This window comes from Alteromonas ponticola (assembly GCF_012911815.1).
GTDB lineage: Bacteria > Pseudomonadota > Gammaproteobacteria > Enterobacterales > Alteromonadaceae > Alteromonas > Alteromonas ponticola.
Map to the genome: position 1 here is coordinate 230,687 of NZ_JAATNW010000005.1, position 57,671 is coordinate 288,357.

At 45.8% G+C, this 57,671-nt stretch carries 60 protein-coding genes (1 of these 60 cut by a window edge); 31 read left to right on the forward strand and 29 right to left on the reverse strand.

From position 1 onward, the window contains the following. Together HCJ96_RS10310 and HCJ96_RS10315 are read right to left on the reverse strand one after the other, a co-directional pair. Positions 1-616, reverse strand: partial view of a substrate-binding periplasmic protein gene (locus HCJ96_RS10310; RefSeq protein ID WP_169210971.1) — the 5' portion only. The gene continues 53 nt to the left of window position 1, outside the view; only the first 616 of its 669 coding nucleotides appear in the window; the start codon lies at positions 614-616; its stop codon lies off the left edge, out of view. Positions 617-942: 326 nt separating this feature from the next. Next, on the reverse strand, positions 943-1,422 hold the full coding sequence (locus HCJ96_RS10315; protein WP_169210972.1) for a hypothetical protein: 480 nt from the start codon (positions 1,420-1,422) through the stop codon (positions 943-945). A gap of 42 nt (positions 1,423-1,464) precedes the next feature. Here HCJ96_RS10315 and HCJ96_RS10320 point away from each other — a divergent pair, with 42 nt between their 5' ends. The 4 genes from HCJ96_RS10320 to lysC all read left to right on the forward strand — a co-directional run bounded on the left by HCJ96_RS10320 (position 1,465) and on the right by lysC (position 7,595). Then, a complete protein-coding gene (locus HCJ96_RS10320; protein ID WP_169210973.1) occupies positions 1,465-2,574 on the forward strand; it encodes a PQQ-dependent sugar dehydrogenase in 1,110 nt (369 codons plus the stop codon). Between the two features lie 303 nt (positions 2,575-2,877). Next, positions 2,878-5,490, forward strand: coding sequence for a bifunctional aconitate hydratase 2/2-methylisocitrate dehydratase (gene acnB, locus HCJ96_RS10325; protein WP_169210974.1), 2,613 nt, complete (start codon positions 2,878-2,880; stop codon positions 5,488-5,490). A 269-nt stretch (positions 5,491-5,759) separates the two neighbouring features. Further along, a complete protein-coding gene (locus tag HCJ96_RS10330; protein ID WP_169210975.1) occupies positions 5,760-6,227 on the forward strand; it encodes a DUF192 domain-containing protein in 468 nt (155 codons plus the stop codon). 9 nt (positions 6,228-6,236) lie between these two features. Next, a complete protein-coding gene (gene lysC / locus HCJ96_RS10335; protein ID WP_343034703.1) occupies positions 6,237-7,595 on the forward strand; it encodes a lysine-sensitive aspartokinase 3 in 1,359 nt (452 codons plus the stop codon). Positions 7,596-7,676: 81 nt separating this feature from the next. Here lysC and HCJ96_RS10340 read toward each other — a convergent pair whose 3' ends face one another. The 7 genes from HCJ96_RS10340 to lptD form a co-directional block, all read right to left on the reverse strand. Beyond that, positions 7,677-9,701 carry a methyl-accepting chemotaxis protein gene (locus tag HCJ96_RS10340; protein ID WP_169210977.1) on the reverse strand — a complete coding sequence of 675 codons (2,025 nt, stop codon included), beginning with the start codon at positions 9,699-9,701 and terminating at the stop codon, positions 7,677-7,679. 248 nt (positions 9,702-9,949) lie between these two features. Further along, positions 9,950-10,768: a symmetrical bis(5'-nucleosyl)-tetraphosphatase gene (locus HCJ96_RS10345; protein WP_169210978.1), complete on the reverse strand. Its 819-nt coding sequence runs from the start codon at positions 10,766-10,768 to the stop codon at positions 9,950-9,952. Positions 10,769-10,825: 57 nt separating this feature from the next. Continuing rightward, on the reverse strand, positions 10,826-11,209 hold the full coding sequence (gene apaG, locus HCJ96_RS10350; protein ID WP_169210979.1) for a Co2+/Mg2+ efflux protein ApaG: 384 nt from the start codon (positions 11,207-11,209) through the stop codon (positions 10,826-10,828). Continuing rightward, complete coding sequence (rsmA, locus tag HCJ96_RS10355; protein WP_169210980.1) at positions 11,209-12,024, reverse strand: 16S rRNA (adenine(1518)-N(6)/adenine(1519)-N(6))-dimethyltransferase RsmA; 816 nt, start codon at positions 12,022-12,024, stop codon at positions 11,209-11,211. Before rsmA ends, apaG begins: the two co-directional genes overlap by 1 nt. Continuing rightward, positions 12,017-13,003 carry a 4-hydroxythreonine-4-phosphate dehydrogenase PdxA gene (gene pdxA / locus HCJ96_RS10360; protein WP_169210981.1) on the reverse strand — a complete coding sequence of 329 codons (987 nt, stop codon included), beginning with the start codon at positions 13,001-13,003 and terminating at the stop codon, positions 12,017-12,019. The genes rsmA and pdxA overlap by 8 nt, the downstream gene beginning before the upstream one ends. A 14-nt stretch (positions 13,004-13,017) precedes the next feature. Continuing rightward, on the reverse strand, positions 13,018-14,298 hold the full coding sequence (gene surA / locus HCJ96_RS10365; protein WP_169210982.1) for a peptidylprolyl isomerase SurA: 1,281 nt from the start codon (positions 14,296-14,298) through the stop codon (positions 13,018-13,020). Between the two features lie 61 nt (positions 14,299-14,359). Further along, positions 14,360-16,600: an LPS assembly protein LptD gene (gene lptD / locus HCJ96_RS10370; protein WP_169210983.1), complete on the reverse strand. Its 2,241-nt coding sequence runs from the start codon at positions 16,598-16,600 to the stop codon at positions 14,360-14,362. 270 nt (positions 16,601-16,870) lie between these two features. Between lptD and djlA the strand changes: the two genes are divergently transcribed. From djlA to HCJ96_RS10465, 19 genes are all read left to right on the forward strand, one after another. Continuing rightward, a complete protein-coding gene (gene djlA / locus HCJ96_RS10375; RefSeq protein WP_169210984.1) occupies positions 16,871-17,701 on the forward strand; it encodes a co-chaperone DjlA in 831 nt (276 codons plus the stop codon). Next, positions 17,691-18,620 (forward strand): site-specific tyrosine recombinase XerD, encoded by a 930-nt coding sequence (gene xerD / locus HCJ96_RS10380; RefSeq protein ID WP_425483739.1) that lies wholly within the window; start codon positions 17,691-17,693, stop codon positions 18,618-18,620. Before djlA ends, xerD begins: the two co-directional genes overlap by 11 nt. Positions 18,621-18,714: 94 nt before the next feature. After that, the gene (gene dsbC, locus HCJ96_RS10385) at positions 18,715-19,428 is read left to right on the forward strand and encodes a bifunctional protein-disulfide isomerase/oxidoreductase DsbC (RefSeq protein ID WP_169210985.1); all 714 of its coding nucleotides are present in this window, start codon (positions 18,715-18,717) and stop codon (positions 19,426-19,428) included. Positions 19,429-19,497: 69 nt separating this feature from the next. Further along, positions 19,498-21,222, forward strand: a complete 1,725-nt coding sequence (recJ, locus tag HCJ96_RS10390; RefSeq protein ID WP_169210986.1) for a single-stranded-DNA-specific exonuclease RecJ — start codon at positions 19,498-19,500, stop codon at positions 21,220-21,222. Continuing rightward, a complete protein-coding gene (locus HCJ96_RS10395; RefSeq protein WP_169210987.1) occupies positions 21,215-21,490 on the forward strand; it encodes a hypothetical protein in 276 nt (91 codons plus the stop codon). Before recJ ends, HCJ96_RS10395 begins: the two co-directional genes overlap by 8 nt. A gap of 15 nt (positions 21,491-21,505) precedes the next feature. After that, positions 21,506-22,213, forward strand: coding sequence for a DNA repair protein RecO (gene recO, locus HCJ96_RS10400; RefSeq protein WP_169210988.1), 708 nt, complete (start codon positions 21,506-21,508; stop codon positions 22,211-22,213). Between the two features lie 142 nt (positions 22,214-22,355). After that, positions 22,356-23,102 (forward strand): pyridoxine 5'-phosphate synthase, encoded by a 747-nt coding sequence (gene pdxJ, locus HCJ96_RS10405; RefSeq protein ID WP_169210989.1) that lies wholly within the window; start codon positions 22,356-22,358, stop codon positions 23,100-23,102. A 5-nt stretch (positions 23,103-23,107) separates the two neighbouring features. Then, a complete protein-coding gene (gene acpS / locus HCJ96_RS10410; protein ID WP_169210990.1) occupies positions 23,108-23,488 on the forward strand; it encodes a holo-ACP synthase in 381 nt (126 codons plus the stop codon). A gap of 11 nt (positions 23,489-23,499) precedes the next feature. After that, a complete protein-coding gene (gene rlmD, locus HCJ96_RS10415; RefSeq protein ID WP_169210991.1) occupies positions 23,500-24,837 on the forward strand; it encodes a 23S rRNA (uracil(1939)-C(5))-methyltransferase RlmD in 1,338 nt (445 codons plus the stop codon). 9 nt (positions 24,838-24,846) lie between these two features. Continuing rightward, positions 24,847-27,039, forward strand: coding sequence for a GTP diphosphokinase (relA, locus tag HCJ96_RS10420; RefSeq protein WP_169210992.1), 2,193 nt, complete (start codon positions 24,847-24,849; stop codon positions 27,037-27,039). Next, entirely contained in the window at positions 27,017-27,823 is an 807-nt protein-coding gene (mazG, locus tag HCJ96_RS10425) for a nucleoside triphosphate pyrophosphohydrolase (RefSeq protein ID WP_169210993.1), read from the forward strand. The genes relA and mazG overlap by 23 nt, the downstream gene beginning before the upstream one ends. A 173-nt stretch (positions 27,824-27,996) precedes the next feature. Then, complete coding sequence (gene rplM, locus HCJ96_RS10430) at positions 27,997-28,425, forward strand: 50S ribosomal protein L13 (protein WP_169210994.1); 429 nt, start codon at positions 27,997-27,999, stop codon at positions 28,423-28,425. A gap of 12 nt (positions 28,426-28,437) precedes the next feature. Further along, positions 28,438-28,830, forward strand: coding sequence for a 30S ribosomal protein S9 (gene rpsI / locus HCJ96_RS10435; protein WP_169210995.1), 393 nt, complete (start codon positions 28,438-28,440; stop codon positions 28,828-28,830). Between the two features lie 329 nt (positions 28,831-29,159). Beyond that, a complete protein-coding gene (gene petA, locus HCJ96_RS10440) occupies positions 29,160-29,792 on the forward strand; it encodes a ubiquinol-cytochrome c reductase iron-sulfur subunit (RefSeq protein WP_169210996.1) in 633 nt (210 codons plus the stop codon). Beyond that, positions 29,792-31,057 (forward strand): cytochrome b, encoded by a 1,266-nt coding sequence (locus HCJ96_RS10445; protein WP_169210997.1) that lies wholly within the window; start codon positions 29,792-29,794, stop codon positions 31,055-31,057. The genes petA and HCJ96_RS10445 overlap by 1 nt, the downstream gene beginning before the upstream one ends. Continuing rightward, a complete protein-coding gene (locus HCJ96_RS10450) occupies positions 31,054-31,788 on the forward strand; it encodes a cytochrome c1 (protein WP_169210998.1) in 735 nt (244 codons plus the stop codon). The genes HCJ96_RS10445 and HCJ96_RS10450 overlap by 4 nt, the downstream gene beginning before the upstream one ends. A gap of 114 nt (positions 31,789-31,902) precedes the next feature. Next, positions 31,903-32,535, forward strand: a complete 633-nt coding sequence (gene sspA / locus HCJ96_RS10455) for a stringent starvation protein SspA (RefSeq protein WP_169210999.1) — start codon at positions 31,903-31,905, stop codon at positions 32,533-32,535. Positions 32,536-32,543: 8 nt separating this feature from the next. Beyond that, a complete protein-coding gene (locus HCJ96_RS10460; protein WP_169211000.1) occupies positions 32,544-32,975 on the forward strand; it encodes a ClpXP protease specificity-enhancing factor in 432 nt (143 codons plus the stop codon). A 313-nt stretch (positions 32,976-33,288) separates the two neighbouring features. Then, positions 33,289-33,873, forward strand: coding sequence for an outer membrane beta-barrel protein (locus HCJ96_RS10465; RefSeq protein ID WP_169211001.1), 585 nt, complete (start codon positions 33,289-33,291; stop codon positions 33,871-33,873). A 47-nt stretch (positions 33,874-33,920) separates the two neighbouring features. On the opposite strand, the gene mgtE is transcribed toward HCJ96_RS10465, so the two are convergent. The 12 genes from mgtE to HCJ96_RS10525 form a co-directional block, all read right to left on the reverse strand. Further along, the gene (mgtE, locus tag HCJ96_RS10470) at positions 33,921-35,279 is read right to left on the reverse strand and encodes a magnesium transporter (RefSeq protein WP_169211002.1); all 1,359 of its coding nucleotides are present in this window, start codon (positions 35,277-35,279) and stop codon (positions 33,921-33,923) included. A 121-nt stretch (positions 35,280-35,400) separates the two neighbouring features. Further along, positions 35,401-35,679: an HPr family phosphocarrier protein gene (locus HCJ96_RS10475; RefSeq protein ID WP_169211003.1), complete on the reverse strand. Its 279-nt coding sequence runs from the start codon at positions 35,677-35,679 to the stop codon at positions 35,401-35,403. Further along, on the reverse strand, positions 35,676-36,521 hold the full coding sequence (gene rapZ / locus HCJ96_RS10480; RefSeq protein ID WP_169211004.1) for an RNase adapter RapZ: 846 nt from the start codon (positions 36,519-36,521) through the stop codon (positions 35,676-35,678). The genes HCJ96_RS10475 and rapZ overlap by 4 nt, the downstream gene beginning before the upstream one ends. Before the next feature lie 41 nt (positions 36,522-36,562). Then, positions 36,563-37,006 carry a PTS IIA-like nitrogen regulatory protein PtsN gene (gene ptsN, locus HCJ96_RS10485; RefSeq protein WP_169211005.1) on the reverse strand — a complete coding sequence of 148 codons (444 nt, stop codon included), beginning with the start codon at positions 37,004-37,006 and terminating at the stop codon, positions 36,563-36,565. Between the two features lie 8 nt (positions 37,007-37,014). Further along, the gene (gene hpf / locus HCJ96_RS10490; protein ID WP_169211006.1) at positions 37,015-37,302 is read right to left on the reverse strand and encodes a ribosome hibernation promoting factor; all 288 of its coding nucleotides are present in this window, start codon (positions 37,300-37,302) and stop codon (positions 37,015-37,017) included. A 60-nt stretch (positions 37,303-37,362) separates the two neighbouring features. Then, positions 37,363-38,841: an RNA polymerase factor sigma-54 gene (locus tag HCJ96_RS10495; protein ID WP_169211007.1), complete on the reverse strand. Its 1,479-nt coding sequence runs from the start codon at positions 38,839-38,841 to the stop codon at positions 37,363-37,365. A gap of 73 nt (positions 38,842-38,914) precedes the next feature. Next, positions 38,915-39,640: an LPS export ABC transporter ATP-binding protein gene (gene lptB / locus HCJ96_RS10500; RefSeq protein WP_169211008.1), complete on the reverse strand. Its 726-nt coding sequence runs from the start codon at positions 39,638-39,640 to the stop codon at positions 38,915-38,917. 3 nt (positions 39,641-39,643) lie between these two features. Further along, on the reverse strand, positions 39,644-40,210 hold the full coding sequence (gene lptA / locus HCJ96_RS10505) for a lipopolysaccharide transport periplasmic protein LptA (protein WP_169211009.1): 567 nt from the start codon (positions 40,208-40,210) through the stop codon (positions 39,644-39,646). Beyond that, a complete protein-coding gene (gene lptC, locus HCJ96_RS10510; RefSeq protein ID WP_169211010.1) occupies positions 40,167-40,742 on the reverse strand; it encodes an LPS export ABC transporter periplasmic protein LptC in 576 nt (191 codons plus the stop codon). Before lptC ends, lptA begins: the two co-directional genes overlap by 44 nt. Then, entirely contained in the window at positions 40,739-41,293 is a 555-nt protein-coding gene (kdsC, locus tag HCJ96_RS10515; protein ID WP_169211011.1) for a 3-deoxy-manno-octulosonate-8-phosphatase KdsC, read from the reverse strand. The genes lptC and kdsC overlap by 4 nt, the downstream gene beginning before the upstream one ends. After that, positions 41,293-42,264 carry a KpsF/GutQ family sugar-phosphate isomerase gene (locus HCJ96_RS10520; RefSeq protein WP_169211012.1) on the reverse strand — a complete coding sequence of 324 codons (972 nt, stop codon included), beginning with the start codon at positions 42,262-42,264 and terminating at the stop codon, positions 41,293-41,295. The genes kdsC and HCJ96_RS10520 overlap by 1 nt, the downstream gene beginning before the upstream one ends. Before the next feature lie 3 nt (positions 42,265-42,267). Then, positions 42,268-43,224 (reverse strand): calcium/sodium antiporter, encoded by a 957-nt coding sequence (locus tag HCJ96_RS10525; protein WP_169211013.1) that lies wholly within the window; start codon positions 43,222-43,224, stop codon positions 42,268-42,270. 339 nt (positions 43,225-43,563) lie between these two features. Between HCJ96_RS10525 and mlaF the strand changes: the two genes are divergently transcribed. From mlaF to HCJ96_RS10565, 8 genes are all read left to right on the forward strand, one after another. Then, positions 43,564-44,364: a phospholipid ABC transporter ATP-binding protein MlaF gene (gene mlaF / locus HCJ96_RS10530; RefSeq protein WP_169211014.1), complete on the forward strand. Its 801-nt coding sequence runs from the start codon at positions 43,564-43,566 to the stop codon at positions 44,362-44,364. After that, on the forward strand, positions 44,361-45,137 hold the full coding sequence (gene mlaE / locus HCJ96_RS10535; protein WP_169211015.1) for a lipid asymmetry maintenance ABC transporter permease subunit MlaE: 777 nt from the start codon (positions 44,361-44,363) through the stop codon (positions 45,135-45,137). The genes mlaF and mlaE overlap by 4 nt, the downstream gene beginning before the upstream one ends. Positions 45,138-45,146: 9 nt before the next feature. Further along, positions 45,147-45,617: an outer membrane lipid asymmetry maintenance protein MlaD gene (mlaD, locus tag HCJ96_RS10540; protein WP_169211016.1), complete on the forward strand. Its 471-nt coding sequence runs from the start codon at positions 45,147-45,149 to the stop codon at positions 45,615-45,617. A gap of 59 nt (positions 45,618-45,676) precedes the next feature. Further along, positions 45,677-46,312, forward strand: a complete 636-nt coding sequence (locus HCJ96_RS10545; protein ID WP_211162789.1) for an MlaC/ttg2D family ABC transporter substrate-binding protein — start codon at positions 45,677-45,679, stop codon at positions 46,310-46,312. A 2-nt stretch (positions 46,313-46,314) separates the two neighbouring features. Continuing rightward, positions 46,315-46,644 carry an STAS domain-containing protein gene (locus HCJ96_RS10550; RefSeq protein ID WP_343034704.1) on the forward strand — a complete coding sequence of 110 codons (330 nt, stop codon included), beginning with the start codon at positions 46,315-46,317 and terminating at the stop codon, positions 46,642-46,644. Positions 46,645-46,667: 23 nt separating this feature from the next. Next, positions 46,668-46,925 (forward strand): BolA family protein, encoded by a 258-nt coding sequence (locus HCJ96_RS10555; RefSeq protein ID WP_169211018.1) that lies wholly within the window; start codon positions 46,668-46,670, stop codon positions 46,923-46,925. A gap of 16 nt (positions 46,926-46,941) precedes the next feature. After that, positions 46,942-48,204: a UDP-N-acetylglucosamine 1-carboxyvinyltransferase gene (gene murA, locus HCJ96_RS10560; RefSeq protein ID WP_169211019.1), complete on the forward strand. Its 1,263-nt coding sequence runs from the start codon at positions 46,942-46,944 to the stop codon at positions 48,202-48,204. Positions 48,205-48,542: 338 nt separating this feature from the next. Continuing rightward, positions 48,543-49,304, forward strand: coding sequence for a LysM peptidoglycan-binding domain-containing protein (locus HCJ96_RS10565; protein ID WP_169211020.1), 762 nt, complete (start codon positions 48,543-48,545; stop codon positions 49,302-49,304). A gap of 176 nt (positions 49,305-49,480) precedes the next feature. Here HCJ96_RS10565 and HCJ96_RS10570 read toward each other — a convergent pair whose 3' ends face one another. The 8 genes from HCJ96_RS10570 to HCJ96_RS10605 all read right to left on the reverse strand — a co-directional run bounded on the left by HCJ96_RS10570 (position 49,481) and on the right by HCJ96_RS10605 (position 57,563). Next, a complete protein-coding gene (locus HCJ96_RS10570; RefSeq protein WP_169211021.1) occupies positions 49,481-50,140 on the reverse strand; it encodes a response regulator transcription factor in 660 nt (219 codons plus the stop codon). Positions 50,141-50,320: 180 nt separating this feature from the next. Next, positions 50,321-51,205 carry a hypothetical protein gene (locus HCJ96_RS10575; protein ID WP_169211022.1) on the reverse strand — a complete coding sequence of 295 codons (885 nt, stop codon included), beginning with the start codon at positions 51,203-51,205 and terminating at the stop codon, positions 50,321-50,323. Continuing rightward, a complete protein-coding gene (locus HCJ96_RS10580; RefSeq protein WP_169211023.1) occupies positions 51,195-53,687 on the reverse strand; it encodes a fimbria/pilus outer membrane usher protein in 2,493 nt (830 codons plus the stop codon). Before HCJ96_RS10580 ends, HCJ96_RS10575 begins: the two co-directional genes overlap by 11 nt. Then, entirely contained in the window at positions 53,668-54,345 is a 678-nt protein-coding gene (locus tag HCJ96_RS10585) for a fimbrial biogenesis chaperone (RefSeq protein WP_169211024.1), read from the reverse strand. The genes HCJ96_RS10580 and HCJ96_RS10585 overlap by 20 nt, the downstream gene beginning before the upstream one ends. A gap of 38 nt (positions 54,346-54,383) precedes the next feature. Beyond that, positions 54,384-55,085 (reverse strand): molecular chaperone, encoded by a 702-nt coding sequence (locus tag HCJ96_RS10590; protein WP_169211025.1) that lies wholly within the window; start codon positions 55,083-55,085, stop codon positions 54,384-54,386. A 60-nt stretch (positions 55,086-55,145) separates the two neighbouring features. Next, positions 55,146-55,646: a hypothetical protein gene (locus HCJ96_RS10595; protein WP_169211026.1), complete on the reverse strand. Its 501-nt coding sequence runs from the start codon at positions 55,644-55,646 to the stop codon at positions 55,146-55,148. A 51-nt stretch (positions 55,647-55,697) separates the two neighbouring features. Beyond that, the gene (locus HCJ96_RS10600; RefSeq protein ID WP_169211027.1) at positions 55,698-56,189 is read right to left on the reverse strand and encodes a hypothetical protein; all 492 of its coding nucleotides are present in this window, start codon (positions 56,187-56,189) and stop codon (positions 55,698-55,700) included. A gap of 309 nt (positions 56,190-56,498) precedes the next feature. Beyond that, positions 56,499-57,563, reverse strand: a complete 1,065-nt coding sequence (locus tag HCJ96_RS10605) for a trypsin-like peptidase domain-containing protein (RefSeq protein WP_169211028.1) — start codon at positions 57,561-57,563, stop codon at positions 56,499-56,501. Between the last annotated feature and the right edge of the window lie 108 nt (positions 57,564-57,671).

Genomic DNA, 57,671 nt, shown 5'->3' on the forward strand with positions numbered 1-57,671 from the left:
GCTTTTTAACCGCACGCTCTATCTGCGGGAGATACTTGAACGCGTTGCCTTTTTTTGAAATGCCGATATTAACCGGCTTTGGCGGGGCGAGGGTTAACGGATGTGATTTGAGCTGATCATCAAACCTAGGAAGTTGGCTATAATGTTTGCCCCGAAAATCTGACACAATCACCACATCAATACGTTTTAGCCGCACCATTTCAAACGCCGCCTCTACGCTGCCTACTCTGGTCACATCAATCGAGCTTTCTACCTGCTCAAATTCTTCAGGATACTCAAATCCTCTGACCGTAGAAACCGACAACCCTTTTAGGTCGTCTAAGGTCTCAATGTTACGTTTGAGACTTTTAAGCGAGAAAAATCGTTTTACAGATTCAGAGCTGTAGGGCAGTAAAACCATGTACTCCTGTCGCTCGGGCGTATCGATAAGTCCCGCCATAAGATCCGACTGGCCGTATTTAAGCATTCGTAAACACCTGGTGAAGGGGGTATCAGGTGTGAAGCCCAGCGTTAAACCCGCTTCTTGGATAACGGCTTTAACAATTTCCACACTATAGCCGGTTGGCTCCTTTCCCTCTTCAATAATCTGTCGTGGGGGGAAGTGATCAATGCACATTTCGACCCGGTTATCAGGTGCTGACCGCAGAGAAAAAGAAATTAAAGCGCCAACATACAGCACTAACTTAAACGAATTTATAGGTAAACTCCTTTTAGACAATATGCAGCTGATAGTGCTTCAGAGTAGTGACTAAAGACAAAAGCACAGCTGAAGCCATAACTGTTACACGATTAAAATACCAATGAAAAAAATTTGAGCAATGTAGTTAATCTTTTTTTATACGCAGTTGGTGGTGGTTATGCCAGTTTTATAATTCCGCTTCCAAGAAGCGCTCGTCGCAACCAGATAATTGCGCTATTTAGTTAACACTGCGTAATATGTGATTAGTCTTCGTTGCTATAATAAATTTTAGCAAAAACTAACCCGCCAATTGCCCCTGACAGGCACTGCAGCGCAACACCAATTGGCTCTCGGGCACCTGCTATTAAAGTGACATGCATAATAGGTTGCATTGACAACAACACGGTGAGCATTGCTGTGGCCCCACCAATAAATGCGAGTAATCTGGGAAGCGTGATAAATCTAACGAAAACCACCACCACTAACATGGCTATTAACAGTGCTAATGCGATAACTGGCGCATAGGTAGGTAATAACCCCCAAATATCCTGAATCGAGGTGCTTACCCAGCTGCCAACGCCTATATTTACCTCTATATTGACTAAGCCAATCAGTACTATTTGCGTATGCATAAGTGAAGCGAGTACAAATGCAATAATCGATGCAATGAACCAGGCTTTAAAAAATAGAAGTGATTTAGCCATATCAAGATTAATCAAACCAAGTGATAATGGTTTTATCATTTCACGGTGTGAATGCGATCACAAGTTTTTAAGAAGGGACCAATGAAGCAAAGGTGGACAATAGCTAAACTGGCGCAAATTTTTGTGTTTGTAACAGGTATCGGTTTTATCGGCAGCGTGCAGGCCGAAGCGGACATGCAGATTACGACGCTTGCAGATAAGCTGCATCGGCCATGGACTATGGTTCAAATGCCTGATGGTGCATGGGTTGTTACGCTCAAAGGCGGGCAGCTGGTTAAGATTGACGACCAGGGCAATAAGCAGAAGATTGACCTTAACTTACCTGGTTTATATGTTGAGAGTCAGGGCGGGTTGTTGGACTTTACATTAGCTCACGATTTCAAGATGTCCGGGACCGTACTGCTTTCTTACAGCCAAGGCAACGCTGACGCTAATCGGTTGGTTGTGGCAAAAGCAACCTTTGAAAACGATTCGCTGTCAGATGTGAACATTATTCTTAAAGTGACCCCTGATAAAGATACGCCAGTGCATTATGGTGGCCGCTTACTGGCCCTGCCAGATGGTACCTGGTTGGTTACTTCCGGGGATGGCTTCGATTACAGAGAACAAGCTCAGGTGAAAGGCAGTTTGCTGGGCAAAATTTTACACTTTCGAGAAGACGGGTCGCCTCCGCAAAATCCGCCTTTTACTTCATCCCCTTATGTTTACACATTGGGGCATCGCAATCCGCAGGCGCTGCTGTTTGACCAGCAAAACAACCGCATCATCCAACACGAACACGGACCCGAAGGTGGCGATGAAATTAATATCATCACCCGAGGCGAGAATTATGGATGGCCCGTAATCACGCTGGGCATGGACTATTCCGGTGCTCACATTTCACCGTTTGAAGAGTATCCGGGGATGCAGCAACCGCTGGTTAATTGGACACCGTCCATCGCCCCTTCAGGTATGGCCCTTTATCGGGGCAGTAACTTCCCTCATTTAGACGGAAAATTGCTGGTAACCGCACTTAAAGAACAGGCGTTGTACGCGGTCGACATTAACGCAAAACCGCCTGTCTCAGAAAAGATCCTCCCTCAGCTTGAGCAGCGATTACGGGACGTAAAAATCAGTCATGATGGCAATATTGTTATTTTAACGGATGGGGCGAACGCAAAATTGCTAAAAATTCACGTTAATGACGCTTAAAATGACTACTATTAATCCACAATGAAGTGAGAGCATCGAAGGCAACCACGTCATTCATGATCGAGCTAACCCTATGCGGGAAGACGTCAGCGCTGTTTCCACCGTTCAAGACGCACAGCGAATACTATTATCATGTTTCGTGCGCTCATTTTTTGAGCGATACATGCGCTGAATAGCGGTTATAACGGCCAATAAACGGATTGAAATTTAACTTTGGCGGATAACCCGTTATAATTCCGCCGTTTTATTGAGTTCCTGTAGCAAGACCGACAAATACACAGGATTAACCATGAGGAAGAAATCGTGTTAGAAGATTATCGCAAACACGTTGAAGAACGTGCTGCTGAGGGTATCCCTCCTAAACCTTTAAATGCAGAACAGGTTGCCGGTTTAGTTGAGTTATTGAAAAACCCTCCTGCCGGGGAAGAAGAAACGTTATTAACGCTTCTTTCCGAGCGCGTTCCTCCAGGTGTTGACGAAGCCGCTTACGTGAAAGCGGGCTTCCTGAGCGCCATTGCTAAGGGTGAAGACAGCTGCCCTCTGATCAGCAAAGAAAAAGCGATCGAATTGTTAGGCAACATGCATGGCGGTTACAACATTGCCACCATGGTTGAATTACTTGACGATAAAGAGCTTGCACCGCTGGTGGCAAAAGAGCTTAAACATACTTTACTTATGTTCGATGCGTATCACGACGTGGAAGAAAAGCACAAGGCAGGCAATGAATTCGCTACCGACGTGATCAAATCGTGGGCGGAAGGTGAGTGGTTTACGTCGCGCAAGAAGATGGACGACAAAATTACTTACACCGTATTCAAAGTTACCGGCGAAACTAACACCGACGATCTTTCACCAGCACCTGATGCGTGGTCTCGTCCTGACATCCCTCTGCATGCATTAGCAGCCTACAAAATGACGCGTGAAGGATTGGAGCCAGAAGAGCACGGCGTGAAAGGCCCGATGAAGCAGATTGAAGCTATTAAAGCCAAAGGTCATCCGGTTGCCTTCGTTGGTGACGTGGTGGGTACAGGTTCATCACGGAAATCAGCGACAAACTCGGTACTTTGGTTCTTCGGTGAAGATTTACCCGGGGTGCCAAATAAACGTGGTGGCGGTGTATGTATTGGTAACAAAGTTGCACCTATTTTCTTTAATACAATGGAAGATGCCGGTGCGTTGGTATTTGAAGCTGACGTTGAAAAAATGGAAATGGGCGACGTTATCGACATTTATCCGTTTGATGGCAAAATCACCAACCACGAAACCGGTGAAGTGTTAGCAGAGTACGATTATAAGTCTAAAGTTATTCTGGACGAAGTACGCGCAGGTGGCCGTATCAACCTGATAATTGGTCGTGGTTTGACCGACAAAGCACGCGAAACGCTGGGTCTGGGACCTACAGATTTATTCCGCACGCCAGAACAGCCAAAAGACACTGGCAAAGGGTTTACTTTGGCTCAGAAAATGGTCGGTAAGGCCTGTGGTGTCGAAGGTATTCGTCCCGGTACGTACTGTGAACCCAAAATGACCACAGTAGGTTCGCAGGACACCACCGGCCCAATGACACGTGACGAGTTAAAAGATCTGGCTTGTTTAGGTTTTACTGCTGATTTAACCATGCAGTCATTCTGTCACACGGCGGCATATCCTAAGCCGGTAGACATCGAGACCCAGCATACATTGCCTGATTTCATCATGAATCGCGGTGGTGTTTCGTTGCGGCCCGGCGACGGTATTATTCACAGCTGGCTGAACCGTATGTTGTTGCCTGATACGGTGGGTACCGGTGGTGACTCGCATACTCGTTTCCCACTGGGGATTTCTTTCCCGGCCGGTTCTGGCCTGGTCGCGTTCGCGGCGGCAACAGGTGTAATGCCTTTGGATATGCCTGAATCAATTCTGGTTCGCTTTAAAGGCAAAATGCAGCCAGGGATTACCTTACGTGATCTGGTTCACGCCATTCCTTTATACGGCATCAAGCAAGGTTTATTGACGGTAGAGAAGAAAGGCAAGATTAATGCGTTCTCCGGTCGTGTACTGGAAATCGAAGGTCTGGAGCACCTGACCGTAGAGCAGGCATTTGAACTGTCAGACGCTTCTGCTGAACGTTCTGCAGCCGGCTGTACCATTAACTTGTCTGAAGAATCTATCGCTGAGTACCTAAGATCAAACATCACCATGTTGCGTTGGATGATCAACGAAGGTTACGGCGATCCACGTACCCTTGAACGTCGCGCACAGAAGATGGAAGAGTGGTTAGCCAAGCCTGAACTGATGCGTGCAGATGCAGACGCTGAATACGCTGAAGTCATTGAAATCGACCTGGCCGACATCAAAGAACCAATCGTTTGTTGCCCGAATGACCCAGATGACGCTAAAACCTTGTCTGATGTTGCCGGTGATCACGTTGATGAAGTGTTTATTGGTTCGTGCATGACCAATATCGGTCACTTCCGTGCGGCGGGTAAATTGCTTGAGCAGTTCAATAAAACGTTACCAACGCGCCTGTGGATTTCTCCGCCGACCAAGATGGATAAAGCACAGCTAATGGAAGAAGGTTACTACAACATTTACGGCCGTGTGGGTGTGCGTACCGAAATGCCAGGCTGTTCATTGTGCATGGGTAACCAGGCACGCGTTGATGCAGGAACCACGGTGTTGTCGACTTCTACGCGTAACTTCCCTAACCGTCTGGGCGACGGTGCCAATGTGTACCTGACCTCTGCGGAACTGGCTGCAGTGGGTGCAATTGTTGGCCGTATTCCTACGGCTGAAGAGTATATGGAATATGCGAGCAAAATTGATTCAATGGCAGGTGAAGTTTACCGCTATCTGAACTTTGACAAAATTGAAAGTTTCAAGAAAGCTGAAGATGATGCCAAAGCGAAGATCATCCCAACGTTAAATGTAGCATAAACCGCGATATTAACGAGGGCCGCTAGTTGGTTAATAAAGCCGGAGCTTGTTTAAAAGCTACCGGCTTTTTTTATGCTTACTCAGAACTCTGTGAATGCGATCTTGTGTTCATGCGCAGTTGCATTGTCTGTATGGGTGCGGCATGCTGAATGAGTGCCCTTAAGGCACAATGATGTGTGTTGGTTAAACGTTGCCAGGGGTATACATTCACAAATGTGGTAAGTTTTCGTTAGCAATAAAAACAACGAGATTGGATGAGAAACGATACAATGAAAAAGCGATTATTTTCAGCTATTGTCCTGACAGCAATGTTAGCTGTGGGTATCGCCCAGGTCAGCGCTGAAAACGTTGAGTTTGACGCCGCTACCGTGATCATTGGCGGTGACAGTTATGAAGTAGAGTTAGCACAATCACCAGAGCAACGTGCTCAGGGGCTGATGTTCAGGAAGTCATTGTGCAATGATTGTGGCATGCTGTTTCACTTTACACCCGAGCGTCGTGTAGGTATGTGGATGAAAAACACGTATATTCCACTTGATGTGGCCTTTATCGACAGTGATGGGGTGATCACAGATATTAAAGCCATGCAGCCACATGATTTAAATACCACAATGTCGTCTAAAGTGGTGGCGTTTTCGCTGGAGATGAATCAGGGATGGTTTCAGCAGCAAGGCGTAAAAGAAGGCGATACAATTACCATTGATATGTCAGGCGCAAATAAGCCCGGTGAAAAATAGGAGAAAGTGGTGTCTAACGCATTAACCATAGCGAAATTTGGTGGAACCAGTGTTGCCAATTATGATGCAATGCAAAATTGTGCACGCATCGTTAAAAACAATGCCGCAACCAGAATTGTCGTGGTCAGCGCTGCAGCGGGGGTGACCAACCACCTGGTGCGACTTGCCCACACGCCATTGACTCAGCAGCAAATTGAAGAAACCTGCGCAGCGGTAACCAAAATTGAGCTGACGATTGTAGAAAAGTTGGCAAACGCAATGGCAGTGCAACCTAAACTGGACGATTTATTGAGTGAACTGCGTATGCTGGCATTTCACGAAGAAATTCTTAAACGTGATGACTTGAAAGATCAGTTGCTGTCTCTTGGTGAACGCATGTCTTCGCTGTTATTTACCGAAGTGTTATTAGAACAGAATGAGCGCGCAATTAATTTTGATGTCAGAAAGGTATTACGCACCGACAGTGAATTTGGTGAGGCAGCACCAGATATTGATAAGATTGCAGAATATGCAGAGGCCTATATCAGACCCGAGTTAAACGAGGCTATCGTAGTGACGCAGGGGTTCATTGGCTCAGATGAACAAGGTAGAACCACCACTCTGGGGCGTGGCGGCTCTGATTTCACCGCCGCATTATTGGCTGAAGGATTGGGTGCAGAAGTATGTGAAATATGGACTGATGTGAATGGGGTTTACACCACAGATCCGCGCATCACTGCAGCTGCTAAGCCATTGCCTGAACTCAGTTTCGAAGAAGCCGCAGAGATGGCAACATTCGGTGCCAAGGTACTGCATCCTGCTACCATGGAGCCTGCCCTGCGCAAAAATGTCCGCGTGTTTGTCGGCTCAAGTAAAGAACCGGAAAAAGGCGGTACCTGGTTAGTTAAAGACTGTAAGGAAGAACCTGCATTCAGGGCGATTACTCGCCGTAAGGAGCAGGTAATGGTTACCGTGAAAACCCCCAAGATGATGTATGCACAAGGCTTTTTGCAACAGGTTTTTGCGATTATCGCAAAACACCGGTTAAGCGTAGACTTAGTGACTACGTCTGAAATTGCAGTGTCATTCACATTGGATAATCCAGCAAATTCAGTTGCCCATCGTCTTAACAAAGAAACCATCGCGGAACTGGAAACGTTGTGTGAGGTGAAGGTGGAAGACGGCTTCGATTTAGTGACGGTGGTGGGAAACCATATGCATTCGGCTAAAGGCGTGTCGAGTCAAATATTCACGGCGGTTGCTGAGTTTAACCTTCGCATGATCTGTTTTGGCGCTAACCCGCATAATATGTCGTTTCTGGTTAACGAAAGTGACAGTTCAGAAATTGTGAGAGTCTTGCACCGTGCTTTGTTTGAAACAGGACAATAATCCACAAGGTATAAAATAAAAAATCCCGCCAAGGCGGGATTTTTTTGTAGGGACTGGTGTGAATTTCCGCTTGTCTGAAGTTTAGACTTTAAACTGACGAATTGATTGTTGCAGCTCTTCAGCAAGACGGGCGACTTCATGACTTGAGTCAGAGGTCTGCTGGGCACCTGCAGTGGTTTCCTCAGCAATACCGACAATCGTTTCCAACTTCTCACTGATTTCCTGTGACACCGTATTCTGTTCTCGGGCCGATTGTTCAATTTGAGAGCTGACATCATGGGCCTTATGAACCGCATCTGAAATAACATCCAACGCCTTAGTTGCGCGTTCAGTTTGCTCAACGCACACGGCCGTTTGCTCTTTACCCTGATTCATTACCGCAACCGCTTTTTCTGCGCCGGCCTGCAGCACTTCAATCATCGAGTTGATTTCCTGGGTTGACTCTTGCGTGCGACTGGCCAACGTTCTGACTTCATCGGCAACCACCGCAAAACCACGGCCTTGTTCACCCGCTCGCGCAGCTTCAATGGCAGCATTTAGTGCCAGTAGATTGGTTTGGTCAGCAACGCCCCTGATAACATCCAGAATACCACCAATGCTGGCACTGTCCTGATGCAGTTTGTTGATGACGTTGGCAGCTTCCTCTACATCTTTAGCTAAAATTTCGATGGTATTGCGGTTTTCGATAGAAATCTTACGCACATTCTCAGCTTCCGCATCGGCGTGACGGATCTGATTCAAGGTGTCTTCCGCATTGTGCATAACCAGTTGTGAGGTTGAATGCATTTCTGTGGTAGCGGTAGCAACCTGTGCAATTTGTGATTTTTGATCTTGTATCGAGTGTGTAGTCTGCGCGGTAACTGCCGAGGTTTGCTCAGACGCTGCCGCTAATTGTTCAGCCCGCAAATTGATGCCAGCGATCAACTCTTTTAGGTTGCTTATCAACTTATTGATATTGCGAGCCAACTGACCAAACTCATCCTTCGACTTGATGTCCAGTGTTTTAGTAAGGTCACCAGAAGAAGCAATATTGAGCAACTCATTTACACGATTCAGTGGGCGTGTGATAGCGATAACCGTGAAGTAGCCAATTGCAGCGCCAATCGCCAGAGCAATCAGCACAACGACAATAATAAAGATATTGCCTCGTGCTACCTCTGAATTCACGCGTTCTTCAAGCTCGTTAGCTTTTTCTTCGGCTAACGACAACAATTTTGCCAGCTCAACAATTGCCTGTTGAATATTCTCATCAGACTTTGTTAACGCGACTTCTGACGCGTTTCTGTTTTCGAGGCGCTCTACGTGTAGTTGCAGAACCCCGTTTGAACCGGTTACGGCATCAAGCGCATTATTGACCAGGTCGTTGATCTCGGCCAGTGAGCCATCTGCTTCTTCACCATTTGCCGCTGCGTTCATGGTGCTTAGGCGTTCTTTAACATTATCGACCACAAGGTCGACTTCGTTACCGAGTGTTTGCGCTCGGATCAATGTATCGGTTTTAATGTATTCAGAGGTGGCCGTTAACAATGACAGTAAGGAGGTCTCGAGGGTACTACCTATCTCAGCTGCCGCTGACAGGTTTTCACTGTTTCGTACTGAATCTAAATCGCTGAAATCAAGAATATAGGTAGCAGCATCATCTGCACCGTCTTCAGCATCACCCATTCTGTCCGCAATGCTATTGCGCAATGTCATGTATGCACGACGATTGTCATACATTGTCTCAACGTTACTCACATAGTTATCGTAAGACGCTTTTACATTCGTTAGTGTGGATTTAAGTGCGTCGTCATTTGCAACCGCGGTGGCCAACTGCGCATATTCCTGTTCGAATTCTTCTTTGCCCTGACTATAGGCTTGATACTTTTCCTCAAGATTTTCCAGACTTTCTTCAATGTAGGCTTCAAAGGTAATACGCCCCATATTTAAAAAACTGGCTTTCAACGAGTTACTGCCATCTAGTGTGGGAATGGCAAGGGTATTGACTTCTTCCGTGGCCGAACCGACCGTGTTGAGGTTGTACAATGAAGATATGCTGATAACGACTAACAGCAAACACATGGTAATAAAACCACCGATTATTCGCATTGCAACAGTAACTTTCATCTAAACCCCTCTGTGGCCTGTTTTTTGGTTAGTGCTTATGACGTAACACCAACTGGCTTCTTTAACGAATGACAATTTTGACAAAAAAATACGAAAACTTCACTACTTATGAAGCTTTGTTTTGCCGTTTAGGTATGGAACTTGAGAACTCCCACTCAATTTATCGACAAATCAAGCGCATACTTTACCCCTGTCAGAATAAAATAAGTTATCTCTATTGATACCTTTGTGTCATTATTAATTGATATCTATACTTTATCGGCATCAACGGTAATATACTCGGATGTTTCTACGCGCAACGCAGTCATCTTCTGACCCCAGATATACCCTGTATCCAGCCCGACAAACTGCGTTGAAGACGTCTCACCGTGCAGCGCTGCCCAGTGGCCAAACACGATTTTTTCTGTACTCAGTGCTGGATTACTAACTTTAAACCAGGGAATCAAATCCTCTGTCGCGTCATTGGGGTGGCAACTGTTCTCAAAGTCCAGTTGATTGCCGGTCATAATGTATCTCATTCGTGTACAGGCATTGATGATAAAACGCTGTCTTTCAATACCAGTCAGATCAGACGACCATCTACGCGGTTCTGAACCGTACATATTTTTTAGCAGCGATTGCCATTGTTTGCTAGACAAAATCTCATTTATTTCGTTGCTATAGGCGAGCAGTTGTTCCACAGACCAAGCCGGATAAAGTCCGGCGTGCACCAAAACTATATCGTTGTCCAATTTATGCGCCAACGGCAATTGTCTGAACCAATTTATGATATCGGGCAGTTTGGGGCTTTTCAGTAACGGACCTAATTTATCGCTATTTCTGGCGCGTTTAAGCCCTTGAGAAACCGCGAGGAAGTTGAGATCATGATTGCCCAGCACAGCTTGAAAATTGTCACCCAGACTCATCAAATACTCTGCCGTGCCAAGTGAATCAGGCCCCCTGCCGATTAGGTCGCCGACCGCATATAAGCGATCCTGGTCAGGTTTAAAATCGGCTGCCATAAGCAGCTTTCTCAGGCCGGGTAAACATCCCTGAATGTCACCTACAATTAAGCTTTGTCTCGCCATTCTACTTGTACTTTTAACCTGCTAGGCGTTTAAATGTATTACTCTAATCAGTAACGTTTAATTAAGCACATGCGGTACCGCAAGACTAAATACTTCGATGGGTACTCGAAAAGTGGTTTTGTCCTTTCGTTGCATCTCGTAGTAACCCTGCATACTACCTACCGGACAATCAATGATTGCGCCGCTGGTGTATTCGAATTGCTCGCTGGGTTGGATGGTGGGTTGTTTCCCCACTACGCCGGCACCTTCTACTTCCATCGACTTGCCATCGGCATCACAGATGAGCCAGTAGCGGTTTAATAGCTTTACCGGCTCATTGCTTAAGTTTGAAATGACAACATGATACGCAAACGCGAATTTCTGGTCTTGAGATGCCGGGTGATCAGATAAATAGCGTGCGTGAACCTTAACGACGATCACAGGGTCAGAGACATCGTCCATTACACCTCCTTTTGATAGACTAAATTAGCCAACTGGCCAAAATCGTGTAACGAAAGCGTTTCAGCTCTAGCTGTTGGGTCAAGCCCTAACGAGACGATTTCGTCTTCGGTAACTGAATCTTTCAAGCTATTACGAATGGTTTTTCTTCTTTGATTAAAAGCCTGCGCACAAATTCGCTCAAGAATATTCACCGAATTAACGGAAATGGGCGGTGTTTTATGAGGTATAAGCCTGACGATAGCAGAGTCCACTTTCGGCGGAGGCACAAAAGCATGGGGCGGAACTTCTAAAACAGGCATGACCTGACAATAATATTGCGCCATCACCGACAGTCGGCCGTAACTTTTAGAGCCGGGTCCAGCGGCTAACCGATTGACCACTTCCTTTTGTAACATGAAATGCATATCAGCAATGCAATGGGCAAAATCAAATAAATGAAACATTAATGGCGTGGAAATATTGTATGGAAGGTTTCCGAATACCCGCAGAGGCGATACCGAGTCGGGCAAGCTTGCCAACAACGCTTCGAAGTCGAGCGTCAGTGCATCTTGCTCAACAATGTTTAATTTATCAGCATGAAAAGGGTGATGACGTAGGCGTTTAGCCAGGTCACGATCAAGCTCCACTACGGTTAACGCTGAAACTTCTTCACATACAGGCTCGGTCAGTGCGCCCAATCCGGGCCCTATCTCAACTAAATTTTCACCGTTTTTAGGGGCGATTGCCGAGACAATCTGGCCAATCACGTATTCATCGTTAAGAAAGTTCTGACCAAATCGTTTGCGGGCGGTGTGTCCTAAGTGTGTTTTATTCATTTTTTTGATTAGCTAGTTCAATTGCTTTATTAAGTGCCTGGCGCAGGCTGCCAGTGTCAGCCATTCCGCTTCCGGCCAAATCCAGCGCGGTACCGTGATCCACAGAGGTGCGGATAAAAGGTAAGCCTAGCGTAATATTGACTGATGCTCCAAATCCTTTGAATTTTAGCACCGGCAAGCCCTGATCGTGGTACATCGCCAGCACTACGTCTGCCTGTGCCAGATACTTAGGCTGGAAAATGGTATCCGCGGGCAATGGGCCGGTGATGTTCATTCCCTGCTCGCGCAGCGCGTCGAGGGCAGGGGTAATGGTTTCGATTTCTTCGCGGCCAAGGTGGCCGTCTTCCCCGGCATGCGGATTCAGACCGCAGACAAACAAATGTGGCTGGGCAACGCCAAACTTGGTTTTAAAGTCATGGTCAATGATTCGAATGACATTGTGTAAGCGTTCCTGCGTAATTGCTTTAGATACATAAGCAAGCGGGATATGGGTTGTCGCCAGTGCTACGTTTAGCCCTTCAGTTGCCAGCATCATCACCACATCTGCGGTATTAGAACGATGGGCGAAAAATTCGGTATGGCCACTGAACGAAATACCAGATTGGTTGATAATGCCTTTATGCACCGGACCAGTTACCACCGCATCAAAATGGCCCTGCATATTGGCTTCACACGCAAGCCGCAAGGTTTCGACGACATAATGCCCATGCTCTGAATTCAACGTTCCGGGTATAACCGTGCCGTCCAATGGCACATCCTGCACAATCAATGCGCCGACTGGCGCTGGCTGATGGTCATCAGAATCGAACGGGATAATTGTCAGGGGTAAATTAAGCTGTCTGGCTCGCTCGGCAATCATTTGGGCGTTGGCAAAGATCACCAGTTGAGCGGACCAGACTTGTTGTGCAAGTGCAACAATAAGATCGGGGCCAATCCCAGCGGGTTCACCAGGTGTGACCGCAATTCTCAACGTTTTCATAAATCGCTGTCGCCCTACTCAACTACTTCGATGTACGCTTGATCACGCATCTCTCTTAACCAGGCTTCAGTTTCCTCTTGAAATTTACGATTAAACAGCAGCTGATAGGCTTTATCTTCTTTACGTTTCTCGGTGGCATCGTCAACGCGACGTTCAAGTAATTCAATCAAGTGCCAACCATGCACAGAGCGGATGGGCTCACTTAGCTCGTTCGGTTGCAGCGAGGCCAGTGCTTCTCTAAACGCAGGAACATAAATGTTAGGGTCTGCCCATCCCAGGTTGCCACTTTTCAGTGCAGAGCCCGGATCCTCTGAATGCTCTTTCGCTAAGTCCGCAAAACTAGCTTCTTCAGCTTCAATTTGCTGTTTGAAATCGAGCAACATCTTTTTCGCTTTATCTTCACTTAAAATGATAGAGGGTTTGATCAGAATGTGGCGCGCGTTAACTTCTTCAACCGTAACAGTCTCGATTCCACGGGTATCTAAAATTTTAAGAATATGGAAGCCGGCGCCACTGCGAATCGGTCCAATTAAATCGTCTTTCGCTTTTCCCTGCACCGCTTCAGCAAATAACGTTGGCATGGCATTAATGTTCATCCATCCCATGTTACCGCCTTCGAGTGCATTGGAGCCTGACGACGAAGCAATGGCAATTTTAGCAAAGTCGGAACCGTTATTAAGTAATTCCAGTACCTTGTCGGCTCGATCCCGTGCCGATGCAACGTCCTCTTCACTGGGCTGGGAAGGGAAACCAATCAAAATATGACCCAGTTGGTACTCAGCCTGCTCAGCACCTTGTTGATCGATCAGGTTGGTTAACGATTCAATTTCCTGAGCAGTGATATAAACTCTACGGCGCACATTACCGCGGCGCACTTCGCCCATAATCAATTCTTCGCGAACATTTTCACGGTAACTGTCATAACTGATACCTTCTTTATTTAGCTGGTCGCGCAAATCAGCCACAGTCGAATTTTGGTTCTTAGCAATATTTTGGATGGTCTGCTCTAATTGCGGATCACTGATCTGGATACCCATACGCTCAGCCATTTGCATTTGCAGACTTTTCATTATTAATCGCTCGATAGCCTGGGTACGCAGCGCCATATCGGAGGGGAGAGATTGATCATTAGCTTCTGCATTTCTTTTGACTTCTTCCACCAAAGCAACAATTTCACTTTCCAATATCACGCCTTTATCAACGATTACGGCAACCTTATCCAGGGGGGTCTCTTGCGCGAATGCCGCGTTGATAAAAAATACACCCGCTAAGAGTATTTTATTGATGAACTTCATAATCTCTCTTTTTATTGGTTAACTTTACAGCGTCCTAACCTGTGCGGAAGCTACGTAAAAACTAATTTAAACTATATGGCTGGCGATAGCCAAACATGCCTTCCTCAAGCATGCTTCTAGACGACTTCGCAGAACCCATACCTTTAAAAATAAATTGCAGGGAAATACCTGAATCAAATTCGCTGGTTGATCTAACACCCTCTGCGCCCACACGGTTACTTAAATGACGCTGTCCAACCAGCCTCACCGCCCAACAACATGACTCATACTGAATCCCGAAAAAGGTTTCAACACTTCGGTTTAAAGACAAGTCACGGTAAGTTCGGCCAACCCAGTGCAGGGTATCGGTAATTGGCCAGCTCGCAAGCACGCCAACCTGGTCAATCTGCTCCCCAGAAAGTTGGCGAATATAGCGATGGGTTAGCTGTAACACGCTTTTGTCATCGCGGCGATACTCTATACTGGTGCTGCTGCGCTCAACCATATCTGTTTGTGTAGCAATTTGGACATCAGCGTGCATAAACCAACGCGAACCTAACTGCCAGTCTAACTCCGCTGCCAGTGCTGAGCGGTTCTGATCTTTTACGGCAGCCAACACTTTATTTTCTTCAAGGTAGAATATCTGACCCACACTAATAACAAATTGTTCCCGGTCAGCTTCATCAAGTATCCTTGAGGTTAACCCTAAGGTAAATTGATTGTTATCACTAATTCTATCCAGGCCGGTAAATTCCTGCCCTCTGAACAAGCCGTCCACATCAATCAGGAGTGGCGCGGTGTCATAGCGACCGATCATGGTCTGATCTTCGTACGAGGTATAAAGGTACTGCATTTTTGGCTCAAGTGTCATGGTTCTGCTTTGCTCAAACCACTGTTGCTGACGCTCAAAATACAGTGCACCGAACATTCTGAATTGACCCAGCGTACGATTCACCTCTTCTTCCAAGCCCGTATTCTCTACATTTTTCTGCTGATAATACGTGTTCAGAACCGACGCTTCAGCACTCAATTCACCCCACACCTGTCGAAATGGCAGGGTCAGTGTTGGCGCCACATGCCACCGCATTGCTTCGGGCATTTCCTGCGCAGTATTATCAAAATAGGCTAATTCAGAGTTGAGTGAAAATTCGAAAAGACTGCCCAAATCCTTCATGTAATTCATACGAAATTCGGGCATTGCGCGGTAGCTGTCTTCGCTCTGCCCCAGCGTGACAAAGTCCAGCACCCTGAAATCCATGCTTAAATTATCTGAGAAATAATCAAGGCTGGCGGTGCGATACAGGTGCGTGTCCGCCCGACTGTAAAAATCTGAATCAAGATCAATGATATAGTTGTCGTCGCTTACCCCATTAATGTCCGCATTTACAACCCAGTTTTCGGTTAGCTCGCCTTGATGAAAATAACGATAAAACCATCGATCAGCTCGGTTATCCAGCTCTCTATCGTCTGCCAGGTACTCTACATTGAACTCACCGTAACTTTGTTCAGTGAGGTAACGAAACTCATTTTTTAATTGCACACCTCTGCGGGTCATAAAACGTGGTGATGTGGTCAAATCGTAGTTGGGCGCGATATTCCAGTAGAACGGCTGCTCATAATCAAACCCCGTTCGCGAGGAGCTGCTGATCTCGGGGAACAACAGCCCCGTCTGGCGTTGGTCACTGACGGGAAAGGCAAAGTAGGGTAAATAAAGCACAGGAACGTCGCCAACGTAAAAACGGGTACTCTTAGCCTGTCCCCAGGCGGTGCCTTTCTCTATGCTGATTTCAGACGCTTCGATGTGCCAGTCGGGGCTTTCAAGTGGGCAAGTAGTAAAGCTAACATCTGAAAGGATGAGGCCTCTGGCTCGGTTCAATTCAATTTTGTCAGCCGCGCCATGGCCAGGCTGTCCGTTTAGCCGATATTGACTGTTATCGATACTCAACGACTGTTTTATAGAATCAATCGATATTGCGTCGCTGGTGACATTTAAATCAGCATCCTGATAAGTGACATTGCCTGTCGCTTCCAACATCTTACCGTTTTTACTCACCGTGGCCTTTTCGGCATGGATAGCCGCACGATCTGAATAAATACTGACGTTGCCGGTAAATTCAGCGAGCTGTTTACTAACGATTTGCGCATTGTCTGATTCAACCTTGACGTGCCCTTTAGGTTGCACGTCAAGGTCAGTAGAGGGAAATGCCGAGACGGGGCAAAGTGCAAACTGATCACTACTTCCGTCTGACGAGCTGCTTTGCTGCGCAAAAACGGACGCCTCAAAAAATAAAGCGAACACAATGATGGGTCGAAGAATATTCATGTAAAGGTGAGTGGCCTGCTTTTGCGCCGTAACCTGATTACCAAGTTACATTATTTTTATTGATTAAACGATATTACCCGCCAATTCTAAGCACTTCTTTATCAATTACCAACCATCTTTGCGTAAATTTACCGGTAAATGCGAAAAAACTTAGTTATTCGTCGAATATTGCCCTGTATTGTGAGTTGGGAGAGAATGTGACTTGCTTATCGTACCGTTGAACCTTATAACAGCAAATTGAAATAGTGAAGAAGTCAGGAGCGTAGTTGAATGCCATTTTGGGGAAAAATCCTGGGACTCGTGTTCGGGTTTATGTTTTTAAAGCTTCCCGGTGCGATCCTTGGTCTTATTATCGGACATTTTTTCGATCGTGCCTACAGCCAGGACTTTAGTCAGTTGGGTGGTTTTGGACGTTTTTTTACCGATCAGAACTCACTCAAGCAACAGGCGATTTTTTTTCATAGCTTATTTGCCTCGTTAGGTCACCTGGCGAAAGCCGATGGCAAAGTCACCGAGCACGAAATTAAAGTTGCCACCGCGTTGATGGATGAAATGCAACTCACCGGCGAAGCCAGACAAGAAGCACAGCAGGCATTTCGAGAGGGTAAGTCCGCCGATTACCCTATCACCGATACCTTAAAGAGTTTATATGAGAATTGTCATGGCAGACGGGATATTCTGCAGGTGTTTCTGGAAATTCTGATTCAGTCGGCGTTCTCTGATGGCAATATGTCACCGCAGGAATACAGAGTATTGGAAAAGGTGGCCAAGCCGCTGGGGTTTAAGCGCAACGATCTGGATTATCTGGTCTCCATGTTTGAAGCTGAGGTCAGATTCCGGCATCGGGGCGAACAACGACAGCATCATCAGCGCCAATATACTGAGCAACAGTCGATAGACGATGCCTACAAAATATTAGGTGTCGCTGCCAGCGATGACGAAAAAACTGTTAAACGGGCGTACCGTAAACGAATGGCAGAGCATCATCCGGATAAACTGGTTTCTAAGGGGTTACCGCAGCAGGCGTTAGATATTGCTAAACAGAAAACTCAGGATATCCAGCAAGCTTACGAACTGATTAAGCAAAAACGTGGGTTCTGATACCGGGCAGGAGGCGCCTTTGCTTTCGCCAGACAACGACGCTGAGATCACAGCATTTATCGATATGTTGTGGCTTGAAAAGGGTCTCAGCGATCATACCCAGCAAAGCTACCGCACTGACCTGACCCAACTTGCTCTGTACTGTCAGCAGCAGGGAATCAACAATATCAGCATTCTTAATCAGCAGCATATTCAGGGATTTTTACAGGTTAGGGAGCAGCAGGGCATATCAGCAAGAAGTCGGCAACGAAGCTTAAGCGCAATGCGTGCATTTTTTGTCTATTTAGTTGCCGTACACAAACGTGCAGACAACCCGTTGGCAAAAACCCGGGGGCCCAGATTACCTCATTCATTGCCTAAAACCCTGAGCGAGCAGGAGGTGGAAGCGCTACTTGCTGCGCCAGACACTGAAGAACCTATTGAATGTCGTGACCGCTGTATGCTTGAAGTCCTTTATGCCACTGGACTGCGGGTGAGTGAATTAATTGGATTGAGGTTGGCCCAGGTGAGCCTGCAGCAAGGTGTTATTCGCGTAACAGGTAAAGGTAACAAGGAACGCCTGGTACCCCTTGGGGAAGACGCGATTGATTGGCTGGAAACCTATTGCAAGACAGCGCGGCCGGAACTGGTTAAACATGCCACAGATTTGTTATTTGTCAGTCGTCGCGGCGGCCAGATGACACGGCAGACATTTTGGCACAGAGTAAAATTTTATGCGGCAAAAACGGATATTAAAGCCAGCCTCTCTCCGCATACGTTACGACACGCATTCGCCACACATTTGCTTAATCACGGTGCGGATTTGCGGGTGGTGCAAATGCTATTAGGTCATAGTGATTTATCGACCACTCAAATTTACACCCATGTGGCGAAAGAGCGCTTGCAAAATTTGATTCTGCAACACCACCCCAGAGGCTAATCAGGATTTAGTGCAAATGGTTACTGTGTTATGATTTGGCTGTACGCAAATTGATATCTGAATAGTGGACGTGTCTGTCCTTAGGAGAAAGTGATTGAAAACGGTTATTAGCTTAGTAGCGGCATTGCTAACATTAGTCAGCCATGCTTCATTTTCACAAGAAGACAACTTTAATGCAGTCAAACAGAAGGTGGCGAAAATTGGGCTACAAGTAGAAGCAATCGCCGATGCCCCAGTTGAAGGCTTGTTTCAGGTAACTACCGCACAAGGGCTTTTTTACGTTAGCGATGATGCAAAATATCTTTTTCAGGGGCGAATTTTTAATCTTGACGAAGGTATGCGTAATGAAACAGAAGTGGCAATGTCACAGGTACGTTTAAATGCCGTCAAGAAACTCGAAGATTCAGTGATTGAGTTTAAAGCCAAAAATGAAAAGTATGTGGTGCACGTATTTACGGATACTTCGTGTGGCTACTGTAGGAAATTGCACAACGAAATGGGTCAGTATAATGATAAAGGCATAACTGTCCGCTATTTAGCCTTTCCCCGTGCCGGATTGAACACTCAAAACCATCAAGAGTTGGAATCGGTCTGGTGTGCTAAAAATCCTCAAAAAGCAATGACCGATGCCAAATCAGGCGATCGCATTGAAACCAAAAATTGTGCAAGCGGTGTTGCCGAACACTTTGCATTAGGGCAAAAACTGGGGGTAACAGGAACGCCAGCTATTATTTTACCTTCGGGTATGATGTTACCGGGCTATCAGCCTGCTGACATGCTGGTTCAAGCACTGAAGCAAGGTAGTTAACCGCTTTCGTACTGAAAAGTAACGAGTAAAAAGTAACAAGTAACAAGTAACAAGTAAAAGCTAAAAACTATGAGTTTGTCTGTTGTTCGCCGCCAAAGTGATATTGAGCCACTGAGCCCGTCTTTACACCCCGTGATTGACCGGGTGTACCGTAACCGCAATATTGCATCAACGGATGAACTTGAAGTGGGTCTTAAAGCATTGGCCCATTTTGATTTATTGAAAGGAATTGATGACGCCACTGCTGTGCTCACAGAGGCGTTTACCGGGCAAAAGCAACTCACCGTGGTCGGCGATTTTGATGCCGATGGCGCTACCAGCACGGCGGTTTGCATGTTGGCCCTGCGCGCTATGGGCCTGAAAAACATTAATTACCTGGTGCCAAATCGTTTCGATTTTGGCTACGGCTTAAGCGAACCATTGGTTGAGCTGGCAGCACAGCAAGGTGCGCAGGTGATCCTAACCGTCGATAGCGGTATCGCTTGTCATGCAGGGGTTAAAAAAGCTAACCAGTTAGACATCAAGGTCGTTATCACTGACCACCATCTTCCCGGGGCGACGCTGCCCGCTGCATCAGCGATAGTGAATCCGAATCAGCCCGACTGTACGTTTCCTTCCAAGTCCCTGGCCGGTGTCGGGGTGGCCTTTTATTTAATGCTGGCGCAACGCGCCAGACTGACTCAGGAAGGCTGGTTTACCGATAACGGGATTACGCCGCCCAATCTGGCCGAACTACTTGATATTGTTGCTGTTGGCACCGTGGCGGATGTAGTCACGCTGGATGCAAATAACCGCGTGCTGGTGCACCAGGGATTGCAGCGCATCCGCAGTGGCCGTTGTCGTGCCGGTATAAAAGCACTGGTTGAAGTAGCCAACCGTCAACTACGTATTTTAAGTGCTTCAGACTTAGGCTTTGTGGTTGCACCACGCTTAAATGCGGCAGGGCGATTAGATGACATGGCACTGGGCATTGAATGCCTGCTTTGCGATGATGTTTTGTCAGCACGTACTGCCGCGGCACGGTTGGACGAATTGAATCAGGAGCGCAAAGAAATTGAGCAGTCCATGCGTTTGGATGCTGAGAAAATTGTCGCCTCACTTAACGTTGATAAACCGGTCAATCACGATGCACTGGTTATTTATCAGTCTGATTTCCATCAAGGCGTAATCGGGATCGTAGCCGGGCGTATTAAAGAACAATTTGGTGTTCCTACTATCGCATTTGCGATGCAGGATGACATAACCTTAAAAGGGTCAGCGCGCTCGGTAACGGGTTTTCACATACGTGATGTGTTAGAAGAAATCAGCTCACGCTACCCCGACTTGATCACAAAATTCGGCGGTCACGCTATGGCCGCGGGTTTAAGCCTGCCATTACAAAACCTGTCAGCGTTTACCGATGCCTTTAAAACCATTTCCCGTCCGTATCTGGACGCGTTACCCCGACAGGACAGCATTTTATCTGACGGTGAACTAAGTGATAGCGAATTTGATTTATTTTTCGCGCATGAACTCAACAAAGCCGGTCCATTCGGACAAGGATTCGAAGCGCCGCGATTTGACGGCGTTTTTACCTTAGTCGCGCAACGGATTGTGGGACAGAAACACCTTAAATTTACCGTGCGTCTGCAATCAGGCAAAGAGGTGGATGGGATTGCCTTTAACATTGACCCTCAGCTGTGGCCAGACCCTGATGTAAAGCAGGTAGAGTTGGTATATCAACTGGATATAAACGTTTTTCGCAATCAGGAAACAGTGCAGCTGTTAGCGGAGCAAGTGACTCCGTATGCGTGATCCTGCTGAGAAATTACTCGCCAAACATCGAGAATTGAATCAGTTACAACAGGTAAAAGTCGCCTCTCATGTTCAACGCGAAGAAGGCGACTGGTTCCGACATACGTTGATGTTGGAAGGATACGATGTGCCATTTGTATTTAAGCGGAAACAGGCTTATACCAGTTTGAAGGGGGCCAGTGTGAATTTAACCTATTATCGCCAGGTTGAAGAAGTGGCGGGTGTGGAGTTTGAATTAATGAAAGTCGTACGGGTAAAACGAAGCTAACCATTATGAGCAATCATGCCAGCATCCTCGTGGCTTAGTGCCTGTGTTTTACATCGACGCCCCTATCGGGAAACCAGCTATCTGGTAGATTTTTTTACCCTGGAGTCGGGCAAACTATCCGCGGTGGCTAAGGGCGTTCGCAATACCCGAAACGATCGTAAAAGCCTGCTGCAACCGTTCCAGCCTCTGCGAATCCAAGTATCAGGCAAAAGCGAACTGAAAAATCTAACGCAAATTGAAGGCGCATCAAATGCCTATGGGTTAGCCGGCTTTAACTTATTTTGTGCCATGTATCTGAACGAACTGATTAATCGCGTATTGCAGCCTGATTTACCCGTAAGTGAGTTGTATGAGGCTTATCAGCGCGCGGTTAAAGCGTTGACCAACCTGAGTCATGGTGCATCGTCGGACGCACAAATAGTATTACGCGAGTTTGAATTCGACTTATTAGCAGAGATGGGATTGCTGGCAGATTTAAGCGCCACATTTGATACGGCTGACGCCATCACACCCATTGATTCTTACCTGTTTTATCCCGAACAAGGGCTAACACTTGCACCGCCTCAACATCCCCGTGGATTATCGGGCCGTCACCTGCTAGCCATTGCAGAGCGGCAGTGGAGCGCTGAAGCGCTGCGTGTTGCAAAATACCTTAACCGTATAGCGCTGCGACCATTGCTGGGCAATAAGCCGCTGAAAAGTAGAGAGCTTTTTATTTCGTAACAGGTTGAATTTATTCTCAACGGGTTAGCTTTTGGGAATTAAGCTCATGGCTTACATCCTTCTATTTGTTTGGCATTCGCATTAGGGCTAATGCCAAACTTCTGATAAACTTTTGCCATTATCCAGTCTCAATTTTGTATTTATGAATGAACTTTATCTAGGTGTAAATATTGACCATATTGCCACGTTAAGAAATGCGCGGGGTACTCATTACCCTGATCCAGTGCATGCGGCAGACATTGCTGAGCGCGCTGGTGCAGATGGGATAACGGTACATCTGCGCGAAGACCGCAGACACATCACTGACCGCGATGTATTCCTGCTGGCGCAGACTTTGAATACCAGAATGAATCTGGAGATGGCCGTCACCGAAGAAATGCTATGCATCGCCGAAAAAGTTAAGCCGGCATTTTGTTGTTTAGTTCCTGAAAAACGTCAGGAACTGACCACCGAAGGTGGGCTGGACGTGGTTGCTAATGAGCAGAACGTGAAGGACGCGTGTCAGCGTCTGGCCGATGCCGGCATTCAGGTATCGTTGTTTATTGATGCAAAGGCAGAGCAAATTGATGCGGCAGTGCGGTGTAAAGCACCTTACGTGGAGATTCATACGGGTCAGTATGCGGAGGCAACCTGCGAACAGGAGCAACATCAGGAGCTGGAAAAACTCAAACATGGCATTGCCTATGCGCATCAGGCGGGTTTGAAAGTGAATGCCGGGCACGGGCTACACTATCATAATGTTAAACCCATCGCTGCTATTCCTCAACTGATTGAGCTGAATATTGGTCATGCCATTATCGCCAGAGCCGCCTTTGATGGGTTGGATAAAGCGGTTAAAGATATGCGCACATTGATGCTTGAAGCCCGTCACACCAATAGACCGGGCTGAACTGTATGGCAATCCTGGGTTTAGGCACTGACATTATAGAAATTGCCCGTGTGGCGGGAAGCGCCAAGCGCACCCAGAAGCTGGCGCAACGGGTATTGACTGATCCAGAAATGGCGATATTTAATCAACATACCCAGCCGGAACGATTTCTGGCCAAACGGTTCGCTGCCAAAGAGGCTGCGGTTAAAGCTCTGGGTACTGGTATTGGTAGAGGCGTGGGTTGGCACCAAATGATGGTGAGTAATAATTCACTTGGGGGGCCTGAGCTTACTTTTTCTGGCGAAGCGCTTCAAATCAGTCGGGCTAAAGGTGTCACACACGTTCACCTTTCTATTTCCGATGAGGCCAATTATGCCGTTGCAACTGTTATTTTATCGTCTGACTAGAGTCGCGTCCCATGGTTAAGTTCTACTCTCCTAAACAAACAAACTCTAAAGCCGCACCTCAGGCTAAAACTTTTCACATTGACGCAATGGACGTTTATGGGCAGGGCGTGTGCAGAAGCCATCAGCCGGTTGCCTTTGTTGATGGAGGGCTGCCGGGTGAAACGTGTGAGGCCCGAGTCACACGAACCCACAAAAGTCATCTTCAGGCGACAGTGAAAAAAGTGGAGCATGCGGTGACAGCACGCACACAGCCCTTTTGTCCTGTTTATGAACAATGCGGGGGATGCCAGTTACAGCATGTCGAGCCTTCTGCGGCACTTACCTGGCGGCAGCAAGCGATCGAAGATTACTGGCGTAAACATTTAAAAATTACTGACATACCATGGCAAGCTGCACTGACCGGAGATAAACCTGCTTATCGACGCAAAACCCGATTAGCCATCGATGCCAGAAACCCTGATAAATTTAAACTCGGCTTTAGGCAGCAATCCAGCAACAAGATAATCGAAATCGACCATTGTCCGGTGCTGGAAGCGTCGTTGAGTAAATTAATTCGACCACTCGCTGAGTTACTCAGTAAACAGACTTCGCGGAGCAATATTGGGCATGTCACCCTACTGGCTGGTGAGAATATCCAGCTGGTGCAAATCAAATTAATTCGACCCGCATCTAAAGAACTAATCCAGCAGTTAACCGCTTTCGCGCAAGCGCATCATGTCAATATGGCGCTTGAGTATTCAGGCGGGGCTGTGGAGCTGCTGGTTGAACACGAAGCCTTAATCTGTCGACTTAATGAAAGTAGCTACCTGATGCCCGCTGCGAATGATTTTGTGCAGGTGAACAATGCGGTAAACCGTCAAATGATTGCGCAAGCGCTGGCATGGCTCAACTTAACCAAATCGGCCATCGTCGCAGACCTCTTCTGTGGTCTGGGTAACTTTACCCTGCCGCTGGCGCAACAGGTTAAACGTGTGCTGGCAGTTGAGGGCGTGGCCGAAATGGTGCAGCGTGGCGCAGTCAGTGCGCTAGAACAGAGCATTAACAATATTCAGTGGCAACACGGCGATCTCACGTCCACGTCACTGCTTAATGAATTATTACATAATCCACTGGATGCTGTGGTGTTAGACCCTTCGCGCGAAGGGGCGTTGGAGGTATGCAGAGCGGTCGGGTTGGCGCAGGTTAATAAGATATTGTACGTTTCTTGCAATCCCACCACCTTTGCGCGCGATGCCGCGTTGCTGCTAGCACAAGGGTATCGCATGGAAAAGGTCAGTTTACTTGAAATGTTTCCATACACCCGGCATCTGGAGTTGATGGCATTGTTTTCTTTATCAAAAAGCGAATAAGGCAAACGCATGGTATCTACACGCAAAGTCCATGAAGCTGAGCGTCCGCCCTTTGAGCAGTGGCTGGAGAGTTTATATTTAGGCGAGGAAACCAAACGCAAGTTAAAGCATGTTGCCGATAATCCAGAGAAGCTTCTGGTGGGTCAGGAGATGGTAGAAATCCTGCATCAACTCAATATGGATGACGCCACTTTGCAGGCTGCGCTGGTTCTCCCTTATTGTCAGCAGAATGAACTGACGAATGAAGACATTAAGGCGCAATTCGGCGAGGAAATTGCGCGTTTGATTAATGGTGTGAAACGCATGGATGCAATCAAGGTTTTACACGGCAGGCGCGGTGCTCAATCAGGTGCGCAACCCAGTGAAAGTCAGGTCGACAGTATTCGTCGTATGATGCTTTCGATGGTTGAGGATGTACGCGCCGTCGTCATTAAAATGGCTGAGCGTATAATTGCACTGCAAAAAGTAAAAGAAGCCGACGAAGAAACACGGGTGCTGGTTGCCCGGGAATGCGCGACCATTTACGCGCCGCTGGCGAATCGACTGGGTATCGGCCAGTTGAAATGGGAGTTGGAAGATCTCGCATTTCGCTATTTGCATCCTGATACGTATAAACAAATCGCCAAACAACTGGATGGCAAACGTAAAGAGCGTGCTCAATATATTGATGATCTGGTGAGTTCATTGCAGGGAATGTTGGATGAAGAACACATTCGCGCTGAGGTCTATGGTAGGCCCAAGCACATTTTCAGTATCTGGAAGAAGATGCAGAAGAAGGGGCTGACCTTTGAGCAATTGTTTGACATCCGCGCATTACGGATTATCGCCGACAGGTTGCAGGACTGTTACGCCTCTCTAGGCACAGTACATGCTCACTTTAAGCATATTCCGAATGAGTTTGATGACTACATCGCGACCCCGAAAACTAACGGCTACCAATCCATACATACGGTTATTCTAGGGCCCCAGGGCAAACCGGTAGAGATTCAAATTCGCACCCAACAAATGCATCAGGACGCTGAGCTGGGGATTGCCGCTCACTGGAAATACAAGGAAGGAGCCAGTGGTAAACAATCCAGCTATGACGAACGCATTAACTGGTTACGGAAAATACTGTTGTGGCAAGAAGAAGTGGCGGAATCAGGCGATTTAGTTGAAGAACTGCGCAGTCAGGTATTCGATGATAGAGTCTATGTTTTTACGCCTAAAGGGGACGTTATCGATTTGCCGCAAGGGGCGACGCCACTTGATTTTGCGTACTATATTCACAGTAATGTCGGCCATTCTTGCATTGGCGCCAAGGTTAATGGCCGGATCGTACCCTTTACTTATCAGCTGCAAAACGGTGATCAGGTTGAAGTGAGCACCGGACGTGAACCCAATCCAAGTCGTGACTGGATGCATCCGGGATTAGGCTATGTGCACTCTTCCCGAGCTCGCGCAACCATCCATTCATTTTTCAAAAAGCAGGACCGTGATAAAAACCTGGCTGCAGGTAAAGAGCTATTGGAGCGCGAGCTTGAGCGTGCTGATATCGCTCTGAAAGCCGCGACCAAAGCCTGTGGAAAATTTAACCTCAACCAAGTGGAAGATTTATACGCCGCCATCGGTGCAGGCGATGTCAGGGTGATGCAGGTGGTCAACTACCTCGCTCAATTACAGTCACGGGCGCCCGGAAAGTCTTCGGCTGAGCCCGAACCAGATCTTTCAACGCTGGTCAGGCCGAGAAAAACCACTGCCAAAGGTAAGCAGGACGCTGTCGTAGTAGAAGGGGTCGGGCATCTGCTCAGCCAACTTGCCAACTGCTGTAAACCCGTGCCCGGTGAACCGATTGTTGGCTATATTACTCAAGGCCGCGGGGTCAGTGTGCACAAAGAGGAATGTGAACAATTACAGCGTCTACTGAGTCAGCATCCTGAGCGGGAAATAGAGGTCAGCTGGGCGAGTCATCAAAGCGCTGGATTTGAAACCGCGATTGATGTTTTTTGTTCCGATCGTTCAGGTATATTACGAGACATTACGACAGTGCTGGCCAACGAAAACGTGTCTTTGCTCAGTGTGAACAGCAACAGTGACAAAGCCAAGCAAACCGCGGTAATTGCCATCTCGGTTGAGGTTTCGGATCTGAATTCACTGTCTAAAGTAATAGCCAAACTCAGGCAGTTAAACGGGGTTGTCGATGCCAAACGAAAAGCCGGGTGAAATTAATACTTTGCTTAATATCATGGCGCAGCTTCGTGATCCGGAAACTGGTTGTCCGTGGGATGTACGGCAAACCATGCAATCTCTCACTCGCTATACAATCGAAGAAGCCTACGAAGTTGCTGACGCCATCACACAGCAACGTCCTGACGAGATCTGTGATGAACTTGGCGATTTGCTGTTTCAGATCGTTTTTTACGCGCAAATCGCTGAAGAGCAAGGCACCTTCACGTTCACTTCGATTGTTGAAGCCGTGTGCGCCAAATTGGTACGGCGTCATCCCCATGTGTTTGCAGGTAAATCTATTGCTGAAAGTGAGCTAAATACACAGTGGGAGCAAATCAAACAAGATGAAAAAGCATCCCGGCAGCAATCCGATACCAGCTTGCTGGATGACGTCCCGCGCGGACTTCCGGCATTAATGTATGCACAAAAAATTCAAAAACGCTGTGCCAGTGTGGGTTTTGATTGGGAGGAACCGCAGGCTGTGCTGGACAAGGTTAAAGAGGAAGTGACCGAAATCAGTGATGAGCTTTGCGCCGAAAAGGTTAATCAAGTTGCGTTGGAAGAAGAGATTGGCGACGCTTTTTTTGCCCTGGTTAATTTAAGCCGCCATTGTAACGTCGATGCAGATAGTGCGTTACGCAAGGCCAGCAATAAATTCGTGGGGCGGTTTAAAAAAGTTGAACAGGCTGCATTGTCGCAAAACAAGGACTTAGCCGGAATGACGATGACAGAATTGGAGAATCTTTGGCAACAGGCGAAGAAAAGCCCAGTAAAGTGAATAAAAAGGTTCGCTTTTTGTGCAAATACTGTATAATTCGGGCCCTGCCCAGTTACGCCCACCTGTGGGAAGGTGGAAGAATCAATTAACTCGAAGGGGTTAACAAATTGATTTTCGCAGGCTTTCAGGGGTTCTGAAGGCTAGTAACGACGAATTATTTCGGGTGATATTAAATGAAAACTTTTGTTGCAAAGCCAGAAACGGTACAACGTGACTGGTACGTGGTAGACGCCACAGACAAAACACTTGGCCGTTTGGCTGTTGAAATCGCAAGACGCTTACGTGGTAAGCATAAGCCAGAGTATACGCCTCACGTTGACACAGGTGATTACATTGTTGTTATCAATGCTGAGAAAGTAGCAATTACAGGTAACAAGTCGAAAGACAAAATGTATTATGCTCACAGTGGTTATCCAGGTGGTCTTAAAGAGACAACCTTCGAAAAGCTGATTGCACATAAACCAGAGATGGTGATTGAAAAAGCAGTTAAAGGCATGTTGCCAAGAGGTCCTCTGGGCCGCGCTATGTTCCGCAAAATGAAAGTTTATGCAGGTACAGAGCACAAGCATGCTGCGCAACAACCACAAGTTTTGGACATTTAAGGAGCAATTGACATGGCAGATACTCAATATTACGGCACTGGCCGTCGCAAAAGTTCTACTGCTCGCGTGTTCCTGCGTCCAGGCTCAGGCAAAATCACAGTAAACCAACGTCCTCTTGATGAGTATTTTGGTCGTGAAACTGAGTGCATGGTAGTGCGTCAACCGCTAGAACTAGTAGAAATGACTGAAAAGTTTGACCTGTACGTGACTGTAAAAGGTGGCGGTTCAAATGGTCAGGCTGGCGCAATCCGTCACGGCCTTACTCGTGCCCTGATGGAATACGATGAAGCGTTGCGTTCTTCGCTACGTAAAGCTGGCTTCGTTACACGTGATGCACGTCGCGTTGAACGTAAGAAAGTGGGTCTTCATAAAGCACGTAAGCGTCCTCAATTTTCAAAGCGTTAATTTTAACGATTTCATACTTCAAAACCCGGCGTCTCGCCGGGTTTTTTATTGGCTATATGCCACCCTCCACAAACAATCCATTTCACTTTTGTTCACATTTAGGCAAGGTGGGTGAATAATTCGTGATTAATTCGAGTAAAACCTTGTGTTTTTAAGGGCTTTTCCCTTATCATTTCTGGTCGAAAAATATAAGAATCGTGAATTTCGTTCAAAAGACCGATAACTGTTGATAGAAATTCAAAAAATACGATTGTGGTATCCGGCTAAAAACAAACAAAACGATTAATTTTTATCCGTTACCATCATTATCCAAACCTGGAGAAATGTGGATGAGCAATGTATCAGTAGATGCAAACCAATCTGCACCAAAAGACAATCAGCCGCAAGATAATACTCGACGTCGCTTTTTAACGGTTGCGACCTCTGTAGTTGGTGGTGTGGGTGTAGTTGGCGCAGCGGTACCCTTTATCGCGTCGTGGAATCCCAGTGCAAAGGCGAAGGCAGCCGGCGCCGATGTCGAAGTTGATATCAGTGGTATTCAGCCCGGGCAGTTGATCCGGGTAATGTGGCGCAGCAAACCAGTCTGGGTTGTTCGCAGAACCCCGGAAACTCTGGCAGGGCTGGAGAAACATGAGGGTCAACTTAAAGATCCTAACTCTGAAGCTGAACAGCAACCAGGTTTCGCTCAAAATCGTTATCGCTCATTGAAAGAGGAATATTTGATCCTCGTGGGTATTTGTACTCATCTTGGCTGTTCTCCACAACATCTCAAAGATGGAGCATTCGAAGAAATTGTTGAAGGTGTACCAAACGGATTCTTCTGTCCCTGTCACGGTTCCAAGTTTGACATGGCGGGCAGGGTTTTTGAAAACGTTCCCGCCCCATTAAACCTGGTGGTACCGCCATACCAGTTCGTTGATGATAAAACGGTCATCATTGGTTCAGAAGGGGAGGCGGTATAATGCAAGGTTTCTTAGCTTGGATTGAAGAGCGTATCCCGATGATGCGGGTGGCCAATATGCACGCCATCCAGTATCCCGCTCCCAGAAATATGAATTTCTGGTACGTGTTTGGCTTTTTAGCCACCATCGTACTAGTTAATCAGATCATAACCGGTATCTGGTTGACCATGAATTTTGAGCCTTCAGCTGAACGTGCGTTCGCATCAGTTGAGTTCATTATGCGTGAAATTGATTACGGTTGGATTATCCGCTACATGCACAGTACGGGGGCGTCAGCGTTCTTTGTCGTTGTATACATGCATATGTTCCGCGGTATGATTTACGGTTCCTATCAAAAACCCCGTGAATTGCTATGGGTATTTGGTATGTTCATTTACCTTGCGTTAATGGCAGAAGCCTTCATGGGTTACGTACTACCATGGGGACAAATGTCCTATTGGGGAGCTCAGGTGATCGTATCCCTGTTTGGCGCCATCCCCGTCATTGGCCCGGATCTGGTTATCTGGATTCAGGGTGATTATGTTATTTCCGGTGCTACGCTAAACCGTTTCTTTGCGTTACACGTTATCGCATTACCCCTGGTCATCGTAATTCTGGTATTTTTACATATTGTCGCGTTGCACGAAGTGGGCTCCAACAACCCTGATGGCGTCGCCATTAAACATAAAAAAGGCAGCTTGCCAGAATCTGAAAAAACACCGTATGAAATACACGAGTATTATACCAGCAAGTACGATATCGCTGATGATGTCGTGCCTTTCTTCCCACACATTGTGTTGAAAGATCTGGTGGCGTTCTGTGTATTCCTGTTTGTCTTTTGTTACATCATGTTCTTTGCCCCAGAGATGGGCGGTAAATTCCTGGAGCACCCTAACTTTGAAATTGCCAATCCGCTGAAGACGCCTGAGCACATTTTCCCAGTGTGGTACTTCACACCGTTCTACGCCATTCTTAAAGCGGTACCAGATAAGCTATTTGGTGTCATCGCTATGTTCGGCGCGATCGCAGCCTTATTTGCGCTTCCATGGATCGACCGTGGTAGAGTGAAATCATGGCGCTATCGTTGTGGCCTGCATAAGTGGAATCTAATCGTATTTGCGATTGTATTTATCTTTTTGGGCTACTTAGGCGGAACGCCGCAGGAAAACTGGAAAATTGTGGCATCTCAGATCGCAACCGTAATGTATTTCGGCTTCTTTGTTGCCATGTTCCTGTACAGTAAAAATGAAAACACCAAACCTGTACCAGCGAGGATTCCGAAATGAAAAAATTGATGTGCATATTTGCATTGTTGCTGCCAGGTCTGGTACTGGCAGCAGGTAGCAGTGTTCCACTGGACAAAGCTGATTACGATTTAACCGACAAAGCCTCTTTGCAGCGCGGCGCGCAAATCTTCATGAATTACTGCTTAGGCTGTCATTCAATGAAGTATCAGCGCTACCAGCGCACTTTCTCCGATTTGGGTATTCCTGACGAGTTAGGTGAAGCTAATCTGCAATTTACCGGCGAAAAAGTGACGGACTACATCACCGGTTCTATGCCCGAAGAATCAGCCTCTACCTGGTTTGGTGCTGCGCCACCGGATCTTACGTTGGTTGCCCGCGTGCGCGGCGCTGACTGGCTGTACACTTACTTAAGAAGTTTTTACGTTGATGAAAGCCGTCCGTTTGGAGTAAACAATAAGGTATTCCCGGAAGTGGGTATGCCGCATGTGTTACAGCCCTTGCAGGGAACACCCCGCGAGACGAACGAACGCGTGATGATCGATGGCGAGATGACAGAACGCTATGTGGGTATTCGTGCTGAAGGTGATGGGAAATTATCACCTGAAGAATATGATCAGGCCGTATTGGATCTGGTTAATTTTCTTGAGTACACCGGTGAACCAGCCCGTCTTGAATCTGAGAGTATAGGTAAGTGGGTGTTAGTGTTTATTATCGTGCTGTTTATCTTTGTTTACTTATTGAAGAAAGATTACTGGCGAGAAGTGCACTAATCCACCAGATTATGTATAATACTCCAAGGGGGCGTTCCGCCCCCTTTTTTAGCAATGAAATTCCCTATTTGTAATTTCTAATGTGATTGTCAGTCGCTCGACGGAGGAAATTTAATGGCCGTAGCCGCGAATAAGCGCTCTATCATGACGTTGTTCTCAGATACAATTGATATTTATAGTCACCAGGTACGCATAGTTCTGGCTGAAAAAGGGGTAGGTGTGGAGATCAGCTATACTGACCCTCAAAATTTACCTGAGGATCTGATTGATCTGAATCCCTATGGCACAGTTCCCACACTTGTTGATCGCGAACTGGTTCTTTACCATTCTCATATTATTATGGAATATCTGGATGAGCGTTTTCCTCATCCACCGCTGATGCCCGTTTACCCGGTTTCACGCGGACAGAGCCGTCTGATGATGCATCGTGTTGAGCAAGACTGGTACTCTCTTGCAGCGAAAATTTTCCGTGGTGAAGGTGATGTTGATGCCGCGCGTCAAGAGCTAAAAGAAGCCTTATTAGCATTAGCTCCTGTGTTTTCGGAAATGCCTTATTTCATGAGTGAAGAGTTCAGTCTGGTAGATTGCTATTTAGCACCTCTGCTATGGCGGTTACCTGCGTTAGGTATTGAGCTAACCGGTACTGGCAGTAAAGAAGTGAATGCGTACATGAAGCGCATCTTCTCACGCGCCTCCTTTAAGGCGTCACTCACAGACCAGGAACGCGAAATTCATAACCCGCTATGAATCAAGTAATGACTTCTAATCAACCCTATCTACTCAGAGCATTCTTTGAGTGGATTGTTGATAACAATCTAACCCCGTATATTGTGGTTGATGCCACCAAGGAGCATGTGGATGTTCCTCAGGAGTTTGTTAAAGACGGCCAAATCGTACTTAACATCTCTCCTTCTGCGTGCGTAAACTTTTCGCTGGATAATGATTTACTGGCGTTTCAGGCGCGATTTGGTGGACAACCAAGACGCCTGTCCATGCCGTGTCATGCTATTCTGGCAATTTACGCCCGTGAAAATGGCGCGGGTACGGTATTCGCTTCAGAAGATGAACTGAGTTCACCTGCTGAGTCAGAAGCCACTCCTCCGGTTCAGGATGCGGATAAGGCAACAGTTGAGACGCAAAAAAAGCCGCCTAAGAAGGGTAAGCCAACCCTCAAGGTGATTAAATAATGAAAACCCGCATTGATGCGGGTTTTTTTATAGCGGCTGTCAGATAGGTAACATTTTAATGAGGTTGCTTGCCGGGGCTAACTTAGTATGCCTTTGTAAATTATTTAAACACGATTGGCGGCCTGATTAAACTCTGCCCATATCGTCGGGCTAACCACAACACAAGCTCTTGTACTGGTTGGGCTGTCATAATTGTTTACTAAAAATATAGCCCCCAAAAACGGCTGTTTCGGCTGATTTTCTTGCCTCTAACTCTAACTTCCACTATTTTAAGCGCGCTCGGATTTAAAGAGTATTTGATTAAGGATTAAACATGTTTGAAAAAAGATTTCTACTGGCATTAGTTGGCCTGATGGGTGCAAGTACATCTGCAATCGCGAATGTGGAACCCGATTTTAGCTACGTAGAAGCGGGTTATACAAAGATTAACCTCGATGATACGGATTTTTCTCCAGCTGGTTTTACGGTAGGCACCAGCGTTATTTTTACCGATACTCTGTACGGTATCGCCAGGTTCACCACAACTTCTGATGATATCGCTGGTACTGATATAGATTTCACTCAGGCGACGATCGGTTTGGGAATGCGCTTCATGTTATCCAATCTGACCGCAGCTTATGCTGAAATAGGCTACGAAAATGCAGATATGGAAATAGAGGAATTTTCTGAAAGTTTTCATGACGACGGTTATTCTGCTGCAGTGGGCTTACGCTCAAATTTGACCGAGTCATTCGAGTTAGACGGTAAAGTCGCCTATATCAAAATAGGCGATGAAAATGATACCGAGTTTAAAGTAACAGCAAATTATTATTTTTTACCTGATGTTGCCTTTAACGCGAGCTATTCGATGATGGATGACGTTGATAGCTTCACCATAGGCGCCAGATATTCATTCTAATCGTCGATATCAGCCTGGCATACCAGGCTGATAGATTGTTTGAATATTTACAGCAAAAACAGTGTTGCGGTACCCAAAAAGGCAAAAATTCCCACCACATCGGTAATGGTGGTGAGTATTACACTACCCGCAAGCGCAGGGTCAATTTTAAGTTTCTTCATCACAATAGGCAGTGTAGCCCCTGATAACGCTGCTGCAACCATATTCACCATCATCGCGAAAGCGATAATCGTTCCCAGCATGAAATCCTGTTTCCATACGGCAATAACTGAAGCTATTAGTACGGCCCAGATTATCCCGTTGAGAAAGCCTATGGCCAGTTCCTTACTTATTAACCAGCGTGAGTTACTGGGATTGACGTGACCCAGCGCCATACCCCGAATGACTAACGTTAATGTTTGGTTGCCGGCCACACCACCCATGCTGGGGACAATGGTATTTAAGATAGCAAGCACCGCCAACTGACTGAGCGTCGCTTCAAATAAGTCACTTACCGCAGCGGCCATCAAAGCTGTGAATAAATTAACCCCTAACCAGATTGAACGTCGTTTGGTACTTTTTAAAACCGGAGCAAAGGTGTCCTCTTCATCATCTAAACCTGCCATGCTCATCATGGAATGTTCTGCATCTTCACGAATAATATCGACCACATCGTCAATGGTGATACGTCCGACCAGACGGTGCTTCTCATCGACTACGGGTGCTGACAACCAGTTGTAGCGCTCAAATAAACTGGCCACCTCATCATCAGGCATGTTTACCGGGATAGCTTCAGACTCTTCATCCATGACTGCTGACACTTTATCGTCAGGCGCCGCTGTGAGTAATCGGGTAAGTGGTACCAGACCGACCAGATTATCTGTGCGATTCACCACATAAAAGGTATCGGTGTTTTCGGGCAAATCGCCCTTCAAGCGTAAATACCTGAGCACCACATCAACCGTTACGTCAGGACGTAAGGTGATGGTGTCGGTATTCATTATAAAGCCAGCGGTTTCTTCACCGTAGGAAAGGGCCTGCTCGGCACGTAAGCGATCTTGCGCATCCATAGACTGTAAGATGTCTTGCAAAACCTGATCGGGAAGACTACTGAGTGTTTCTGCCAGATCATCGGTGTCCATTTCTTCCAATGCGTCCACCACATTGGCTGGCATCATTTTTCCAATGATACCGTTACGGACGTCTTCCGATAGTTCTTCGAGCACATCGCCGTGAAAGTCGGCGTCCAGCAACTCCCAAAGGTCATCACGGGTTTTTACCGGACTGGACTCGAGAATAAGGGCTGTATCACTGGGCGGGAGTTCGTGCAGTAGTTTTCGCACAGATACAAAGCGACCATCTGCTAACGCAGCATTCAGCTTTTTTAACTGACTTTGAGCGTATTTGCTTTCAAGTGCTTCGGCCACGGCAAGAACAACTTATTGATTGAACTGATTAAAGTAAATTATCGCATACAGATAAGCAAAAGGGCTAATACGATTTGTATAAATATCAATGATTAATGTTGATTTCGCGTAGCGAAGGGGATTATTCCGCTTCGTTAAACCGTTCAGCAATCAGCGCTGCAATGGCATCGACTGCCTGTCGAGCATCATCACCTTCGCCCACCACCTGTACCTGCTCACCTTTGTGGCTTTCCAGCATCATTAAGCCCAACACACTGTTAGCATTAGCTTCTTTGTCACTCTTGTGCAGGGTGACCGTAGCTTTAAACTGGTTCGCCAATTGCACCAGTTGAGTGGCAGCGCGGGCATGTAAGCCAAGCTTGTTCTCGATGGTGACGGTTTTTTCGGCCCGCTGACTCATTGATTCAGTTCTCGGTGTCGAATTTGCACATCTGGGTGGATATCGCTAAATACTTTGGCTAATGATTCGGCCACATAGACCGAGCGATGTTGACCGCCAGTGCAGCCGATGGCAATGGTAACGTAACTACGGTTGTTGCGTTCAAGGTGTGGCAGCCAGGTGGAGATCAGATTTTGAATCTGCCAGATGAATTTGGTCACAATGGGTTGCGATCCAAGAAAAATTTCAACTGGTGTATCTAATCCGGTTAAGTGCTTAAGATCCGGTTCCCAATGGGGGTTGGGTAAGAAGCGCGCATCAAATACGTAATCGGCGTCTTTAGGAATGCCGTGTTTGAAGCCAAATGACTCGAATACCAAAACCAGTCGGGAGCTTTTCTTGCCCAATATCCTTTCCCGGATGAGCTCGGCTAACTGATGCACAGATAACGAGTCGGTATCTATGTACAAGTCTGCGCGCTCAGCAATGGGTGCAAGAAGGTCAGATTCAGCACGAATCGCTTCAGAGAGCGATTTGTTAAGTTTTGTCAGCGGGTGCAAACGCCGTGTTTCACTGAAGCGTTTGACCAACATGTCATCACTGGCATCAATATAGACAATGGTCATCGCCCAGGATGAGGGCAGGTAATCCAGTATCTCAACCAGTTCGGTCGGGTCGCGCGGCAGATTACGAACATCAATACTGACCGCGACCTGGTCATACTCATCCACCACCGTGTGAGTAAGGGTGGGAAGCAGGTTAACGGGAATATTATCGACACAATAATATCCTAAATCTTCGAGCGCACGCAAAGCGATAGATTTGCCAGAGCCCGAACGACCGCTGATGATAATAAGCTTCAAAGCGTTTCTCCCCGATACGCGACTTCTTATAAATTATTTTTTTACGCTAACGCGATTAAGATATCATCACTGGTGGTGGCATTGCGAATGGCTTTTACCGTTTCTTTATCATTGAGCTTACTTGCGACCATCGCCAGAGTTTGCAAATGGCCTTCAGTCTGCTCTTCTGGAACCAGCAACGCAAAAAATATATCCACTGGCTTATTGTCTATGGCATCAAACTCGATGGGGGGTTCACTGGTAACAACAATTGCAATGACCTTTTCCAGCCCTGGCAGTCTGCCATGCGGAAGCGCAATGCCATTACCAATACCTGTACTTCCCATCTTCTCCCGTGCGAGTAAACTACTGAGCACGGCGTTCTCTTCAATAGTGGGATTTTGTTCAGCAGCAGTTTTGCTGATAATTTCCAGAATTCGCTTTTTACTATTGCATTGAACCGCACATTTAGTGCGGTCCAAGCTTATGATGGTTTGAATATCCATGGTAGGTATTAATGTCTCTTCAGTTTTTCCTTGTGCTTAATCACCTGCCTGTCCAATTTGTCCACCATGCTATCAATAGCCGCATACATATCCGTATCTTCAGAGGAGGCAAACACATCTGCGCCACTTAAATGAACGGTCGCCTCTGCCTTTTGAGTCAACTTTTCAACATTCAGTATTACATGAACGTTCGAAATATGATCGAAATGTCGCTCCAATTTACTAAATTTGGTATCGACATAGTTACGCAACGAATCAGTAATTTCGACGTGATGACCGGTAAGGTTGATTTGCATATTTCGTCTTCCTTATGTTTTACTGCCTTAGAGTTTGACCTTTACTTTCAATAGGTTAAATCAAATAAGGCTTTTGCGTTGGTTAGACGGGGGGATCGATAGAGACTCCCGGTATTTTGCTATTGTCCGCCGGGCAACTTGTATGCCTTGCTCGGCCAACAACTGAGCAATTTTGCTATCACTAAGCGGTTTGCTTGGCTTCTCTGCGGCAACCAGCTTTTTAATTAATGCTCTGATAGCGGTGGATGAGCATTCTCCACCCGAGTCAGTAGCGACGTGGCTGGAGAAGAAATATTTCAACTCATAAATACCCCGAGGGGTATGCATGTATTTTTGTGTCGTAACCCGAGAAATAGTCGATTCGTGCATGTCGACCATCTCAGCGACGTCGTTAAGCACCATAGGCTTCATCATTTCCGGTCCATGCTCAAAAAAGCCCATTTGTTGTTGAACAATACAATTGGCTACTTTGAGCAGGGTATCGTTCCGCGATTCAAGGCTCTTTATAAACCATTTAGCTTCTTGCATATGTGAACGAATAAATTGCGAATCGCTGCTGTTTTTCGCGCGACGACTCATCGCGGCGTATTGCTGGTTAAGACTGAGTTTAGGTAAGCTGTCCGGGTTGAGTTCAACCACCCAGCGACCGTTTTTCTTCGCTACTGAGACATCGGGTATAACGTACTCGGGCTCTTTGGTGATCAATGCGCTGCCAGGTCTGGGATTGAGTGTTTGCAGCAGCTTCATGGCCTCTCGCAACTGGTCTTCTTTTAAGCGCGATTTGCGCATCAGCGTGCGGTAATCTTTGCTACCAAGCAAATCAGCATAATCCTGAATAAGGACCTTCGCTTCTTCTAACCAAGGCGTGCTGGGATCGAATTGTTTCAGCTGCACCATCAAACATTCTTGTGGTGTGCGAGACCCTGAACCTATGGGGTCAAATAACTGGATGCGTTTTAGCACGCATTCAACTTCATCTTCCTCTATAGGATCGTCCATGTCTTCGTCGTTAACTGATTGCAGAATGTCATCGACGGTTACAGTCAGATAGCCGGATTCATCTATCGAATCAATAATTGCAGTGGCAATCATGCGATCCGTTTCTGAAAACGGAGTGAGACGCATCTGCCATAACAAATGATCTTGTATGTTTTCGGTAGTCTCACCCTGAAATATCTGTTCGTCGTCATTAGTAGATGACATCGGTGCGGGAGCAGAAGAAGCGGAATAATACTCATCCCAAGTGCTGTCAATGGGAAGCTCGTCTGGCAAACCATTGTTTTCCAATGCTTCACCCGAATCTAAATTATCGCCCATCGCGTTTGCCGTTTGCGCCGAATCATCATTATCGATGTTATTTTTTTCAGCACTATCCTGTTCAGCTCCTTCGTCGACTTCCAATAGCGGGTTTGAGTCCAGTGCCTCCTGAATCTCTTGTTGAAGGTCAAGCGTTGACAATTGCAGCAATTTAATTGCCTGCTGCAATTGTGGCGTCATGGTTAACTGTTGACTAAATTTTAGTTGTAAAGATGGTTTCATCTACGTCTTATAAATGCTCTTGTACCCGTGTCTATCAAAGATGAAGCTGAAGCGAAAAAGATTCATGCCTTAACTATAGCCTGAATTGTTCACCTAGGTATACATCGCGTACTTTCTGATTGCTTAATACTTGTTGTGCGTCGCCCTGGGCGATTAGTTCACCGTGGCTGACGATATACGCCTTTTCACACACATCAAGCGTTTCCCGGACATTGTGGTCAGTTATGAGAATCCCTATACCACGGTCTCGTAAATGTTGAATAATCTTTTTTATATCGTTTACCGAAATTGGATCAACCCCTGCAAACGGCTCATCAAGTAAAATAAATTGAGGATTAGCCGCCAACGCTCTCGCAATTTCAACTCTGCGTCGTTCGCCTCCAGAGAGACTCATGCCTGTACTATTACGTATATGGTTAATATTAAATTCATCAAGTAGCGCGTCAGCTTCTTCTTCCTGTTGTACCGCGGTTAACTCTTTCCGCGTTTGCAAAATCGCCATAATATTCTCGTGCACAGTAAGTTTACGGAATATAGAAGCTTCCTGAGGCAAATAACCAATGCCCTTTCGTGCTCGCTCATGCATTGGCAAGTGCGTGAGCTCAGTGTCGTCAATGTGAATTTTGCCTTTATTTGAAGACACTAACCCGACAATCATATAAAAAGTGGTGGTCTTGCCCGCGCCATTGGGACCCAATAAACCCACAATCTGGCCCGTGGAAACACTTAAGCTGACATCTAATACCACTTTTCTTGACTTATAAGCCTTCGCTAAGTGTTCCGCTCTTAATGTCGCCATAAACTACGGTTGTTCCTTATCTTGCTTAGACGCTTCATTTTCATTTTGTTCATTTATTTTTTTCACCGATTCGGGTCTGAATACGGTGGTCACGCGTCCCTGTGCATTTTCATCGTCACTGGTGGCAAGTAATTGCTCTTTATTCATGTCGTAACTGATGGTATCGCCTCTGACCGAACTGGTATCCTGCTGCAACTGCGCATTACCTTTCAGCGAAATCATCCGTTTGTTCACTTCGTAACGAATTTCGTTGGCCTGGGCTTTCACCAAAGTGCCATCTTCCATTTTCTGCTGATAATTAGCCGGTTCACCTCGAGCAATAAAGATTTCTTTGCCTTCACCATTCGACGCATTTACTTCAACTTCGGTCGCATCGATTTTCAGCGTTCCCTGAGTGATGCTCACCTCGTCCTTAAATATCGAAATTTTATTTTTGCCATCTACAAATTGCGATTTGGCATCAACCTTAATGGGTTGTTGAAAGTCTTTTGGACCTGCCTGACTTAAACAGGAAAGCAGGCTAAAGCTAATTATTAACAGTAGCTTTTGGGGCAAACGTCGTTTGAACATGGTCAATTAACTCATAATGTTTGGTACGTAAGTTAGCATTTAAGCCATTACTTTCTATAGTATAATCAATCCCCTGAATTGTAACAGGCTGGTCTGATACCATTTGTCTTGTATCAAGGTTAAGCTGAATATATTCAGTTTTGACTGATTTAATAAATTCATCCGGGCCGTCGCTGGTTAATTCGACATTTTTATCCAGCTGGATAACATTTCCATTGTATAACGTACCTTCTTCGGCACTCACTTTCCATGGCGACTGATCTTGCTCAGCATATATTGAATATTGGGGCTGAGTGAAAGTTACGAAACCCAGCAAGTCATAGTGTTCCATCGTTCGCGCGAAAACCTGATGATGGATATTGCCCGTCTCGTCATAAAGTGTCGTGGTGATATTTTTCGCACTATACGCTGGTCTATGGGCATTTTCTTGCTGCAGGTTGGCGTTTTGTGGCGTCTCATTCATCCAGGTTGGAAGATAAACCAGTAACGACAACCCAAACAACACCGCAATACTTAGCGTTAATCGACTCATACGCTGGCACCGTGAATAGTGTTGAGCAAACCATTAGCCTGCAGCAGGGTATCAGACACTTCGCGCACAGCACCAAAACCGCCACGGGTGCAGGTTATCCAATTTGCTTGTTGTTGTACGAGTGGATGCGCATCTGCTACTGCAATTTTAATGGCAGCGTGCGCGTACATGCCAAGATCTGGCATGTCATCACCTATGGCAGCAACTTCGCTAGTCGTGAGGTCGAGTTCCGAAAGAAGCCTGCTCGCTGCAATTCCTTTTTCTTCACACCCTTGAATAATATGTGGAACGTTTAAAGCTTCCATACGTTGTTGGACGATAGCTGACTGTCTTCCGGTAATTACGGCAACTTTTATGCCAATTTTACCAAGCGCTTTAACTCCGTAGCCGTCACGGGTATGAAATGCTTTAAGTTCTTCACCCTGGTTTCCAAGATAAATGCGCCCATCAGAAAAGACTCCATCGACATCGCATAACAGCAGCTTGATGCCCTTAAGATGCTCGAAAAAGGCATCGTCCAGATTGGTGTAAAGCGTCTTGATTTGGCTCATCAGAGTACACCTGCTCTTAATAACATGTGCATGTTGAAAGCGCCCACTGGTTGTTGTGACTCATCTACCACCATCAGTGCACTGATTTTATGCGCCTCCATTGTATTAAGGGCCTCAACAGCAAGGTCATCAGGGTGCACGGTTCTTCCACCTGAGGTCATGACATTTTGTACTTCAGTATGGTGAATATCAATTTGTGCATCCAGAATTCGTCGCAAATCCCCGTCAGTAAATATGCCCACCAGTTGATGGTTTTCATCAATGACGCCTGTCATGCCTAAGCCTTTCTTTGATATTTCTAATAATGCATCAGTTACCATATCATGAGGCGATACCAGCGGTAACTGCTCGCCACGAAGCATAATATCACTGACTTTCAATAATAGTTTACGCCCCAGACTGCCGCCTGGATGAGAAAGAGCAAAGTCGTCAGAGGTAAAGCCTTTGGCGTCTAATAGCGCAATTGCCAGGGCGTCGCCCAGTACAAGCGTAACGGTGGTACTGGAAGTGGGTGCAAGGCCCAGCGAGCAGGCTTCTTTTTCAACTGAAATATCCAGCACGATGTCCGCATGACTACCCAGCGAACTGGAACGGCTGTTCGTCATGGCTATTATCGGCACCCCTAATCGTTTGACCACCGGCAGTATATTAAGTAGCTCAGCCGTTTCCCCACTATTCGAGATGGCTAATAAAATGTCGTCGTCGCCCAGCATGCCCAGGTCGCCATGGTTAGCTTCGCCGGGATGCATGAAAAAAGCGGGGGTTCCTGTACTGGCAAGGGTAGCGGCTATTTTGTTACCAATATGACCGGATTTGCCCATGCCACTGACCACAACCTTGCCTTTGCAAGCTAACAATAGTTCACATGCGCTTTCGAATGCCTCACCTAATCGTGAAGACAATTGATTGATTGACTCCTGCTCAATGGTGATGACCTTTTTTGCCGATGAAATAAATGAAAACTCTGTCATGACCTATCCAAACAGCCAATATTGATAAAACAAAAAGCTCATTACTAATATAAAGCCTTCTTTACGATTAATCTGACGACGCCCTTTTAAGTCAAAACTGAACAAAAAGAGCATAAGGGTCAAGCCTAACATCACATACATATCACGCTCATAGGCACCTTCTTCAAGTAGACCCGGGGCGATTAAGCCAGGCATGCCCAGTACCGCTAAAAGATTGAAAATGTTTGAACCAATAATATTGCCCAACGCCAGGTCGTCTTCACCTTTGCGCACAGCGGCGATACACGTTGCCAGCTCCGGTAGACTCGTACCCAGTGCAATGATAGTCAGTCCAATCACCAGATCGCTAATGCCGAAATGACCTGCTATAAATACGGCGGATTCGACCAGAAACTGCGCGCTTAACGGTAATAATAATAAGCCCACACCAATCCATAACACTGCAGCGCCGGTGTTAACATCTTTGGGAATTTCATCGGCCGTTTCAGCCATTAGTGGGTCATTCTTATCTACCTGCAATGAAAGCCACGCCATACCGGCTAACACGAAGATAAACAAACCGAAGAGAATCATGCCTTCAGATCGTGCCAACTCGCCATCAAACATGAAGCCCATTGCAATCAGCGTGATGATAATCAACACCGGCATCTCGCGTTTCAAGGTAATGGAAGAGACCACCAAGGGCTTGACCAAGGCTGTAATACCCAGCACTAAGGCCACATTGGTGATGTTAGAGCCCAACGCATTACCCACACCCGTATTCATATTTCCATTGGCAGACGCAATGGCAGACACGACAATTTCTGGTGCGGACGAGCCCATAGCTACAATGGTTAAACCAATCATCATCGGCGATACGCCAATATTGCGCGCCAGTGCTGAAGCGCCATATACAAATCGGTCTGCACTCCAACCTAAAACAATCAATCCCAAAATAAAGATAGTTATTTGTAAAAGCACTCTATTTCACTTCTCACTTTCAACAGCAGGTGATTTTAGTAAGATTGTCGCAAAAACATAGGCTTTTGCCTAATTTAATTAAGCGATATCTCATTTGTTACATCCTATTTACATTCGTAAATTTCGAACATACCTTGTAACTTTTTGCTTTTGCCACGGCGACTTGAAAAAGCGTACAATAGCCTTATTTATCGAACCGCGGTCGCGTACGTTTGAAGGGTAGCACATAATCGGCTCGGCAATTGCTAACCTTGCGGTTGTATTCTGCTGGCTTACGTGCACTGAACGCAAAGCCTGCTTTAATTAATTTATGCACACGTCAAGGATCGTACTGGTAAAATGGATAATCTGGTTGAAATAGATGACATCACCTTTAGTCGTGGAGACCGCCTTATATACGATGGCATTACCATCGGCGTTCCTAAAGGGAAAATTACCGCTGTCATGGGGCCAAGTGGAATCGGTAAGACCACGTTACTCAGGCTCATCGGCGGCCAACTGCAACCAGATAAAGGTGATATACATTTCGATAACAGCTCCATTGTGAAAATGAGCCGGAGTCGTTTGTACGAGACGCGCAGACGCATGAGCATGCTTTTCCAAAGTGGCGCGCTGTTCACCGACATGACGGTTTTCGATAACGTGGCCTTCCCGCTGCGTGAGCACACCAGATTGAGCGAAGATATTATCGCCACCATTGTCGCACTTAAGTTACAGGCGGTGGGATTGCGTGGAGCGGCATCACTAATGCCTTCTGAACTTTCCGGTGGTATGGCAAGACGAGCGGCGCTGGCGAGAGCGATTGCGCTGGACCCTGACTTGATTATGTTTGATGAGCCCTTTGCTGGACAGGACCCTATTTCGATGGGCGTGCTGGTGAAGCTGATTCGGGAATTAAACGACGCGTTGAATTTAACCAGCGTAGTAGTCACACATGATGTGAATGAAGTAATGACGATTGCCGATTACATTTACATTCTGGCTGACAAACGAATAATCGGGCAGGGCACCGCCCAGCAAATCCGAGAAAGTGAATCGGAACTGGTTCAACAGTTTTTGGAAGGTAAAGCGGATGGACCAGTGCCATTTCATTATCCCGCCCAAAACATGGAAGAAGCGATGTTTGGAGTGACGTCATGAATGCTATTCATGCAATAGGTGCTAAAACGATATCACGCTTTGCCGCCGCAGGTAGAGCGGCGCTGATGCTATTCGGTGCGCTAATTGCCATGCCGCGTATTAAAAATGTTCCGTTAACCATCAAGCAGGTTTATGTTGTTGGGGTTCAGTCACTGTTAATTATCCTGGTGTCAGGATTGTTCATCGGTATGGTTATGGCGCTACAGGGCTATACTATATTGGTTGATTACGGCGCCGAAGCCAGCCTTGGTCCAATGGTTGCTTTGTCGCTGCTTAGAGAATTAGGGCCAGTAGTGACGGCACTTTTGTTCGCTGGCAGAGCCGGCTCAGCGCTGACCGCAGAAATTGGCTTAATGAAAGCCACTGAGCAACTGAGTAGTCTGGAAATGATGGCAGTGGATCCGCTTCGCCGGGTCGTGGCACCCAGGTTTTGGGCTGGATTAATTTCAATGCCAATGCTTGCTCTGCTGTTTAGTGCAATTGGTATTTTAGGTGGCCATCTGGTGGGTGTTGATTGGTTAGGCGTCGACAGTGGTAGTTACTGGTCAATTATGCAATCGACCGTTGATTTTGATAAGGATGTCGTCAATGGCATTATCAAAAGCCTTGTTTTTGCTACAGTTGTCACCTGGATTGCCATTTTTAAAGGGTATGATTGCATTCCAACCTCTGAAGGAATAAGTAAGGCAACCACCGAAACAGTTGTGTTTTCATCGTTGGCCGTATTGGGTTTGGATTTTGTATTAACCGCACTGATGTTCGGGATTGAATAAGGAGTAATAATGAACAAGTACAGAGTGGAGTTGATGGTAGGCGTATTTGTCCTGTTAACCATTGGGGCAGTGTTATTGCTGGCACTTAAAGTGGCGAATCAAACCATCACCAATCAGGGGGACACCTATACCTTGTTTGCAAAGTTCGACAACATCGGTGGTTTGAAAGCACGTTCAGCGGTGAAAGTGGGTGGGGTGATTATAGGCCGGGTTGACTCAATCCGGCTGGATCAGGAAGACTTTACACCTGTGGTTGAGCTGAGCATTCTTCAGGAATACAATGCATTTCCTGAAACCAGCTCAGTTTCTATCTTAACCTCTGGCCTGCTTGGTGAACAGTACGTAGGCTTTCAGCCGGGCTTTGCCATTGATGGCGTGGAAAATTTAAAGGATGGCGATTATTTACAGGACACTAAATCGGCGCTAGTCCTGGAAGATTTAATTGGTCAATTCTTATTTAATAGAGGAAAAGGTGAGTAGTAGGCGCTCACTCTTTCAGTTTTTTTAGGTCTTAGGAGCACAAAGTGAAAAGATTAACGATGGTCATTAGCCTGTGGGTATGTGCAATTTTTGGTGCACACGCAGCGCAAACGATTAACGAAGAGAACCCCTACGAGCTGGTTCAGGATGTGGCCATGAAAACCTTCGATCGGATGAAGGAAAATCAACAAAAGATTGAGAATGATCCGGAAGTATTGCGCACCATCATGGAAGAGGAATTACTGCCCCACATTGACTACCAGTTTGCGGCATTTATGGTGTTGGGAAAGCATTTCAAATCGGTACCGAAAGCGAAGCTTTCTGAGTATGTCAGCGTGTTCAGACAATATCTTATTACCACCTACGCTGTTGCGATGGGGTACTATGATAATCAGGACGTCGAGTTTGAACCCGCCGCATCGTATGCGGACAAGAAAAGTGTAACGGTGCGTGCTATTGTCAAGGATCCACAGCGCCCAGAAATTAATATTGCATTCAAGGTCAGAAAAGATAGTCGCACCAATGAATGGAAAGCGTATGATATGGTGGCTGAGGGTATCAGCATGCTGAATAGTAAACGCAGCGAGTTTGAGTCAATATTACGACAACAAGGCATCGATGAAGTGATCAAACTGATGAACGATAAGATTGCTGAGCCGGTACAGTTGAAAGAACGTGAAGAAACAGCGGAATAAATGTGAACCCAATTTTTCAGGTCAACCATAATGGCACCGTGGCGGTTAAGGGCAATCTTGACCGTGATGTGTTAAATAAAAACTGGTGGGAGATGCTTGACGCAAAACAGCGCAATCAGCTAATTTCCAATCAGCGATGTGTTTTCGATTTAAGCAGTGTTGAGCGCGTAGATAGCGCGGGGTTAGCCTGGCTGGTAAATGCCGTGAGAGACGGCCGTAAGCATGGTGTTGCGCTGAACCTTAACGATGCGCCAGCAAAGCTTGTCAAACTGGCGAAAATCAGTGAAGTAGACAGGTTATTGCCTCTGTCTAAATCGACTGAAGCCGTGTAAACGAATATAAATATAGGTTTTTAATGGAAGCAAAAGAAATTGAAGCGGTGCTCTCAAAAGCACTGAATCTGGCTGAAGTACATGTCAAACAGGATGGCTCACATTATACCATTATTGCGGTAAGTGATGAAATCAGCGAGCTTAGCCGTGTCAAACGTCAGCAAGCCATCTATGCCCCGCTCTCTGATAAAATTGCTGATGGCACTATGCACGCCATATCCATCAAAACATTCTCTGAGAAAGATTGGCAGCGTGAGCGTCAATTTCATCTGCCTTCTTAAGTAACAGGGTGTATTTGTGGAAAAACTGATTATAACCAAAAGCCCACCTCTGCGCGGAGAGGTCACCATTTCAGGCGCGAAGAATGCAGCCTTACCGTTGCTGATGACGACGCTGCTAACCGATCAGCCCTGTCATTATACAAATGTACCTGTCTTGCGTGATATCAATACCACGGTTGCATTATTGAAAGAGCTTGGGGTGCGTGTGGATAAGCACGCAGACAATCAAGTGATGCTTTGCGCAAATGAATTATCCAGCGTTACTGCATCGTATGAGCTGGTACGTACGATGCGCGCATCGATATTAGTGCTTGGCCCGCTGCTGGCGAAACAGGGTAAGGCCAATGTTTCTTTGCCCGGTGGTTGTGCAATAGGTGCACGTCCGGTAAATCTTCATTTATCCGGTTTGGAAAAAATGGGGGCTAAGATCGAGGTGGACGAAGGCTACATTCGTGCCGAGGTCAATGGCAGATTAAAAGGTGCCAGAATTTTTATGGACATGATCAGTGTTGGTGCCACCGAAAATCTGATGATGGCAGCGACGTTGGCGCAAGGAACCACTGTACTTGAAAATGCAGCCAGAGAACCTGAGATAGTCGATTTGGCGTCCTGTCTGGTCAGCATGGGGGCAAAGATTACTGGGGCAGGAACCGACAACATCACTATCGAAGGCGTTGATGAGTTAAGCGGTTGTGACTACAGCGTATTACCCGATCGCATAGAAACAGGCACCTTTCTTGTTGCTGCAGCGGTTACGGGTGGCAAAATTAAGTGTATTGACGCCGCACCACATACACTTGATGCGGTTCTGGACAAGCTTGAACAGGCAGGCGCTAAAATTGAGATTGGTGATGACTGGATCGAGCTGGACATGGAAGACCGCAAGCTAAAAGCGGTCCATGTTAAAACTGCTCCTCATCCTGCCTTCCCCACTGATATGCAGGCACAGTTCGTCACCCTAAACTGCGTCGCCGCGGGAACTGGGGTCGTCACCGAAACAATTTTCGAAAATCGATTTATGCACGTTCCGGAACTGCAGCGAATGGGAGCCAGTATTTCTTTAGAGGCTAATAGCGCAGTAACCGATGGCAGCTCCAGACTCAAAGGCGCCCCCGTAATGGCGACTGACCTTCGTGCTTCGGCAAGTTTAGTTATTGCCGGGCTGGTGGCTGACGGTGAAACCCATGTTAATCGAATATACCATCTTGACCGCGGATATGAACGAATTGAGGAAAAGTTGAATAACCTCGGCGCGAGTATTCGACGGGTAAGCGCGTAGCGTAGTGGCGTATATTCGTCCATCCACAACGTCACGCGAATTTGTTAAACAACACTGATCTACCGTAATTGCAAAGATTCTGCGTAGATCAGTGCTTTAAGAGAACATTTTTTATTTCTTGTCATTTTCTGCTGATTGCAAAAAGTGAGATGAGTGAAGTTTTTACGAAGTGCTTATTATCTACACAATAAGCTAATGATTTAACGCTGATTCTCATTATTAAATTATTGTAATCTACTGTTGTTCACTTTTTCCTTCGTTAACTAATTGACTCATCCAATTGGTGTACGCCTTGCGGCGAATAACCCCGCAAATATTATTTTTCAAAGGAAGCATTAATGCTTAAGGTGAAAAAAAGTAGTTTGAAAAATTCCATTGTCGCAGCACTGGGTTTAACGGCATTAGCAGGTTGTGCGGGTAACGGAGACGCGGAAGATCGTTTTGCAGCGAATTGCGATACCGCAACAATGGCTGAGCTTAAGGAACTTAATGAAGCTCTGACTAATGCGATTCGTACTGAAGTCGTCATTTGGGAGCCCGCTGAAGCGATTGTGGTCCAAAATGAGCTCGAAGCAGCAATTCAGAATTGTGATCCCAATGCATCGCCAGCGCTAATTGCTCGTGCAGAAAAAGAAGTTGAAATCTATGAGCGCAAGGTAAAGGAAGCGGAAGATCAGCGTTTAGCTAAAGAGCGCGAGCAGAAAGAGAATGAACGCTATTTAGAAATGGCTGAGAAGGAATGGAACAAGGTTCAGACCTACGACAACCTCAGCGACGATCAACAAGAGATGAAATCAGAAGGGAAAACGGCGTTAGATAATGACCAGGGTCGCGAGTCGTACCAGATTTTATCAAGTTTAAATAGTGAATTACGTGACCGCGTTGAAGAGTACGTGGTGCAAGAAGGTGACACGTTGTGGGACATCGCAGCCAGAACGCAGATTTACGGGAACCCATGGCAATGGCCAGCGATTCACGATGAAAATCGCCAGGAGATCACCAACCCGGATCTTATTTATCTTGGTCAGAAGTTGATGATTGATAAAAATGCTGAGCAAACGCAACTGACGGCGCAGGCAAAGCAAAACAATTTGCTGTAATACCGGCGTTAGCAAATATGGCCGCCTCAAAAGGTTTGGACTGATTGTTCAGACCTTTTTTGTATTTAACTGTGTTAAGTCGGCTGAGCGATTCCTGCACCTGATAAGCCAAACGCTTGCAGAGAAATTCTGGTAAGGATAACGTGTTTTGGCCAAACAAAGCGGGAGTAGAACCTTTACTGCAGAACATGGTAATTAATTTTTGCGATGGCTTCGCGTCGATTTTTAACACTGATTTTTTTATAGATACGATAGAGATGGGTTTTTACCGTACTTTCTGCTAAAAACAGCAATTCCGCGATTTGCCCATTCGTTTTTCTTTTCGCTAATAATTGTAAAATTTCTATCTCTCGTTGACTGAGCAACTTCATTTGACTGCTCTCAAGGACTTGATAAGCCAGAGGTTTATAAACAGAAATAAGGGTAGACATCAATTTTCGCGGTAACCAGTATTCCCCCTCGCTGACCGCTTTAACACACTTGCTCAAATGCTCTACGGGCGCACTCTCGTATAGGCAGCCTTTTAAGTTTTTCAGTTTTTTAATGTCTGGTTCGGTTATGGAATCTGGAACATCATATACAATTAGGTCGGTAGATTGGCTCCGTCTGGCTAATTCTCGAATGAGCGCTTGAATTGTAGGCATTTTGTACGATATCAGTGCTACCGAGTAGTCGTCGAAATCCTCATGGGTAACTGACGGAGGAGTCAAATTTTTGCGGATAACATGGGTGTTTGGTAAGTTATTAAGCTCACGTTCAACAAACTGTGATTGTATGTTGTCTTTACAGATGAACAAAATAGAAATTGGTTCGGTTTTGTCGGCGCAATCCAGCATATCTAGTTCCTTTATATTGACTAGAGGTTTTTAACAGCTAGAAAACCTGTTTTTACTTTTAAATTAAGGATGGGGCAACGTTCTAAAAAAATGCAGCACTTTTTTATTAATGTATTGGGATAGCACAAATCTGTCGACTTGTCGAACTTATGAAACGACGAATCAGTTTATTTATGGACATTATGGAATGGTCGATAGTGAAGGAGAGATCGATATCTGTAGTGAATCAGAATACGTGCCTCCAATCCTCTCACTCGTATCCCCAATCGTAATATGCAATGGGATAAGATGACTGCTGGTAAATTGGGCTGAACGTAATAATGCTTTAGTTTGCGTGAGATCGAGATAGTGCTCATTAGCCGTTAAACGATAATCAATGTCCCACTGTGCATCATTCGACTCATGTCGCAATCTACCAAAATGCTCAGATGCGAAGCTGACGGTGTATCCCGCGTTACTTTTTACGTATAAGCGTGGAATTTGCGAGATCACTTTACCCGAATGCAGCCTTCCGATATTAAGTTCGTATCGTTGTTGAGAAATCCCATAGAACTGAATTTGGGTGGCAGGAATAACATCGACGAATAGGTCGTATGACGCATGTGGAATATCCAAATTTCTAGCCAATGTGGCATCGACAACGAACACGGAAATATCCCCTCTATATTGGGTTGCGGGTACCCATTGGTCAGCGCTAAACCGCATTCGTAAAACCATGCTGGGTTGTGCTGTTGTGAGGGTACCAAGCCAGCCTCCAATCCGCTCACTTCCTGTGGCTGCATGCCATTCAAAGTTCAATCGCTTTGCTGTAATTGAAGACAGAAAATCAACACCGTCATCGACGTGTGTCAGAATGCGGAAGGTACATTCGTCCCCCGTGATATTGGCACTCACTTGAAATTCAGCGATCAGAGGATAGACCCCGCCTTGTTGGATGTCATATACAGGGGAAGAGGTGATAGGCGATACCATCAGGTTTGCTATCTCACATGCATACGTTTTACTGCAACCGAACGTAAATCCCATTATGAGTGTCAAACCTGCGAACGTTTTTCTATTCCACATAAATTTCTCCTAGCCTGACCAGGGTCTCAGGCGCATTACGTAGGTCGATGATGGTGCTGAGTTTATCTGCCGTGTTAAGTTCAAGGCGATAGACTCCTGGCTTTAGTCCAGAGATTGCAAATACCCCCTTGCTATTTGAAAAGAACTCTTGCGGCTCCGCCAGATTGTCACCGTCTTGCAAGGTAGCCAAACCTGAAACCAACCCCAAATCGCTACCCGTTGCTTTTGCCTTTAGTTGACCTATTACGGTAATGACTGCATCGGAACCTATTTGAAATAAATAACCTCGTTTATAAGAGGGATTTATACGAAACGCACCTTCGCCCAAATCGTATCCCACCGGTAAATTATCGATGTCATAGGGAATTAACTGAGGTGAGTAGGCCAAAAAATCTGAAAGTAATGCAGTATCAAAAGTATCTAAAATGGCTTTTGAATATCCCTTTTCAACCGACGGAGATACTGAGACTCGGTTTTCACTTAAGTTAGCGTGCTTTGTAACAATCGCAAACCCTTCCCTTACAGGCCGGCCAATAACAAATTCATTTCCTGCAAACGCCAAAGATGAACCAATGTTTATTCGGGTGGATTGTACTCGATTCGCCGAATCGAAACTGGTGTAGCGCTGTGAATAACGTCCTGACGCCTGAAAGCTAGAGCCATAGTAACTAGCGCCAGTATCCAGTCCTAAGCTCTGTTCAGCGCTTGAAATTAAACTGGCAAAACCACTTAAACCACCAATGTAGCCCACATTATTATGATAGTAGGCGTCCATAGCATATTGCTCGTTGTTAGAGTTATAGCTTGCTTTCATTCGAGATGCACTGCTAAGTGAGTAGCTGACTGCAAAAGAAACGTTCCACTCACTACCAGTAAACTCACTGTTCAGATAATTTGTGCGTAAACTCCATGTAGCAGAAGTCGAGAAAAGTTGACCGGAAAGGCTCGGTGAGACCTGCCAATAATTATTACCTCTTGAATCATCGTGCCGATAGCTCATGGCTAGAGAAGCATTTAGCGTTTCATCAATAGTAGCGGATATTGTTCCTGAGACGAAATGTGATGAGCTGGACGCGGCGTCTATATTGAGATCATTGATGTTCAATTCGGTAAAATTAGGAGAAAAATACTCATAAAAAATGTTGAGTCTGGGGTTAAACGAAAACATGTGATCAATTTCGGAATCAAATGCAATCCGATAGGCTGAGCCCCGGCCGGCAATCTTACTGTGACTTCTGGTAGCAGCAATTTCAAACACCCCCAATTTACTGGCAAAAAGCGCATGTCCTCCCAGTTGATGCGTGTTTTCGTTTTTTTGAGCGTTTGCGCCCACAGTCAGCCATGGCGAAAGGCCGTATTCGATATAACCATGTGCTATTCTATCGTCGTACAGATAATTTAATTGATTATTCTCATAAACGCTTGGAGCGCCATAGAGAAAGCTATATTCAAATTCTCCTTCACTAAGCAGTTCCAAGCCAGTGGCTACGGAGAAATCGATCAGTTCTTCTAGACCTGTATGATCACGAATAATTAAGCTGATATCGTTTGATCCTGGCGAGAGTGGAATATCATCTAAGTCATAGTTACCAGCCTCAAGTGATAAACGCCTCAATAAGACCCCATCAATAATTACATCAACTTCAGCGTTTTGCTGCAAAGAAAAGCTGCGGCGTGCTTTAGGACGAATATTGCGGGTAGGGATGAGAGAGAAATCCCTGCTAATGCCAACGCCAAGAATATCGACACCGCTTTGGAAGCTGATGCCAGGGTTGAACAAATCACCTATGCTCACTCGGGTGCCGAAATCAGCAAAGTCATAATTTATGCGCGACCCTTCGCGTTCGAATTGCAAGGTGCCATCGAACAGCTCATGGTAACTTGTTTCATTTTCAATGTTGACCTTACCTATATTCAATGCAGAATCGATTCTGCCACTAACAAATCTTTTTGATGATTTCTCTGTTGCAAAATCCATTTGAGATAAGCCCAAATGAAGATTGATAAATCCGCTCACAAATTCAGGTTTGTGAAAATTGTGAAACGCTTCGTTTTGCCTATTGGTTAAAGAAAGCGCATAGGTTTTTTTCATATTGTCAGGCACCGTGATTACACATTCAAACGTGGATTGGTCAAATTGAAAATGCAAACCTGCTTTAGCAAAATCTTCCTGCGATAAAGTTTGTTTATCGCCGATTGATAATAAATTTACTACCACTCGGTCGACTAAATGAGGTGAAAGTAATTCGGATAGATTCTCTTTAGAGAGTAATACTTTATTATTAGCAGTTATAATAACAGTGGCTTCACCGACGATTTTTTCACCAATCTTCAGAAGCGTAATAAATTCTATATCAGTGCCGGTAGAATTAAGGGTGACCTCACTGGCGAATGCAAGGTTGATGCTTTTTGAATAGACAAAAAAAATCAATACAACACAAAAATAAGCATTGACGTTTTGCTTATTTACTAAGCTTTCCATAATAATTTCCTTGCGGAAAATCATACTTGTTTTCAACGTTTATTGTTGTTTGTGGAGGCAGAAATCTTTCACCAATTAAGGATGATAAAATGATGCTTTTAGAATCAGCGCTGGATTTAAATGTGACGTAATTTGAAAAGGTGTAGCGATTTCCTTGATTTTCAATAATGATTTTATCTTTTTTGGCTCTAATAAAAATTTTCGCGCTTTGTTTGCTGGTATATAAATGAACCAGAGCATTATAGTGCAGCTGAATTTTTAAATTTGAGTAGGATTTATTTTCTGCAGATGAAACTGCCGGTGATACTAAATCAAGTCTGGTAAACTGGACGTAATAGCTCTCAGATTCAGTAATTTTTTTGTCTCCAAGCCATCTACAGCGGAATACCTGCTTTGCACCCGGCCCCAACATGGCAGCAGGGGGAAAGACTTGGATGCTATCATCACGATAAGTCGTCGTTGAGTGCTTTCCATCAGCTGAGAAATTAACCCGCAAAAGTGTAACCTCAAGCGGAATTTTCTTACTGGTGTTGTTGTAAACAACCAACTGTGCTGCATTTTCAGCGGTCAGGTCATATTCCAACACAGTAGGCGTAATCACAATAGCGGCTACCGACCCTGAATACAGGCTGATGATAAATATAACCAACCAAAACATCGATGTATCCCTTTTTAACTGTAATGTTTCGCTGGTTTTTAATTATTGTTAAACGCGATTTTTATATTTTCTGCGTCAAACGATTCAATCGGTTTCATCACGAACGTGCGAGTTGAGTTAGGTAACACCAGACTCCCCTCTACCAAATCTTTTGCGTCAAATCCGTTCAGAGTCAAAGACTGCGTACCATCACTGATACGCCATTCGGTTTTACTAACTCGCCCATATTTGTTACCGATATTCGACACTTCTAATTGCCAGCTATCATCCTTTGCAATAACACGATTTACATGTAGCTCGGGTTTAGCATCCTTCGGTACCACGTTGAGTAACGTATTAAAATGAATGAGTAATTCTACCCGCGGCTTTGCTGAAAATGCGTCAGGTAAACTGACTTGTTTAACATTTATCCGATACGTTTTGGATTGCTTTATAACCGGATCTCCAAGGTATCTGACCATAACGGCTTGCGAACGCCCTGGAGGAACGATGGTGGTCATTGGAATAATGAGAATCTCATCCTCTGCTGGAGTGGTGGTTTCGTTACCAGCGGTATCCATATTCATAGAATAAGGGTGAAGCTCCACAGTTAATGGAGTTGGGGACGTGTTGTGGATGCGCATGGTCATTTGTGACCGTTTTCCCACAGGCTCTATGTCAGCCGTCATCGGTTCTACCTTATAGGCTACGGCTAAGTGGCTATACGCAAGCACTACAGTTAATAATATCCGTTTTAACATGTGTTGTTCCACCCCTGACTTCATTTGTTACTAGTTCACAGTTAATCTACCCTAGCCCCTCTAATTGGCTGTGATATTGATCGCTAATGTATCCGAATAACCACCTGCCCACGGCATCGTTTCCTGTGTTGCGATTGTCAGTGTGGTTGGCATACCCGCTGCTAGCGCAGAAGAACCAGAGTAGTTATGATCAGCCCACTGGTCATTCACACCTGGTCCACCAGTAGTAGAGAGGGTGAATGGGGTTAAGGTCAATGGGGCGAATGTTGCATCATATTTTATCGCATGATCTTCCTTATCATCGGACTCTAAACCACCTTCCACGCTGATTAGCTTCACTACCGCACCTTCAGCGTCGTTACATTGTAGAAACAAATTCACGACTTGTGTTTGTAATCCTATGCTCACATCACCGAAGTCAATGGTGGGCAACCCGCTATTGGTTACTTCACAAATCGGATTTACAAAAGCCGTCAGATGCAAATCATCGGCCGGTGCGGCCTGTAGTTGCGTAGCGTAAACCATTACCGCCGCTGCAGAGAATATTGTTACTTTTCTCATGTCAATTTTCCTTATTTAAACAAGTTGGGTTTTAACTGCACCAAGTGCAGATTACAGCGTTGGGACATTGTTAAGTGATGGCGATATGCCAACGTGCACAATGTCTTGGTAGTAACCTGAGAAAATCAGGTCACTTTCTGGCGTTATCCTGATTTTTCCAGTAGAAAAAAAAGGAACTTTGCCTGAACTATCTAATTTATAAAATTTATCTAAATCTGAACTGATTACTTTCTTTTTAATATTTACTTTGTCGATGTCAATTTCAAAGTGATATTTGTGAAATACATCACTATTGTCATGGTTTATTAAGCCGCCGTTAGCAGATGTGAATGAAATTTCAAAAGGTTGATTGCAATTTAAATGAAATGGAATTTCATTTATTGTTTTATCTTTTATATCTAATCTATTTCCATTGAAAAAATCTATTTCACAATGTGTTTCAATGACGCCAGTTAAATCTAATGTAAGCGTATTGGCGTTGATGAAATAGGGAAATAATAAGCAAAAAGAAAATAGTCTCCATCTAATTTTATTAACTTCCATGACAATTAATTACAAAAATTATTTTGATTAAATATAGTTAAGAAATTATTAATCGCAGGGTGAATAAAGGAGTAAATAGCTTGAAAGGAAGTTGTAAATAAGTTGTAACTAATATAGGGAGGGTGGGTTAGCTAGTATCATAGCTTGAGTAGCATAAAAACGTGAGGAATCATTCACATGTTTCGCTTATTAGTTATATGTATCAAGCGCTTTCATGGATAAATTACTTGAAAATTTTGCGTGAAGCGCCAATTCGCGCTAACGAGTAACAGTCGCTCACGAGTATGAGTATCCCAGCCAGTGTCAGACTCATGCACCTAACTCGGCCACCACCACTTTAAATGTAATCAGTTCTTCACCGCGGCTGATTTCCAGTTCCAGTTCAGTGCCCGGCGCCGTTTCAGCAATCATGTCCAGTGTTTTCGAGGCACTTTCCAGACGCACGCCATCAATGGCGAGGATCATATCACCCGGTTTTAGGCCAGCTTTACCCACGGGGCTGTTGTTGGAAACTGCCGTCACCACAATGCCCGGACCACCCCGGTATTCCTGGCCGATAAAGCCTAGCTGTCCGCGTGTGACTTTACCTTCGGTAATAATTTCATCCATCACCCTTTTGGCCAACTCATAAGGCACGGCAAAGTTGATTCCGTCTACGTTTCTGACGCGACGAGATGAATCTCTGACCTGAAAGTTAGCATTGGTGATCCCCACCAGGTAGCCGTTACTGTCTACCAGCGCACCACCAGAATTACCTTGATTCAATACAGCATCGGTTTGTATAAAGTCAACGTAATTAGATAGGCCGTTGCGACCGGCACGACTCACTATGCCGTGAGTAATGGTCTGGCCCAAATCGTAGGGGTTACCAATGGCCATCACCAGATCACCTACGCGTAAATTGGGTTCTTTAAGCTGAGGCATAACGTGTAAATTGTCAGCATTCACTTTTAACACCGCTAAATCGGTTAACGGGTCGTTACCAATGATCTGTGCTTCCAGTACCCGTCCGTCTTGGACCGCAACAAAGATGCTATCGGCATTTTGCACGACATGATGGCAGGTAAGTAAATAGCCATTTTCAGTCATAATCACACCCGAACCTAGGCTAGTACGTTCTCGTGGTTGATTGCGAAACAGACCGGTGTCGTTTTCAATGCTGACACTGTAAATATTAACCACTGCCGGAGCCGCTTGGCTTAGGGAATTGAAATGCGATTCTCTTACGGGCGCCAATGGCGACTCACTGAACAGATTTTCAGAAAACCCACTGTTCTTACGCAAATCTGGGACTAACAGCAAAATTAACACAGCAACGATTAGCCCTAGTAAAACAGCTTTAAAAAGATAGGTTAAAAATCGAGTACTGGACACGTCGGCAGATTCTCTGTTGTCGTAAATTCAGAACGAGTCAGACACCATTCTAAATTTTGAAAGTTAAATCAAAACAAAGAATAACACTGTTGAAACTGATCGCCAATG

Coding starts and splice junctions, on each gene's coding strand:
- HCJ96_RS10315 (WP_169210972.1), bottom strand. CDS start 1,422: ATGATAAAACCATTATCACTTGGTTTGATTAATCTTGATATGGCTAAA.
- HCJ96_RS10320 (WP_169210973.1), top strand. CDS start 1,465: ATGAAGCAAAGGTGGACAATAGCTAAACTGGCGCAAATTTTTGTGTTT.
- HCJ96_RS10330 (WP_169210975.1), top strand. CDS start 5,760: ATGAAAAAGCGATTATTTTCAGCTATTGTCCTGACAGCAATGTTAGCT.
- HCJ96_RS10340 (WP_169210977.1), bottom strand. CDS start 9,701: ATGAAAGTTACTGTTGCAATGCGAATAATCGGTGGTTTTATTACCATG.
- HCJ96_RS10345 (WP_169210978.1), bottom strand. CDS start 10,768: ATGGCGAGACAAAGCTTAATTGTAGGTGACATTCAGGGATGTTTACCC.
- apaG (WP_169210979.1), bottom strand. CDS start 11,209: ATGGACGATGTCTCTGACCCTGTGATCGTCGTTAAGGTTCACGCACGC.
- rsmA (WP_169210980.1), bottom strand. CDS start 12,024: ATGAATAAAACACACTTAGGACACACCGCCCGCAAACGATTTGGTCAG.
- pdxA (WP_169210981.1), bottom strand. CDS start 13,003: ATGAAAACGTTGAGAATTGCGGTCACACCTGGTGAACCCGCTGGGATT.
- surA (WP_169210982.1), bottom strand. CDS start 14,298: ATGAAGTTCATCAATAAAATACTCTTAGCGGGTGTATTTTTTATCAAC.
- lptD (WP_169210983.1), bottom strand. CDS start 16,600: ATGAATATTCTTCGACCCATCATTGTGTTCGCTTTATTTTTTGAGGCG.
- djlA (WP_169210984.1), top strand. CDS start 16,871: ATGCCATTTTGGGGAAAAATCCTGGGACTCGTGTTCGGGTTTATGTTT.
- recJ (WP_169210986.1), top strand. CDS start 19,498: ATGAGTTTGTCTGTTGTTCGCCGCCAAAGTGATATTGAGCCACTGAGC.
- HCJ96_RS10395 (WP_169210987.1), top strand. CDS start 21,215: ATGCGTGATCCTGCTGAGAAATTACTCGCCAAACATCGAGAATTGAAT.
- recO (WP_169210988.1), top strand. CDS start 21,506: ATGCCAGCATCCTCGTGGCTTAGTGCCTGTGTTTTACATCGACGCCCC.
- pdxJ (WP_169210989.1), top strand. CDS start 22,356: ATGAATGAACTTTATCTAGGTGTAAATATTGACCATATTGCCACGTTA.
- acpS (WP_169210990.1), top strand. CDS start 23,108: ATGGCAATCCTGGGTTTAGGCACTGACATTATAGAAATTGCCCGTGTG.
- rlmD (WP_169210991.1), top strand. CDS start 23,500: ATGGTTAAGTTCTACTCTCCTAAACAAACAAACTCTAAAGCCGCACCT.
- relA (WP_169210992.1), top strand. CDS start 24,847: ATGGTATCTACACGCAAAGTCCATGAAGCTGAGCGTCCGCCCTTTGAG.
- mazG (WP_169210993.1), top strand. CDS start 27,017: ATGCCAAACGAAAAGCCGGGTGAAATTAATACTTTGCTTAATATCATG.
- rplM (WP_169210994.1), top strand. CDS start 27,997: ATGAAAACTTTTGTTGCAAAGCCAGAAACGGTACAACGTGACTGGTAC.
- rpsI (WP_169210995.1), top strand. CDS start 28,438: ATGGCAGATACTCAATATTACGGCACTGGCCGTCGCAAAAGTTCTACT.
- petA (WP_169210996.1), top strand. CDS start 29,160: ATGAGCAATGTATCAGTAGATGCAAACCAATCTGCACCAAAAGACAAT.
- HCJ96_RS10445 (WP_169210997.1), top strand. CDS start 29,792: ATGCAAGGTTTCTTAGCTTGGATTGAAGAGCGTATCCCGATGATGCGG.
- HCJ96_RS10450 (WP_169210998.1), top strand. CDS start 31,054: ATGAAAAAATTGATGTGCATATTTGCATTGTTGCTGCCAGGTCTGGTA.
- sspA (WP_169210999.1), top strand. CDS start 31,903: ATGGCCGTAGCCGCGAATAAGCGCTCTATCATGACGTTGTTCTCAGAT.
- HCJ96_RS10460 (WP_169211000.1), top strand. CDS start 32,544: ATGACTTCTAATCAACCCTATCTACTCAGAGCATTCTTTGAGTGGATT.
- HCJ96_RS10465 (WP_169211001.1), top strand. CDS start 33,289: ATGTTTGAAAAAAGATTTCTACTGGCATTAGTTGGCCTGATGGGTGCA.
- HCJ96_RS10475 (WP_169211003.1), bottom strand. CDS start 35,679: ATGAGTCAGCGGGCCGAAAAAACCGTCACCATCGAGAACAAGCTTGGC.
- ptsN (WP_169211005.1), bottom strand. CDS start 37,006: ATGGATATTCAAACCATCATAAGCTTGGACCGCACTAAATGTGCGGTT.
- hpf (WP_169211006.1), bottom strand. CDS start 37,302: ATGCAAATCAACCTTACCGGTCATCACGTCGAAATTACTGATTCGTTG.
- HCJ96_RS10495 (WP_169211007.1), bottom strand. CDS start 38,841: ATGAAACCATCTTTACAACTAAAATTTAGTCAACAGTTAACCATGACG.
- lptB (WP_169211008.1), bottom strand. CDS start 39,640: ATGGCGACATTAAGAGCGGAACACTTAGCGAAGGCTTATAAGTCAAGA.
- lptA (WP_169211009.1), bottom strand. CDS start 40,210: ATGTTCAAACGACGTTTGCCCCAAAAGCTACTGTTAATAATTAGCTTT.
- lptC (WP_169211010.1), bottom strand. CDS start 40,742: ATGAGTCGATTAACGCTAAGTATTGCGGTGTTGTTTGGGTTGTCGTTA.
- kdsC (WP_169211011.1), bottom strand. CDS start 41,293: ATGAGCCAAATCAAGACGCTTTACACCAATCTGGACGATGCCTTTTTC.
- HCJ96_RS10520 (WP_169211012.1), bottom strand. CDS start 42,264: ATGACAGAGTTTTCATTTATTTCATCGGCAAAAAAGGTCATCACCATT.
- mlaF (WP_169211014.1), top strand. CDS start 43,564: ATGGATAATCTGGTTGAAATAGATGACATCACCTTTAGTCGTGGAGAC.
- mlaE (WP_169211015.1), top strand. CDS start 44,361: ATGAATGCTATTCATGCAATAGGTGCTAAAACGATATCACGCTTTGCC.
- mlaD (WP_169211016.1), top strand. CDS start 45,147: ATGAACAAGTACAGAGTGGAGTTGATGGTAGGCGTATTTGTCCTGTTA.
- HCJ96_RS10545 (WP_211162789.1), top strand. CDS start 45,677: ATGGTCATTAGCCTGTGGGTATGTGCAATTTTTGGTGCACACGCAGCG.
- HCJ96_RS10555 (WP_169211018.1), top strand. CDS start 46,668: ATGGAAGCAAAAGAAATTGAAGCGGTGCTCTCAAAAGCACTGAATCTG.
- HCJ96_RS10565 (WP_169211020.1), top strand. CDS start 48,543: ATGCTTAAGGTGAAAAAAAGTAGTTTGAAAAATTCCATTGTCGCAGCA.
- HCJ96_RS10570 (WP_169211021.1), bottom strand. CDS start 50,140: ATGCTGGATTGCGCCGACAAAACCGAACCAATTTCTATTTTGTTCATC.
- HCJ96_RS10575 (WP_169211022.1), bottom strand. CDS start 51,205: ATGTGGAATAGAAAAACGTTCGCAGGTTTGACACTCATAATGGGATTT.
- HCJ96_RS10580 (WP_169211023.1), bottom strand. CDS start 53,687: ATGGAAAGCTTAGTAAATAAGCAAAACGTCAATGCTTATTTTTGTGTT.
- HCJ96_RS10585 (WP_169211024.1), bottom strand. CDS start 54,345: ATGTTTTGGTTGGTTATATTTATCATCAGCCTGTATTCAGGGTCGGTA.
- HCJ96_RS10590 (WP_169211025.1), bottom strand. CDS start 55,085: ATGTTAAAACGGATATTATTAACTGTAGTGCTTGCGTATAGCCACTTA.
- HCJ96_RS10595 (WP_169211026.1), bottom strand. CDS start 55,646: ATGAGAAAAGTAACAATATTCTCTGCAGCGGCGGTAATGGTTTACGCT.
- HCJ96_RS10600 (WP_169211027.1), bottom strand. CDS start 56,189: ATGGAAGTTAATAAAATTAGATGGAGACTATTTTCTTTTTGCTTATTA.